Below are 43,608 nucleotides of genomic sequence, written 5' to 3' on the forward strand. Positions count from 1 at the left end.
AAAAAGAAGCGTGTTGGCCGCTTCTCGGATCGCCGCACTGTTTTGGCGCCGTATTCGTACATAATTGGTCACGGCGCACCGTCCAACCCACGGTTCTGTATTTAATGGACGATGTTGCAGCCGTACTTGTGATTTCAAAGCTGATTTTTCCTGCCTCCGTTCTTACTTTGGGGGTTTCGGCTTTCGCTGCGAAAGGAAAACCCGAAAATAAAAAAGAGCATGCCAGAAGCACGCTCAACGCCGATTTTATGAATTTGTTTTTCTTCATCTATTCCGAGTCCGCCTTTCTGATGAAATAATTGCGGAATAAACTGGCTCCCGGATCGACTTTCAATGTACTGCCCCAATCGCCGCCAACATTCGTGGAAAGAGAAATATCCGCGTAACCTTCGTACCAAACCTGCTTATCGAATTTGCGGTCATTGGGGAACCGCTCATCGTACAGCAAATTTTTACTTTCCGTGAATGAGTTGAATTTGATTCTGAACTTGGAACGTACATAATTATTTCCAAACCCGTCTTTATAGATCATGGAAGGCTCGGGATCAAGGTATCCTTCAATTTGAATCTTGTTTTCTTTAACCCAATCCACATACCGCCGGATGTATTTCAATTCCGCATTGGAGCTTTGCACCTTCGTGGCAAATACCGCCTGCGCCCAAGAATTGTCAATCGTTTTGTAATCTACGTTCAGCCAGAGTGCACCAAACGTTTTCAGTCGGCTCATCCATATATCCACGTTTTTCTTATTGAATTCCGGTAGGGTTGAATACAATACCGATGAAACCTTGCTGTCCGTAGGATGCGAGTAGGGATAGGCCATTTCATAGGCTTCATTCGGCACATCGGCCAGAATGTACGGGTAATCTTTCGCGTTCTTCGGCAAATGGGTTGTGCGAATCAGACGGCCCCATTCATCATACTTCTCATTGGCTTCTTCTTGTGTGGAAATAAAGACGGTCGATGTTGGGCTATCCCAATTCACTTCCGCCCCCAGCGCTTCGCTGACAAAACGCAGCGGGACAAACGTCCGGCCGCCGCTGGTGATCGCCTGCGAATCGAAAGCCACCTCTTTGCCGTTGACGAGCGCCTTGCTATCACCGATCGTAAGCACAATATGCAGGTCGTCCCGCTCAATCGGTACGGTCATCGTTTTGGGCTCCCAGCCTACGTTTGCGCCCATCTGTTCCGCGATGAATCGAATCGGCACGAGCGTCCGGTTGTTTTCATCGACAAATGCTTGTGCATCGGGAAACCAGATTTTTTGTCCGTCCATAACGACGCTGACAAAAGACGGAGGTCGGCTCGCCGCGCTTGCTGTTACGGTGAACAAGCTGCAAAGCATCGCGGCGGCAAGTCCTGCAATTATCCATTTTCTCACGCCATTTGCTCCTCTCTTGATAGGGGTCATGACAAGTTTGGAAGATTTCGACTGACACGTTCATCATAGAACCGATCCGACGGCGTGTCCACTTTCCGAAACATCGCCGTCTCGTTAAGATGGCGAGACCGGACAGTCCAGCGGCATATAGCCTTTTTGCGCGGCCGCTTTTTCGCTGGAAAACGTCTCTTCCACCGGATAAGTAAAGCCGCATGTGCTGCGGTAATACACCTTCATGCTTCCTTTCCTGGCTCCGACAATCTCCGGCTTCTTGAGCAAGCGGCTTCCGCCGAGGGCGTAATTGTTGTAAAACTTGCCTCCCATCGGAATGCCCTGGATGAAAGCAAGCACCCCGACGTCATCCACGGTATTGTTCCAATCTTCCTGTGAAATCGTTGGCAATGTAAACGTGTAGGAGAGACCAAATCGGGAAACCGATTCGTTGTGTTTATTGATCCGGTACGCGAGTTCGTCTTCAATTGCGCGGACGATGGTGCTCCGGCGCACCTGCTCAAATCGCTCCGCATCCTTTAATAACGCAATATTCGTCTGCTGCCCGACGTCGGCCCGCAAGCCTTCGTGCCAGCTCCGGCTGATCGCATCGTAAGCGAGGACGAAATCATCCAGCGTGAACGAAAGGCTGTTGCCCGTTGAATCGGCGTAAGCATACGGCTTTTTCGCTCCCCAAACCGGTTTCTGTTCCGTGTGCCCATCGGCTCCCGTCCACTCCTCCTCGGCATAGACGTAGAAGCCGTCGTAACCAATCACCGCAATAGCCGGGATATACACCGACTCAACACGCCTTGCGCAACGGGATCGTCGGCAATGCCGAAGCTTGCGTACAGCGTCCGATAAAAAGCGGCAATCGCCTCGTCCTTGTTCAGCGCCACCCGCTTGGCCGATTCGTATTGCGTCTCCCGCTGCTGGTTCGCATTGACGGTCAACATCCGCGCAGCATCATCCACCGCCGCATCCAGCGCGGTGTTATAGCGCAGCTCGGAGAGTAGCGCCTTCCGCTGCGTTTCGACCTCGATCCGGTTCACGGTCGCAAACGGCAGAAAAATAAGCGCTCCGACAATGGCCCATTCAATCAGCCTCATTGCGCACCACCCCGCCGTAAGGAATGAAGATTTTTCGTTCGGACTGATGGCCTGGTTCAGAAAATCGAACAGGATCGTGCCGGGAGTCCGGTTCGTATTTTTGACGGTGACCGCAAACGTGTCGCCGGCCCGCAGCTTGTAACGTCTCGCCGGATCGTCTTTTGCGGCCGCGCTGTTCGGGAACAGCACAGGCAAAATCTGCGCGTTGTAAAATAGGTCGTAGTGCACTTCGTAGCTGCCCCGAAACGTATCCGGCCTTGTCGGGTCGTCATAAACCGGCACGTACTTTTTGCTGCCGTGTTCCATTTGCACATCGAAGGTGTTGCCCGTTGCCGCAATCGCCTCCATAAAGTCCGTATACATGGTCGGCGACACAAAGCCTTTGTCCCGCACCGCATCCACAAATGTTGTCGTCGCCCGCAGGACGACCAACTCCGAAATATCGTCCTGCTGGTCGAAGGCTGCGGAAATGGGGTAGAGGTAGAGCAAAAGAACGGCAATGAACGCCGCGAAAACTTTCGAGAAACTGTTCATGGCATTCTCCTTAGCGCAAAGCAAAAATGAGACGCAGCAGCCGCCCGGACGCATCCCGCTGGGCGACTGCCGTATACCGGGCATTCAGGCGAATGCCGGCGGGGACGAACGGGTCCCGATCGAGCGGCGGCGCGTATCGAACGCCGTCCACCACAATTTCCGCGTCTCCCGTCTCCAGCCGGGCAATGGATTGCGCTACCTCTGCGCCGGATACGGTGCCGTCGCCGGCAATCGGCGAAAACGTCATCTGCATGTTGCGATCCAGCGACTTTCCCGACACATAGGCGGTGGCGTTCAGCGCGGCCCCGGTTTGAAAGAGCAGCAGTCCGCTTGTTACGGCCATCAGAAAGAGAAGACAGGCCACGCTCATTTCCAGCATCGTTCTGGGGGCATGTTCCATCGGCTTCCTCCTTGGAAAAACTGGGCGTCCGTCTATACCCGAAAGGACGCCCCATCAGCGTTGTGATGTCAGTAAGGGCGCTTACTGCTGCCGAAACACGATGCCGCGAATGACGTTGCTGCTATCGTGCACCAGTTGCGCCCGAAATTTGCCGCTCGGATTGACGTAGTTGATATTCGCTTCATCGAGCGCATGGCTCAGTTGCCCCGGCGCTTCACCAACCACTGAGCCGTAGGTCACACTGTCGATTGGAACACCCGTGTTGATCACCTTGCCGTACCACTGACCTGCCGGATTTTTCCCGGTGACAATCTGGATGCCGAACTCTTCTTTATCACTGAACTTGCGCAGCGCGTTGACCACCTGACTGCCCGACAACGTCGTGTTGTCGTACACCGTAAACGCCGTTTGCGACAGCTCCGTCTGGATATTGCTGAAATTGCTTTGCGCCGCCTTGGTGGAGTCTTGCGCGGAAATAAACAATACGACGGCGAGGGTAATGAGCGCGATGGCAAGAAAAATGCCTGCCGCCATCACGAGTGCTTTTTGCGCGTTCGACATGAACCGATCTCTCCTTCAAATTCAAAATGGTGTAGGAAATAAAAAAAGCACTTCCCGTTTGGAAAGCGCCGCAACATGTCCGCTTACTGAATGCGCTGAAGCTGTTCGTAGTATACGGACATCTGGTGCAAGCTGACGATGACGAGCGGAATGACCAGATAGCCGAAAATGAGAGCCATCATCGGCGCAAACCCGATCCATTTTCCCCAGCCTGCCTTTTGCTCGATCAATTGCTCGTACTCCTGTTTGCGCTGCTCCTGCGCGTAAGCCTGTTCCGACTCCAGGTCGTCGAACGCTTCCCGGATCGGCAAACTTTGCGCAGCCAGTTCCAGCTTTTCGACCGTGCGGACGAACGGCACAAACGGCGCATCCTCTTTCAGCTGCGCCAGCGCCTGATCCGCGCCCTGTTCGAAATGGAGCAAGCAGGTTTGCAGCGGTTCCTTGAACACGCGGGCAAACTGTTCCATCCAGATGAGCAGATGCTCGACCGACATCCGGTCCATATCTGCCAGCATGGCGATGACGGCATGCAGTTGATCCACTTCATGCTTCATCTCCATCTGCCGCATGCGCCGCTGGAACAACCGAACGCCGACCGGCATGGCGTAGCCGCCCCATCCCGCGAGAGCGGCGAGGAGCGCTTCCCACCACTTCACATAATGATTGTCCAGCTTCGTGAGCTTGACCATAATGCGCCGAGCCGCGGCGCGAAGCTGATCGTCCTGGCCCGTCATCGGCGATTCGCTGCGGAGCAGGGCCATCACCGTTTCTTCGGTGCGATGCTTCACCTCCTTTACGCGATCGATGATGCGGCGATCGAGCGCCGCCGCCTCGCGCGTCTTGGCTTCCTCCTCCGGCGACAGTTGGCCGAACAGGATGCCCAGCTTTACCGGCGCATACAGGATTTGATGCCGGCTTGCGGCATGAAGCGCCATAAACATCCCGAGCACAGCCAGAAAAGCCATGCCCGCCGCCACGATGCGCTGCACATAGAGCCATTCCAGCCGAAGCGGCGACGCGGTGTCTTTAAGCAGCTTGACCATACGGTCAGCTTCCCGGGAACCGGGGGCGGGACCGAAACGATGCACAAGCCAGCGCATCCATGGCCATTCGTAAACCCGTTTCTCCCATCTTTTCCGGCCGGTTGGTTTTGGACTCACGTCCAGTTCCTGAATGTTCCTCAGCAGAACGTAGGACAGCCATACGACCGCCATCAGGCCGATTTTCACGATCCAGCCGGTCGTGCTCGCATAAAAGGCGTCCATGGCCGGAAAGTAATGGCTGGCCCAAGCTTCGATCGGCCGGGTAAACAGCAGCGGCAACAGCGCGATGGCGGTCAGTCCTTGCAACAGGAAACTGAGGCGCTCGCGGCGCAGCAGTTCCAGATTCAGTTCGGTCGCAAGCTTCCCAAGCGCCTTCAAGTACACGGAACCGGTTGCGGTTCGTTTGTCGCCGTATTCCTTCACCAGATGCGACAGCCCGGCCAAGCCCTGCAAATAGCGGTTCGGCGCGCTCTCGATATACTGCGCCAGCCGCTGCTCGGCGTCGCTTGCCGTGAGCACTTCGTATATTTCGTGTCCGTGCAGCGCCATCTCATACGGCGCGCCGTCCGCCGCTTCATAAACGGCTTCTTCCACCATGCCGTGCCGATGATAATGATGACGCACATCCGAAAAAAAATGCCGGAGTTGCCGGAGCAGTCGCGTCTCCAGCCGATGGACCAGATTGTCCGAAAGGATTCCGTGGCCTACCCAGAAGCCGATGCCAATCATGCCGAGCGCGGCCGGGTCGCGCACGCCGAGCGCCAGCGGAACAGCCGCCGCGAGCAGCACGCCCCATATGAGGAGCGCCGTCTTCATCGTTTCCAGCCGCAGCTTCCATTCGTCGCCAAGCTGGAGAATGGTCATTCGTTTGCGAAGTTGAAGCAAATAACCGCGCAGGATCGGCACGCGTTCGCATAGGCGATACAACTGCTGCAACACGCTGTACATCGTTTGCTTCTTGCGGGCTTTGCCTGGTTTGCGCAGCGCTTCATACCGCCGAACGGCCTCCACGTCCGAACCGTGACGGGATACCCATTGAAACATCGCCACCATCGCGAGGAACAGCACCGTCGCCGCGCCGAGCAACAGGGACAGCCATTCAATTTTCATCGCTATCCCCCCAGTGAACCGCCAAAAACGCCTCGAACGCCGCCTGGTCCGGCCCGGCGAGGCATGCGGCGATTTCCTTGCGGCTTCGCTCGGACAACGGATGAACGGCGACATAGCTTCCGTCCCGGTATTCGATGACGTTCCGCGCGACATAAAGCGGGCGGTCCGTCGAGCGGCGGAAATATTCCAGCATCGTCTCCATGAACGCCGTCATTTTCTCCTCGGTCGTCGTTTTGTGGCGGAACGTCTCCGGGTAGCCCGCTTCCTGCTCCACCGGGACGCATTCGGTAATTCGTTCAATGTAGCGATGTCCGTCCGCGTCCCGCCTGAGGTGAATGTCGAAGTTGATGACGCTGACGACCTGCTGCTCGGCCACTTTTTCGTTCGTAAACACCCCTGTCTTCAGCAGCGAGTTGCGCAGCGAATAGACGAGATCGCGGAACGTTTTGGCATGATGCGTAAACAAGGTGAACAGCGAAGCGACCTGCGCCATCTGCACCATCCAGGCTGCAACCGGGTCGGTCGCCACTTCTCCCAAAATATTGACCGAGCCGTCCGTTTTTTCTGGATGTCCAGACCGTCCTGCCCGGAGATCGTTTCCGTTTCCCGCAAGCTTAAAATGTTGCGTTCCCGGTATATTTTCCGAAGCTGAAGCTCAAAGCTCATTTCCTGCACCCGGATCGGCAAGATGGCCGGAATGTAGCGCACCATCGCCATCAAGAGCGTCGTTTTGCCGCTGCCCTGTGCGCCGGTGATGGCCGTGATGCGCTCGCCCATGACGAGATATCGGATCAGTCCAATGGGCAACTCTGCGTTGGCGTCCTGAATCAATTGTTCCAGCGCTGCGTTTTGCACATCGAATTTGCGCACAAAAAAAGCCCACGATTCGCTGAACCGGGGGCGCAGCACGACGACGCGGGAGCCATCGGCCATTTCGTTCACCTTAAAGCCGTTCGCTTCGGACAATTGGCCGGGAAAATTATGTTTGTACACGTTCTGGCACACGCGCCGGAGTTCTTGCTCCGAGCCGAAGGACAGAAAGCTTAAATGAATGGATTTCCCTTTATAAAACAGCCACACGCTGTCATGTGACCTTGGCACCTCGCGCAGCAGCGCTTCTTCCTCCAGGCTCCATTCGCCTTCCCACATCGAGGGCGGGATGCCGGAAACACCGCCCGATACGCCATCGATTTTCATGTCACGGATTTCGTCGATGACGCTAAACCCTTTGTACTGCTGGTAGATCCGCTGCACAACGATCTGGGTTTTGTCCTCGGTGGGAAGCTTGTGTACTTCCCGCTTGTAGATGTCGCAGATTTCGTCGGCGGTAATCCGGTACGACTCGGTCTCTTCGTCTTCCATACTCCGTTTGGGGCGATCCAATTCGTATTTTTGAATCAGTTCGTCCAGTGCTCTCAATCGATGTTGTTTCTTAAACAGATGGAGCAAAATGTCGAACTGATCTTGCGGCGATAATTTTTTCGGATCGTCAAACGGCAGGAGGCGATTCAGGTTATTATCGTCCAGATGGTAGCGCTGCTCGAGCAAATCAGCGATGACCTGCTTCACATACGCCTTGTCCCGCAAATCTCCGGACGTGCAGCCCCGCAGCGCCTTCTTCAGTTCTGCGCGCTTGTTTTTGCGACGGCGGTATTCTTCTTCCGACAAGCCGAAGTCGATCAGGCTGCTGCTCGTCATCTCGTGCAGCGCCTCTTTCACGAACGCGGTCATCGCTTCCAGCGTATAGACCGGTTTTTCGTCCGGCTGCTCCGGCAAGCGGCGGCTCAAACGCAAATAGAGCAAGACGCCGATCGCAATGAGGATGCCCGCCAGAAGCAAAGCGTTCAGCGCGAACATCATCGGTCATCGTCCTCCTTCCCGCCGAAAAGAGGCTTGTTTCGTCCGACGTTGTTGATGATCGCCTGCGCCAATGCCCGCACCTGTTGCATAAAGGGATAGTTTTCATGATCGCGCGGCACCTGCCGGTTGCGAAATAGAAAACGGACGGCTTCTCCTTGTTGGGTCGCATCCAGCCAGCCCGTATTATGGACAATCGGGTACGCGGGCTCCCGCCGATGGAACTGGCGCTTGATATTTTGAACGGTCAAAGCGGAGCGAGGATCATATTGTCCGAATACAAGCAAATGCTTCCGGTTGGACTGAAGCTGCGCCTCCACCAGCGAAAAAGCTTGCTCCAGTTTGAGCATGTTTTGCGGCAGACAGGCGACCAGCAAATCCGCCTGACACAGCAGCGCCTGTGTCCACACCGACAAATTGCCGCTTCCGCCGTCCAGCAACACCAGATCGTAAGCGCGTTTTGTCAGTTCCAAGAGCGGCACGAGCCAGTCCTGTGCCGACGAAACAAACGATACGTCCGGCTTGTTCGATCCCGGAAGGATGTCGAGGCGCTCGGCGAGCAGCGGCAGCGTGTAATCCCGAAGCAATTTCGGTTCGAGCTTGCGGTTTTGCAATAGCCTGAGCAGCGCGTCGATTCCTACATCGGATGAGACGTCCGCTTTGTTCATCCAGGTCCGCCTTGGATAAAAGCCGCGTTCAATGGCTGCATATTCGCTTTGCAAATGCCCAAGCAGCAAAAGACGCGAAGAATATTCAAGACCGAGCAGCGCGGCGGAGGCGATCAGGTTGCTTGTCGTACCGGCTTGTCCCGAAATCGGACTCCAAAACACCACGGTAAAACCCATTGCTTCATCTCCTTTCGTGCGACTTTACCGGATTCACGCGCGCTTTCGTGCACGCGCCCATGCCCGCCGGGCCGTTTTGGCATCGCAATCAAACAACTGTTGCAGCATGTCGAGCACGGTCCGGCGATAAGTTCCAGTCAGCTGCCTGATGTCGATGCGGCCATGATGCTGGTTGTCGAGCTCCACGGACATGTCCCGTTCGTCCAGCGGAAAGCGGAACACGGTATCCTCCCAGCGTACAGCCTGCTGCGGCAACAGCGAATCGAAATACGACTCAGGTATGGCGATCGGCAAGGTAGGGGTGATCAGTTTGTAAAACGAAAGCGGCTGACCCTCCGCTTCGTGAAGGCACAGCCGCTGCATCAGCTCCGCGTTTTTATGCATGCCGAGCCGACTATAATTGCTGCACCACACCCGCTTGTCATAGCCCGGCAACTCTCGTCCTTTCACAAATTCCGTGTGATCGGTGTCGAGCAGCATGACATCGTAGGCCGCTTCGCCTTCGGCTTGAAGCAGGGAGCGTTCCAATTGCGCTCGCGTGATGAGCCCGGTCGCCACATCGATGCCTTCAAATTCCCGCAGCGAATCGCCGAATTCTACTTGCGGCAAATAGCCTTGCATGGACTGGGCAAGGGTGGAATCCACGATCAGCACCTTTCGCTCCATCGCCGTGAGCAGCTTGCCCAGCACAAGGAGCAGGTGGCTTTTGTCCGGCGCGCCGAAAAACACGACTTTTTCATGACGGCCTCCTTTACTGGTTAAAAATGTTCTCCAGTTTATCTGTGCCGGGCGACTCCCCTGAGGGTGAAGATGGCGCTGACTCCGCAGGCGCTTCCGGTCGATTCCCATTCGTCGTTGTCGAACCGGAAGGGGAGGGGAGCGGATGCGCGGCCGGCGGTTCGCGATCATTCGTAGCCGTTGTGCCCGACGGTTGCGGCACGGATGGCGTTTCCCGTAACGTGTTGCCCTGCTGCGTAACAATCCGCTCGTTTTGCAGTTGCTGCTGAACCGTCACGCTGCCGCTTGTCACGCGCAGTTTGTCCGACTCGCTCATGGCTTTCAGATTGTCATCCAGTGTCGTTCGCAGTTGGCGGGCAAGCTCGGTTGTCGCTTTTTCGAGCAGGTTCGGATCATGTTCCATCAAATCAAGCACTTTCGGATTTGCGGGATAATTGACCGCCGCCGCTTCCTGCAATCCCGGCTCGATATACGGCAGGGCATACAGCCGTGCGCCTTGCAAGTAGGCATCGATAATCGCGCTTGACGTTTGCAAAATATCCTTCTCGTTCATTTCGAGCCAGATGACCGTTCCTGACAACTCCCGCGCTTTCTTCTTCGCTAACAGGACATAATCTTCTCCTGTCGGGAAGTTGATTCGCACGTCGATGTACTGTCCCTTTTGTAGATTGGAGGGAAGTTGAATGACATGAAATTCTTGCACCCGCAAATCCTTCGGGATCGGCGTGCTCTCGTACAGCATAGATGGCATCAGAGGTGTTCCGGGCTGCAATTCGATTTTGGCGCTTTTGCCGATGGCCGCTTCCCGTTCAGTAATCATCCCGGATGGCACCAGACTCGCGGGCATCGGGACGGACTGGAGATCCTCCGCCGTGACGGTGCCTCCGGCCGGAATGGTTCGTGCCACGGTCCAGACATTCCTGCGCGATTGTTCCTCTATCGTTTTCAGTTCCTTGATCTGCCTTTCGTAGTGTTCCTTCATTTGCTGCTGATTCTGCTCTTGCTCCGATTGCTTTTTCAGAGAATATATGACCGCAGCCACAAGTAAACAAACGCTTATAGCGATCGCGGTGATAATTAGTGCCTTGCGGTGCCGATACGTCCACGACATCGCTCACGTCTCCTCTCAATCAATCTTAAACTGCTATCGAAACTTTTACCGGGCATCGTCACGGAGCTTCTGCTTTTGCTGGGTCGCAGCCTGATGCTGCTCCAGCTTTTCTTGCGCCCATGCGGGCATATGCTCCGGTGTTATTAAGCCGATAAAATCTTCCCGATTCCAGCGAGACTCTTCTCCGGTATACAGATTTAACACATAGACGGCCCGACCTCGGGAATAGGCAGAGGTGCCAAAACCGCTTAACGCCAGCACAAGCTGATTAACTGCGGTGCGATATTCGGGACGCAGCCGTTCCGGCCGGATGACGACAACCTGGTTGTCAATGCGCATGTCTTCGCGAATCGGCTGACATTCTGCCTGGGTAAGGGGAGTTAGGGGCACCATGACACTGGCCCTTTCTTCTTTGAGATCCTCCAACTCCCATTGCACACGGGAAATGAAGTCATTCATGGCCTCAAGATAATCTGCGCTGGCCGCAATCGCGTAAAAATGCTCGACACCCAAAGAATTGTTTCGGGTGCAGGTACAAACCATGTACGGACGTTCGGCATTGGTTTCGTCTATGCCAAGCAGCACTTCCACCTTCCCGATGGAGATGGCCTGAACGACTTCGTAGTTGTCCACCATTCGCTTCATTTCTTCCATCGTCCGTCCTCATTTCCTGGAAAGTTGCGGTCATTCTTCGTTCTCCGGCTTCGCTTTGATTGGCCGGCTTCACGAGATTTCTTGTTTCGCGTGTGCGGCTGCTCGGCCTCGTCCTCCAAAACTTCAAAGCGGTTGAAACCCGGCCTTTCTTGCATCAGGCGCTCATATTGACGACGCCTCCCTTTCGTGAAATACACCATGAATCGCCTCCCCAAAAATGGGCATAAAAAAGCTCTCCGTCCTAGGGGAGAGTGCCTGCCGAACAGGATACATGCTAACGTTCCTGTTCCCGTTGCCGTTTTTTATACCAGCTTTCCAACAGTTGTACGATCAGGTCTTCCTTTTGCTTTTCGGTAAAGTCCCTCGGGAAGAAACGGTCGATCCGATCGCGCCGAATGGTCATCTTTTCTTTCTGGTTCGGCTTCTCCTCCGTGAGAATTGAGAAGATGACATCCACGTTAAGCCGCCCGTCCTGGCTCAGTTTTTCATGCGCTGCGCCTGCGCCAGCGAAGGCGTGCAGTCTTCGGACTGCATCGTTTCGTACAGGGCTTGCTGTTCTTCTTCGGACAAGTAAGAAAGTTCTACGGCCGGATTGAAGGCGATTCGTTTATCGTCCACCATTTCGAGAATGGAGGGGGTCAGTTCGGTAAGGCGGATATATCTGAATATTTGGTTCCTGCTCTCTCCAACTTGCTCCGCCAAAACTTCACTAGATTTTTCCCGTCCAACTTGTTCCCAACTTGGGAACGAGTTAAATCTGTACGCTGTCCTTGCCGATTCATCGCCTCCAGCTTCATCTTATAGGCAAATGCTTTCTCGCTTGGCGAAATATTTTCCCGTTGCAAATTGCTGTCCACCATAATGATCGTCGCCTGATCGTCGTCCAGTTCGCGGACGATACAGGGCATCGTTTCTCTGCCTGCCAGTTCGCTTGCTTTTTGCGCCGATGTCCGGCTACCATTTCATAGCCGCCGTCCGCCTTCGGACGAACCAGGCCGGGAACCAGTACGCCGTATTGCTTCACGCTGTCCGCCATTTCCAGCATCGCTTCATCCGCCTTCACCTTGAACGGATGACCGGGAAAATCGCTGATTTCCGACAATGGTATTTCCATCACCTTTTCCCGCTGTTGATCAGCGCGGCTCTCCTCCGTTGAGAATAAATCAGCGACTGTGGTCAGTTTGATGCTGGCGCGCATGTCGTCTTTCGCTGCCAATGCTCTGCACCTCCTTCGTGAAGGCAGCATAAGCCTCCGCAGCTTTCCCATCCGGATCATGGACGTAGATGCTTTTCCCCTTGGCGCTTGTTTCCGCCGCGCGAACGGATAAGGGGATTTCGGTGTTGAACACGCGCAGCTTGTCACCGTAGTCGCGCCGAAGAATAAAGGAAATGTCTTTGGCAAATTTCGTCCGACTGTCTACCATCGTGAGCAACACGCCATCCAAAACCAACTTCGGATTGATCTGCCTGCGCACACGGGCAATCGTCTGCAATAGTTGGGTCATACCTTTGGCGGGCAAATAATGCGCTTGTACAGGAATAATAACGCTATCTGCTGCCGCCAACGCGTTGATGGTCAACATGCCAAGACTCGGCATGCAATCGATCAGCACGTAGTCGTAGTCGGCTTTAACGGAGTCGATGTACGAGCGTAAAATCGTTTCTCTGCTCATCGTGTTGACGAGCGATACCTCAACAGCGGACAATTCAATATTGCCTGGCATCAGGTCAACGCCTTCATGGTGATGCAAAATACCTTCCCGCGCTTCATAGGATTCTTCCAGCATCGTCTTCGCCAGCAATGTCGCCAAAGATACCGACAAATTATCCGGTTCGTGGAAACCTAACGAATCCGTCAGGTTGCCTTGCGCGTCCGCATCGACCAGCAAAACCTTTTTCCCATCGGCTGCCAAACCAATCCCCAGGTTGACCGCCGTTGTGGTTTTGCCCACGCCGCCTTTCTGATTGGCGAGGGCGATCACCTTGGTCATCCTACACTTCTCCTTTCACGCAAAAAGCCGGTTGCGCTGAATATTTCAGGGCAACCGGCTTTTTGAATTGTATCTATATAAAAAGAGAACACCGCAAGAAGGGCGTTCTCTTGAATATTCAAGAATTACCTGTTATTTAAATTGACGCGTATTAACCTATAGCGATATGTTATTCTATTGATAAAAACGAATTGATGGAAGGGTGGGTGTACCGTGGTTACTTTTCCTATTATATCTATTTGTATTTTGTTAGTTTCAATTGTGCTTACGCGTTATAGCAAAAATATTAAACATGCTATTCCCCCAACAGTCGCGTTTGTTCTCAATGGAGTATTAATCTTATCCTTGATCGAATTTATTGCTTTATTTATGAATAATAATGATGTGATTACCCAAATACCTGCACCCTATTACTGGCTTCTATTGTTCGCCGGGTTCATAATTGAAATCTTTTCTTACCGCCAAAATATATACCAGGTCATTTCATCGCTGCCGCATTACATTGCTTTGTGGGGTTTATCGCCACCTTTTCGATTGGCCTTCCTCTACTTATACTAGCGTTGATTGAAATAATCATTGCTGTTTACCAGTATCAAAGGAACTAAGATACCCGCGCCGCCTTTCTGATTGACGAGAGCGATCACCTTGGTCATCCTACACTTCTATTTTCACGCAAAAAGCCGGTTGCGCTGATATTTCAGGGCAACCGGCTTTTTGAATAGTATCTATTATAAAAAGAGAACACCACAATAAAGGGTGTTCTCTTGTATATTCATATGTTGCAGCTACTCCATTTTCGAAGCTGATCCGTGAACTTATTCCTATGAATTCAACATGTCTACACACCCGACGTCCAAATCCAGGTCCAAAACGACCGAAACCTCAATTTTGTCTTTAAGCACCTTATTTTGAAGTCGCTGCCGTCTGCCGTGAAAGTCATAAAACGCGCAAAGTGTTGAAAATAAAGGATTTCTACGTATCGATTCGTTGCATTCCTATTACACACTCCACATGCACCGTATGCGGGAACATATCCACCGGCTGCACCTCGACGGTGCGGTAGCCGCCGTCTTCGAGCACGCGCAAGTCGCGGGCCAGCGTCGACGGGTTGCACGACACGTAGACGACTCGCTTCGGCCGCATGGCGAGGATCGTCTGCAGCAGCGCCTCGTCGCAGCCTTTGCGCGGCGGGTCGACGACGATAACGTCGGGCTCGACGCCCTGCTCGCGCCAGCGCGGCATGACTTCCTCGGACAGGCCGACCGCGAACTCCACGTTGCGGATACCGTTGAGCTCGGCGTTACGCCGCGCGTCCTCGATCGCCTCCGGCACGACTTCTACGCCGTACACGCGGCCGGCCTGGCGCGCAAGGAACAGCGATATCGTGCCGATGCCGCAGTATGCGTCGATGACCGTTTCCGTCCCCGTCAGCCCCGCATACTCGACCGCCTTGCGGTACAATACCACCGTCTGCTCCGGGTTGACCTGGTAGAACGACCGCGCCGAGATGGCGAACCGGATGCCGTCCAGCTCGTCATAAATGACGTCGCTCCCCCACAGCACCCGCGTCACATCGCCGAAGATCACGTTCGTGTTCCGCTTGTTCACGTTCTGCACAATGCTTTTCACCGCCGGCACCGCCTCGCGGATGCCTGCCACCCATTCGTCCACGCGCGGAATGCGGTCACCGTTCGTCACGAGCACGACCATCACTTCGCCGGTCGCATATCCGGTCCGGACCATAACATGCCTTAGCAGACCTCGTCCGGTATTCTCGTCATAGGCGCTTACGCCGAGCCGGCGCCCGATCGCCTTGACCTGGCGAACGACTTCGTCGTTGCGTTCGTGCTGGATCAGACATTCGTCCATGTCAATAATCCGGTGGCTCCCCTGCGCATAGAAGCCGCCGATCAAGCTTCCGGCCGCACCGTTCTCCAGATCGGCCATCGCCATGCCGATCGGCACCTGCGCCTTGTTGCGGTAGCGCCAAGGCTCGTTCATGCCGATCGTCGGATGGACGACGATGCCTGCTGCGGCAGCCGCCGCACCGGAAGGGGACATGCCCGGCGCCGAAGTCTCCGGTGACGCAGCTCCCGCCGATGACGCAACTCCCGCTGGTGACACTGCTTCTGTCGGTATCGCCCCCGCCTCCGCTCCTGCCAAGGCAACCCCGTTGCCGCCCGTAATCGCCTTTTCGCCCGTTTCCAAACCTTTCGATCTTTCTGACCCTTTCGCTCCTACCGAACTATCCGTCACGCCGTCCGCACCGCTGCCTGCCGCGCCCGAGCCGCTGCCCGCCACCCGCAGCTTCCCGATCCGCTCCAAGCTGTCAATGACATGCTGTCTTTTCCAGCGCAGCTGCGCGTCATAAGCCATATGCTGCAACTGGCAGCCGCCGCATTGCCGGAAGATCGGGCACGGCGCGTCGACCCGGTCCGGGCTTGCAGCGAGCAACTCCAGCCGCTTGGCGTAGCCGTACGTTTTCTTCACCTTCAGCACCTTCGCCCGCACGCGCTCTCCGGGAAGCGCGTCCCGCACAAAAGGGTGAAGCCCTTCGCGCGCCCCACCCCTTCGCCGTCATGCGTCAACCCTTCGATGTCGACGACGACTTCTTCGTTTTGCTTACCGGAACCGGCTGCTTCATCTTGTACCATCCATCTCTTTCATCAATTTAAATCCGTACGCGCTGGTAGGTCGACTCGCCCAGCTCATCCACGAAAATGTCCAGATGCCGCGGCAGCACCTCGAACGTGAACGGCAGCGTGCCGCCGTATTCGCCGTCCAGGTTAATCTGCACATAGTCCGGCGACGTAATGCGGATTTGATCCGACCGGAAATGGACGACATGCGGATCGTTCAGATGCTCGCCGCGCAGCGCCATCGTCGTCAGCCGGATAAACTCCGCGAGATTGCACTTGCGCACGAGAATGACCTCGAACATCCCGTCGTCCAGATCCGCATCCGGCGCCAGCTTCTCGAACCCGCCGACCGAATTGCTGTTGCAGATCAGAAACATCAGAAATTCGCCTTCGATCTCCTCATGCCCGCGCGCTTCGATCCGCAGCTCGGTCGGACGGAGGCGGGTCATCTTCTCCAATCCTTTCATATAATACGCGAGCTGCCCGATCATCGTCTTCAGCTTCGCCGGCACCTCGTATGTCAATTCCGTCAGCGAACCGCCGCCGGCGATATTGATAAAATAACGCTGATTCGCCTTGCCGACATCGATCTTCCGGGTATATTGCTGAAGGATGAGATCGCAGGCATATTCCCAATGCCGCGGAATGCCGAGCGCCCGCGCAAAGTCGTTCGTCGTCCCGAGCGGCAAAATGCCGAGCGGCGGACGGCTCGGTTTCTCCGCCAAGCCGTTGATCACTTCGTACAGCGTACCGTCGCCGCCGGCCGCAATAATCAGATCGAAGCCGCGCTCCGTCGCGTCGGAGGCGGCCAGCACAGCGTCTCCTTCTCCCATCGTGGCGTAGCAGCTCGTCTCGATGCCCCCCAGCTCCAGCCGCTGCAATATATCCGGAAGCTTCCGCTTGATCTCTTCCCGACCGGACGTCGGGTTATAGATCAGTCTGGCCCGTTTGTTCGTCAACCGCGCTCACCTCCAACGTTTCAAGCCATGCCGCGGCGCGGCGCTCCATCCAGCGGACAATGTACGGATGGGGCAGCAACGGCTTGCCGTTATATTTATAGGAATACCCATTCAGTCTGGAAGGAATAACCTTCTGCGTAAAATAACCCGCGCTCAAAAAAAGCGGCACGACGAGTACCGACTCCACCACGGGGTCCCGCTGCAGTTCCTCCATCCGGGAGGCCGCCTGATCGGGCAACAGCATCGCCGTCTCCGCACGCGCAAATCCGCCAAGTGTCCGGACGCGATCGGCGAGCAGCCGCATGCCGCGCTGCCACCGCTCGTGGAACGCCGGCTCCCCGCTGCCGTGAGCGATCAGCAGCACCGCTTCCCGCTCCGGATCGGCGGACAGCTCGCGAATATTCGCGTACAGCAGCTCCGCGATGTCCGGATCGTCGTCGATCGGATCACCGCAAGTGACCCGCATCGAGCCGATGCGGAACCGCTCCAGCTCGCCCGCGCGCTCGCCGACCGGCGGCATGCCGAACGCCTGCCCGATGTCGTCGACATGGGTGCTGCCGGAGGAGACGAACAGCGGCAGCACGAACAGCTCGGTCACACCGAGCGCCGCCAGCCGGTCGATGCCGTCCTGGATGAGACGGCCTTCGACCAGCTCCAGGAACGAACATACGACCGGCACTCCTTGAAGCCGGTCGCTTGCGGCCGCGGCAGCGACCGCCTCCTCGACGAGGCGCACCCAGCCGGTTTCCCGCGAGCCGTGGCTGATGACGAGCACGCCGGGCTTGCCCGAACGGCCGGGTTTGCCGCCGGATGGCAGGCAATCAAGACTCATCCCGCCGCCGTCTGCATCCGCGCTGCCCAACTCCGGGCGCACCGCGCCGTCCGATACGGCGCCTGCGGCCCCGATCCGGGCGCTGCCCGGGCCGCTGCCTTCCGTCTTGCGGGTCATCGCGTCATCGTCCCAGGCGCTCGAGCGCCATCTTGTATCCGTCATTGCCGTAATTCAGGCAGCGCTTCACCCGCGAGATCGTCGCCGTGCTCGCCCCCGTCTCGGCCTCGATCTGATTATAGGTCGCGCCTTTGCCGAGCATCCGTGCCACCTCGAGCCGCTGCGACAGCGACTGGATTTCGTTCACCGTGCACAAATCATCGAAAAAATATAACATTCCTCAACCGTCTTCAATGTCAGAATCGCTTCGAATAATTGATCTATCGCCTTGTCGTTCAGCTTCTTCAGCTGCATACCGCTTCACCCCTACGAGAACTGATATTCTCATTGTATCGGGTTTACTTGCGTTATTCAAGCGTTACCGTATTCACGCTTTACAGAGTGGAAGAACCTGAACGCTGCGATATGCCGGCCATTCTATATAAATTCCAGCAAGATCGGGGCATTCGTCCAATCCTTATGTTTGCCTATCCCATACACTAATCATATCAAAACCAAAGGTTGTGATCCGCATGAAGTATCGAAACGTTCCTTTCGGTAGCGGCTTCCAGCAATCGGGATCCCAATCATATCCGGGAGTTGCCAATCCATACACATACGGGGGAATCGGCACGCCGGGACAGTTCGGTACGCCGGGACAGTTCGGCACGCCCGGACAGTTCGGACCGCCAAACATCGTGCCGGTCACGCCGCATTCGGCCGAAACGCTGCCGGTCGTCGTACCGTCTTCCGCCGCCAAGCTGGTGGAGAAATCCGGTTCGAGTAAAACCGGTCTGTTTTCGCTTGACAAATTGTCCGATTTGAAAGGCATGCTCGACCGGATCGGCGGCATCGACGGCGTGCTGAACACCGTTACCAAGGTGCAAAAGATGGTCAACAGCGTACAGCAAATGGCGCCGATCGTCAAATTGCTGTGGAGTTCATTCGGCAAAGGCGGAAGCACCGCCACGGCGACAGCCGCCAGCAGCGGCGAGTGGAGGCCTCCCCGCCGCAAACGCAGGCGCAGACGGAAGACCACTTCCGCAGCGGGCTCCGGCAACAAGCGCAGACCCCCGCGTCCGCGCAGGCGCAGACGCTAATGCTATCGACGCCCCGATGTGCGGCCGCCATCCGTCCGAAAAAACGAAAAATCCCCCGATTCCGCAACCGCCTGCCCGTCTCCGGCGTCGCACTCCCGGCGCAGGAGACGGATTTCAGGACGGAATTCCCCCCAGCAAAAAAGCCCTTCAACGTTCCGCGCACCATCGGCCGGAATCGTTAAAAGGCTGTCCTGAAGCAACTATCACAAAAACAACGCTTCGATAAGACCGAATACGAGCGCCGCAAACACCATCGTAATCGGGATCGTAATAAACCAGGCCATAACAATCCGGCCCGCGACGCCCCATTTGACGCTGGAGAACCGCTTCGCGCTGCCGACGCCCAGTATCGCCGAGGTGATGACATGCGTCGTGCTGACCGGGAAGTGCAGCACCGTCGCCGACAGGATGACGCTTGCCGAAGTAATATCTGCGGCAAAACCGTTGATCGGCTCGATTTTGAAAATTTTCGTACCCATCGTCTTGATAATTTTCCAGCCGCCGACCGAAGTGCCGAGCGCCATTGCCGTCGCCGCGGATATTTTCACCCATAGCGGAACGTCCAGCGTGTCCTGTATCCCCGCCGCAACCAGAGCGAACGTAATAATGCCCATCGCCTTCTGCGCGTCGTTCGTACCGTGCGAGAAGGCCTGGAATGACGCGGTAATGATCTGGCAGAAGCGAAAGCCTTTGTTAACCGAATGCGGACTTGAGTTGGCAAAAATCCGCTTCAGCAGCCACATGATAATGAAACCGGCAGCGAACGCGATCAACGGCGACAGAATGAGCGCCTTGATAATATCGATAAAGCCCGAAGCGTTGATGCCGCCAAAACCGGCAGCTCCGATCACCGCGCCGGCGAGCGAGCCGATCAGCGCATGCGAAGACGACGACGGAATGCCGAACCACCAGGTGATCAGGTTCCAGGCAATCGCGGCGATCAGCGTCGCAATGACAATATAAACGCCATGTTCGAGCTTCGCCGGATCGGCCACGCCCCCTCCGATCATCTTCGCCACGCCCGTAAACGACAGCGCGCCGACGAAGTTCATGACCGACGCCAGCAGAATCGCCGTACGGGGCTTCAGCGCGCGCGTCGAAACCGAAGTGGCGATCGCATTCGCCGTATCGTGAAATCCATTGATGAAATCGAATGAAAGCGCCAGAAAGACAACCAGCCACAATACGTAAAGTTCCATGCTACCCCCGGCTCCTCAATTAACTATTCCGCATAATAATCGATTCCAGGGTATTGGCAACATCTTCGCAGCAATCCGTTGTCGCTTCCAGACGTTCGTAAATTTCTTTGCGCTTGATCACTTCAAGCGGGTCCGTCACATTGGCGAACAGCGTTTTAATGCATACCCGCAGCAGATCGTCCGCCTGATTCTCCAGCTCGTTAAGCGCGATGCAAGGCTCGCGCATCGCCAGCAGCTTCTTCTGCGTCAGCAAACCGATTGCTTTCTTGATCTGATGCGAAGAGCGCACCAGATTATCCGCGAACAACCTGATGTATTCGTCCGGTTCCTGGATATGGTACATTTCGAAACGCGAAGCGCTCGCCTCGATACCGTCCATCACGTCGTCCAGCGACGTAATCAGTGCCAATATATCCTCCCGCTCGATCGGCGTAATGAAGGTCTTGTTCAGCTCGGTGTATATCGTGTGCGTATAAGCGTCACATTTGCTTTCCAATTCCTTCATGTCTTTGGAAAAGGTGGCGGCATCCGAAAGCTTGTCCAAATTATTGGCAAAATACTCGGCCGCTTCAACCAGGGTGCCCGCCATGTTTTCGAGAGTTTGGAAAAACATTTGTCTTCTTGAACATCGTTTATCCCCTTTTGTCCGCTATGGAGTATAGGCACGAACAGCAAACGAACCTTTCTAATCTTAGCACACATTTATTAAGGTATTGTAAATTTTTTTGACAATTTTTCTTTTTTCAAGCCTGTCCGACAACAAAAACGTGCGGGATCGAAAATGACCCGCACGTTTCATTGTATCCTTCCCGAGCGATTATTACCCCAAAGTGACATGTTCGGCGAAAGACGGACTGTTCGGCACAATATGGTAGAACGTTTTGCCCGGCGCAAACGGCAGCTCGGCTCCGTCCTTCATAATACGAATGACTCCGTCCAATCGCTCCCATCGCGCCCGAATTGCTTCGCCGCCGCGAATGAGCAGCGCTTCACCGCCTTTATCCAGATTGATCTTCAGCCGTCCGACATTGTCGTAGACCTGATGGTCGGCTCCGAGAACGACAAGGTTCGCTGCCTCCAGCGCTTCGCCGGTATTCAGGTCGATATGCGACTTGCCGTTAATGCTGCGCTTGTAGACGTCTTCCTGGGCGTCATACGCATACGACACCACATAATCCTTCAGCAGAAAGCGGATGTCGACGCTTGTCGCCGGAGCAGTCTCCGTCGAACCGGCGGTATCTGTCGAGCCTGCGTTATCTGCCGAACCGGCCGTCCCCGCTCCGCCTTCCGTCACCGATGAGGATTCCGCATCCGCCGCCGCTTTTTGCGATAGTTCCTCGAAATAGAACATCGGCGGGCGCTTGTCCGCTTTGTAGCCTTTTTTGTCCGCGCCTTCGCGCAGCTTCTCCAGATTGGAATACAGGTTGTGCGGTGCCTTGCGCGAGCTGTCGCGCCAGAAATAGCTTCCGGCGTTCGTAATTTCGTCCAGATACGCCTTGCCCGCCTGTTTGTTTTGCAATATCGCGTACGCATCGGTGCTGCCGCCGGCATGCGCGAGCACGGCGCGGTACGATTCGCCGATTTCGATCAAGTAGGGACGAATGCTGCGAATCGGACCGATCGGCTCGTCGAAGCTTTCGCTCTGGAATATCGCGACTAGCCGTGTTATCCCGCCTTCCGCCAAAATCTCCCAGATCATATCCGCATGCGACAGTCCCGACTGCGGCCGCGCCGCGCTGAAGTTGTTGATCATAACGGCGATAGGCCGCTCTTTCGCCTCTTCCTCAAGCCCAAGCCCGGTAAGCGGTGCAGTGAAAGCCGGGGCCGCCGGCTTCTCTTCCTGGGGTTCCGACTGCGCCGGCATCTCTTCGGCCGGCTCCGGCGGTGCGGTTTCCGGCTCGACCGGGCGCTGGCAACCAGCCGCCGCGAGCATGGCCGCGATCAGCGCCAAGGCGGATATGCGGCGCACCTTGCTTTTGTTCATATGAAAATCCCGTCCAATCTTTCCGTATTTTCTACCCTATCAGTTTATCGTGTTTGTCCGCCTGCGAGAAGAGCAAAATGCCAAAAAATGCTGGAAACCGTTTCGGACAAGCATGTTTCGGAAAAGCGGCACGTAATGGTGATGGAGTTCGTCAAGCACCGGCATATTGCGGGAGCGGCAGGCTTAACGGCTGGAAGGGAGTTAAACAAAAACAGAGAGAAGAAGAATAGATACGGAGATTTCTTGATCCGGGGATCGGCGTTGGCCGCTGGATGCGGCGGGCAACCGCCGCATCAAATGCTCCAATGATGCCATTCCTCCTGCCGTTTGTCCAGTTTGGCGAGCCAGTCGCCCGTGACGCGGATCGCTTCCTCCTGATGTTTGCGGGACGAGAAGGTATGGTTTGCCTGAAACAAAATTTCCTTGTCGCACAATCCTTCGCCGCGCGTCCAGAAAATTTTCTGATACAAAAATCCGTAATCGACCGGAATCATTTCATCGCCCGTTCCGTGGACGATGAGCACATCTCCGCCGAAACGCGGCGCCGTTTGAAACGGCTGATGATCCATCAAGGAATGGAAAAATGCCGATTTCAGCGTATAGCCCATATAATCGACCGCACCTTTTTTCACCGATTCGTCATAGGCATCCCGGCCGACGATGCGAACGATGTCATTGAACGGATAACCGACAGCCGACCAGAGGACAAGCCGCTTAACCCGACGGTCCCGAACGGCCGTCTGCAGCGCGACCGCTCCTCCGAGACTATGCCCGAGCAGCGTAACGCGAAGCGGGTCGACGCAGTCCATCGACAATACGTAGTCGAGTGCCGTACGGGTCTGCCCGATCATGGAGTCCATGCCGAGAGCGCCGTAGTCGCCTTCGCTTTCCCCGCATCCGCCATAGTCGAAACGCAGCACGAACATGCCTTCTTCGGCAAGCGCACGCGCCGTTTTGACGAACAGCCGATCCACGCCGATCCGGTTGCCGATGAACCCGTGGCAGATGACGACAGCCGGATGCTTGCCGTCGTCCGTCATCGGCGCGACCGGATAATGCAGCGTCGCCGCCAGTTTTAATCCATCCTCGTGATGTAGCGCGATTTGCTTTTCCACACGGTAGCCCTCCTTAAATCTTGGCGCTTGAAGCGTTATACACAGATAAGCTTTCAGTATTCACAATAATGGCCCATTACTCCACAGATTTTGCACAGAAATATTCACAATCGGTTGTTCATACGGTCCATGAGATGAAAACAGGGGAAAAATAGCCAAACAAGTGCTCACAACTTTTTATCGGTTATCCACTTGACTTTTTTATGTTGTACACATGTTATCCACAACCTGTGTGTATCTTTTGCTTTCGCCCCAATTCTCAATAAACTCATAATTCTTACCTGTTTACTATGAATTACACCTATAATAGCATCATTATCCTTCGCTCGTCAATAGATGAAAGTTGAACATCTTGTGCCATCGTGATGTATCCGAAACGAAATGCGGACATACTATCCTTAAAAAGAGGTGATCGCATGCCCGCCTGGATCGTATGGTTAACGGAGCATTGGTTTGCCGTCCTGCTTCTGATCGGTGTCATTGCCGCCATCCTGTACGTTATCACGAATTTCAACCATTTGTTTTATAAAGAATGATTCGTCTCGCCCTCCGGCTTCGCAAGCGGAATTTGCACCGTCACGACGGTGCCCGATCCCGGTTCGCTGTCCAGCTTCAAGGTGCCGTTATGCAGTTCGACGATCTCTTTGCAAATCGCCAGACCGAGACCGCTGCCCGCCTTGCTTCCCGACGCTTTGTAAAACTTGTCCGTCACATGGGGCAGGTCTTCCGGTTCGATGCCGATCCCGGTATCCGCAATCGTCAGCACCGCATGCTGTTCGTCACAGGAGGTCGTGACCCGTATGATGCCGCTGCTGGGCGTAAATTTGAAAGCATTGTCCAAAAGATTGATGAGCACCTGCTTCAGCCGGTTGACGTCGCCGTTTACGATGAGCGGCATTTTGCACAGGGACGAAACGAGCCGTACGCCCGTCTCCTCCTGGCGCACCCCCATCTGCCGGACCGACTCCCGCACCGTATCGTTGAGGTTCATTTCCTCCGGCGTCAGCACCATATTGTTCGCGAACAGCTTGGAGAAATCGAGCAAATCCTCCACAAGCCCCGACAATCGTTCCGTTTCCCTCTGAATAATGGCGAAGCCGAGCTTCATTTCTTCTTCATCCGTCGCACCGTCGGACAATGTCTCGCTCCATCCCTTGATGGAAGTTAACGGCGTGCGAAGCTCATGCGAGATCGAGGAAATAAAATCGTTCTTCAGTTTTTCGCGTTTTGTCAGCTCGACTGCGAGCGTATTGAGCGTATCGGCAAGCTGGCCGATTTCGTCATGCCGTTTGCGCGTTACGCGGCGCGTCCAGTCTCCGTCGGCCATCAGCCTGGCGGAACGGGTCAGTTCCCGAATCGGCATCGAGATGCGCTGCGCCATAAAGAGGCTCAAACCGAGGAAGAGCAGCACGACAACGGCGCCTGTAAGCAGCGTAAGCCTGAACAACTGCATCACCATGGCGTCAACCTGCTGCAGCGAAGCGGAATATCGGAGCAGCGCCACGATCCGGTCTCCCTGCTTCACCGGGACCGTCGCCGCGATGATCCGTTCTCCGTCTTCTGGATCGACGCCGCGCCAGACGCCCGTTTTGCCCCGCATCGCTTCATCCACGTCCGCGGTCGTCAGGCGCTGCCCCCCGCCGAATCCGCTGCCGTCCATTCGCAGCTTCCCCTCGATGTCCAGCAGCTGAATTTGCGGATGCACTTTGGCCATATGCTGCAGCACGTAATCGGCTTTGTTCCTCATCGTATAGCTTGCCGCCAGCGAGCGGCCGTGCGCCTGCAAATCGGACTCCGCTTTGTCCCGCATGGCGCTGGCGGCGCTGCCGTAGTAATACTGATAAATAAGCGTCATAAACAGCCCGCCGAGGACGAATACGACCAATATGACGAGCAGCAGGTAACTCCATACGATTCTTGTTCTCAGACTTCTCATGACGAATCGCTCCGATTGAAACGATACCCGAATCCCCAGATCGTTTCAATATAGACCGGCTCGGAAGGAACATCCTCCAGCTTTTGGCGGATACGGCGAATATTGACGTCAACAATTTTCAGATCGCCGACGAAATATCGCCCCCATACCTTCGACAAAATTTCGTCCCGCCCGACGCTTTCGCCTCCCCGCTCCATGAGCAGCTTCACAAGCGCCCACTCTGTCGGGGTCAGCACAATTTCCACGCCATTCTTCCACAACCGGCGTTCCTGAACCGACAGCCGAAACGGTCCCCAAATAATGCTGCCGCCATCCGGCTGCTGCATCGGAACGGCGGAAGCCGCAGCTTCGTAGCCATGCGAACCGGCACCTGCCGCAGACGCGAAGACGGCGACAGCGGGAAGCCCGTCCTTCCGTTCATGGCCGGTCGGTCCGCCGCCGACGTTCGCGGTGTCCGCCCCGGGTCGGGCTTCTTCTTCAGACCGCCCGGAGGCGCCCTCCGGCGCCGGGTGCATTCGGCGGTAGAGCGACTTCATTCTCGCGATCAGTTCGCCCGGGCTGAACGGCTTTTGCACGTAATCGTCCGCACCCAGCTCCAGACCGCGGATTTTATCCTCCTCCTGCGATTTGGCGGTCAGCATAATAATCCCCATACGAGGATAGGCTTCCCGAAGCCGCCGGCACACCTCGAAACCGTCTATCGTCGGGAGCATCACATCGATGATCGCGATGTCGAACGGACCCGACGTTTTCGCCAAAGCCAGCGCGTCTTCCCCGTTCTCCGCTTCGACCACATTCATATCGTTCCGTTTCAGATTGATGCGGACAAATCCGCGAATCGCTTCCTCGTCTTCCAGCAGCAGCACGTTCACGTCGGCACTTCCTTTCTATTGCTCGGCAAGCTCGAGACGGAACATGGAGCGCAGCTGCTCCTTGTCCGGAATTAGCGCCCGGTAAGCTTCTTTCTCCTCGTCGGACCAATGCTCCGGCGGTTCTCCCGCGAACAGCGCGGCATACACGATGCCGCCCGCTTCCCGTAAAAACAGGTAATGGCGCGAGTTTTGCTGCCATTCCTCCTCGATATCGGCATAATTCTCGCCCGGTATCGCATACAGCGTCCACCATGTCGCCTGCGCGCCCGTCTCGGGATTATGGTAATCGAACGACGCCAGGCCGTACGGCTGCGTTTCGGCCGGGCGGCTGATCGTATAGCTGTTATGCCATCGGTTTGGAATGCGAATTGAAAAGTCGTAATTATAATCCGTATATTCTTCGGCCACCAATTGAAACGGCTGGTCTTCGTCCCCGGTCCACTGCAGCCATTCGCTTATAAAATACGTTTCCGCCATCGAGGCGTTCTGACCCGGCGCCGCCTTCAGCCGCTGCAGTTCGATAATGCCGTCGCCGTTGCGGTCGCTGCTGCGAACGCCGTACGGATTGAAGGCGGTCTCCCATTCCCTCGGAGCGGGATATATCTGCACCAGCCGTCCGTCCTTCCACCCGATAAGCGACGTATACCAGGAATGCGCGCCAACCGAGCCTTCCGCGACGATGCCGTACCGATCGGGCGCCACCTTGCCGACCGCAAGCCTGTGATAACCGTTCACGCCGTTGAACAGCGGAAGCCGGGAGACTGGCTGCAGCTTGCCGCCGCGATATTTGTAAACGGTCAACAGCTGCTCCTGCGTATTGGCATTCTCCGTCACGACGGCCGTCTCCACGAAGCCGTCGCCGTCGGCGTCGCCTACAGCCGCAGCCGCGTAATCCAGCCCGCTGACAGACTGGAGCACCGGAATTCCTTCATTGTCCCGGTTCAGTTGCCCCTCGTCAAGCCGGTAAACGGCCAGCAGCTTCGCTTCGCCCGTCGAACGGGACCAGCCGACCAAGATTTCCTTCCGGCCGTCGTCGTCCAGATCGGCGATGCGAAGCCATATCAGCCCGGTAACAAGCGGCTCGTTTATGACGGCCCAGGCTGTCCACCCCGAACCGTTATTCGATTGCTTCATAATAAGCAGCTCCGGCGTACTGAATTCGTTCAGATACGTCACAATCGCTTCTTCCACGCCGTCCCCGTCCAGGTCGATGCGGCGGATCGCTTCCAGCCGATCGTCCGCATACGGCAGCGTCAGCTTGCTGTGCGCGGGAAGCGCTGCGGCTACCGCTTCCGCCAGTTGCTGCTTGTCCGGCGCCATCGCCGGCGCCTGCAGCAAATCAGCCGGCGCCGAAGTATAGTCGCATCCCGTCAGCAAGATCAGAACCGTCAGCAAGACAGCGCAGACGCCCTTCCGGACGAACACACTCCTGATGCGCGCGGAGCGGTAAAGCCCGGCGGAGCTGCGGATACGGCTGCTTGGATCGGGTAAACCGCCGGGCGGCGAAGCGGTCGAATTCGGGGTTGATAATTCCGGTTGACTGCTCATATGCACCTCCAGACTGCTCGTAGCGGCGACGATTCCCAATAGAACGAACGGTAGCCTGCATGTTGGCGGCTGCCGGCATTTATTCGACAAGGACGAATACGAATCCCCGTTTTTTCAAATCATGGATGACGAGCGGCAGCAGTTTGACCGTATTGGCGATATTTTTTCCGCCGAACGAATGCATCAGAATAATGCTCCCGTCTTTCGTATTCGCCTTGACATTATTGCGCATCCGGGTTACGGACCTGCCCGCCCAGTCCTCCGTGTCGACATTCCAGCCGACCAGCTTGCGGCCGTTCTCCTTGACGATCTGCTTGATCCGGTCATCCACCGCCCCGTACGGGGCGCGAACGAGTTCGGGCGTGAAGCCGACGGCGCCGCGAATCAGTTCGTCGTTTTTGGCAATTTCTTCCCTGATCTGCACTTTGCTCAGCTTGGTCAAATCTTTATGATCGAACGTATGATTTCCGATTCTGTGGCCTTCGTCCACAATGCGTTGAACAATTTCCGGATATTTCTTCACCTGCGTGCCGACCAGGAAGAAGGTCGCTTTCACATTATATTTTTGCAATATATCCAAAATGGCGGGAGTATACTTCGCATCCGGTCCGTCATCGAACGTAAGCGCCACCGTCTTCTCGCCCTTTGCCGGCTTGACCGATTCCGGCGGCTTCTCATCGGGCTTCGCCAGCCTGCCGGAAGGAGGCGTTCCGTTCGTTGATGCGCGTCCATCCGTTCCGGGCCGGGCGGCCGCCGATCGATCGGCGTACCATTGCGAGCCTGCAACCCGGGTGTCCGGCCCGAGCTCGTCTCCCGCCGTCCCCGCGCCGTTCTTCCCAACAGGTTCGTTTACGCTGTCGTTCCCTTTCCCGCCATCCATAGCTCCGATAGCGCGCGGACCCGGCGCCAGCAATCCGGCCGTTTTCCCGCTGCCGCATCCGCCAAGCATCAGCGTCGCCGCAAGCAACGTCGGAGCAAATATCCTCCATCGGGGGGCGCAATTCCATCCTTCCGTCATGTTTTCCTCTCTCCCCATAGCCTTCTCCTGGTTTCATCATACCGGAACAAGGATAGGAAGGAGTTACAATTCCGTTACACCTTTCGAGCAATTGCGATATATTTTGCGGACAAGTCCCCCATCGGGCCCAGCTAGCGCAGACAGCGAAACCGAAGATCTTCCGGCAAGGACAGTCGTTGGACAAACGTAGAAAAATGTCACTTCTATGATAAAGCAGAACGCTCTTTTCGATCAATGCGCAATTAAAAACCGCTATCCGAATCGTTCGGATAGCGGTTGATACGATGCCTGTCAGCCGCGCAGCGCCTTTGCGGCGATGTCGGTGCGATAATGTTTGCCCTCGAAACGGATGGCGTCCGCCGCTTCGTAAGCGCGGCTTCGCGCTTCGGCGATGCCGCGGCCGCGGCCGACGACGCCGAGCACCCGGCCGCCGTTCGTCACGATTGCGCCGTCACGGCTCGCCGTACCGGCATGAAAGATGAGTGCGCCTTGCGCTTCCGCATCGGCCAGACCTTCGATCTCCCGGCCTTTCGGGTAGGAGCCGGGATAACCTTCGGAAGCGAGGATGACGCATACCGCCGCTTCGCCGCTCCAGCGAATGTCGAGCTCACCCAGCCGTCCGTTCAGCGATGCCAGAATAATGTCGACCAGATCGGTCTCCAGACGGGGCAATACGACTTGCGCCTCCGGGTCGCCCATGCGGGCGTTGAACTCGATCGTCTTCGGCCCGTCCTTCGTAATCATCAGTCCGGCGAACAGCACGCCCCGGAACGGGCGCCCTTCGCTGACCAGCGCCTTCGCCGTCGGCTTGATAATCCGTTCGACCGCCTCGTCCACAATGGACTGCGGAATATGCGGCAGCGGCGAATAGGTGCCCATGCCGCCCGTGTTCGGTCCCTTGTCGCCGTCGAATACCGGCTTGTGATCCTGCGCCGCCGGCATCGGACGCACAATCTCGCCGTCGACGAACGACAGGATGGACATCTCCTGCCCTTCCAGAAACTCCTCGATCACGACGCGGTTGCCGGACTCGCCGAATACTTTGGCGACCATCATGTCGTGAAGCGCCTTCTCCGCTTCTTCCATCGTCTTCGCGACGGTTACCCCTTTGCCGGCGGCCAGTCCGTCGGCCTTGATCACGATCGGAGCGGATTGTCCGCGCAAGTAGGCCAGCGCCTGCTCATAATCGGTGAATGTCTCGTATTGGGCGGTCGGAATGCCGTATTTTTCAGCAAATGCTTCATGAAGATTTTGCTGCCTTCGATTTCCGCCGCGTTGCGGCGCGGACCGTATATCGGGATGTTCTCCGCTTCGAACGCGTCGACGATGCCGTCCGCCAGCGGATCGTCGGGCCCTACGACAACCAGATCGATCGGAATTTCCTTTGCGAAGCGGATCAACTCGTCGAAGCGGTCGACGCCGATCGGCACGCATTCGGCCAGCGACGCAATGCCGGCATTGCCCGGCGCGCAATAGATTTCCTTCACCTTATCGCTCTTCTTGAGCGCCCAGACGATGGCGTGCTCACGCCCGCCCCCGCCGATAACCATTACTCGCACGAGTCCGTTTTCCTCCTCACGTACTTCCTTTATCCGTTCTTCCTTATCTGTTCTTCCTTTTCCGTCCCTTATTTCTCTCTTCCTTTATCCAAGCGGCCAATCGGCTCCTTCTATCTCCCTTGAACCAATCCGTTCTTTCTCTCTTCCTTCGTCCGATCGGCTTATTCTCTTTTCTTCAACCCGTCCGTTCCTCGTCCTTTATCCAATCCGTCCCTTTTCTCAAGCAATCCGCTCTTTCCTTAATCAGGCTCTCTCTCTTTGCCCGGACACGTTCTTCGCTTATCAATGCTTGAAGTGGCGAACCCCGGTAAAGACCATGGCGATGCCGTTCGCGTTCGCAGCGGCAATCGACTCCTCGTCGCGGATCGAGCCGCCCGGTTGAATGATCGCGGTAATTCCCGCTTTCGCCGCCAGCTCCACCGTATCGCCCATCGGGAAGAAAGCGTCGGACGCCAGCACCGCGCCGCGCGCCTTATCCCCCGCTTGCTCGACCGCGATGCGCGCCGCGCCGACACGATTCATCTGGCCGGCCCCGACGCCGATCGTCATGTTGTCCTTGGCAAGCACGATGGCGTTCGACTTTACATGCTTGACGACTTTCCAGCCGAACAGCAGCTGCTTCAGTTCCTCCTCGGTCGGCTGACGGTCGGTGACAACCTTCAGCTCCGACGCCTCGACGCTCAATACGTCGCTTTCCTGTACAAGCATGCCGCCGGCGACGGACGTAACGAGCCATTCCGGCTTGCGCTCCGCCGCGCGCGACCAGTCGCCCAGCTTCAACAGCCGAATATTTTTCTTCCGGGTCAGAATGCCGAGCGCTTCCGGCGTAAAGTCGGGCGCCAGCACGATTTCCAGGAACAGCTCGCTCAGCATGCCGGCCGTCTCCGCATCGACCGTGCGGTTGGCGGCGACGATGCCGCCGAAGATCGAGGTCGGGTCCGACTCGTACGCTTTCCGGTACGCTTCCGCCACGGTCGTCCCGATCCCAACGCCGCACGGATTCATATGCTTGACCGCCACGACGGCCGGTTCGTCGAATTCCTTCACGATCGCGAGCGCCGCGTTGGCGTCGTTAATATTATTGTAGGACAGTTCTTTGCCGTGCAGCTGCTCGGCTGTCGTCAAATCGCCCTTCCCGGCAAGCGGCTTGCGATAGAACGCCGCGCGCTGATGCGGATTTTCGCCGTAACGAAGATCCTGAATTTTCTCGTACGTTACCGTGAAACGCTCCGGCAGCTGCTCGCCCGCCTGCTGGGACAGATAGTCGCCGATCAGCGCGTCGTAGGCGGCCGTATGGCGGAACACCTTCGCAGCCAGCCGCTTGCGGGTTTCGAGCGTCGTGTCGCCGCCTTCCTTGATTTCCTGCAGCACCCCGGCGTAATCGGCCGCATCGACGACGACGGTTACGAACGCGTGATTTTTGGCTGCGGAACGAAGCATGGTCGGACCGCCGATATCGATATTTTCGACGGCTTCCTCGTACCCGACGTCAGGCTTCGCGATCGTTTGCTGGAACGGGTACAAGTTGACGATAACGAAATCGATATAGCCGAGTCCGAGCTCCTCCATCGTCCGCCGATGCTCCTCGTTGTCGCGGATCGCCAGCAAGCCGCTGTGTACGGCGGGGTGCAACGTTTTGACGCGGCCGTCCAAAATTTCCGGAAACCCGGTGACGTCCGAAATGCCGATAACCGGAATGCCTTCGCGCTCCAGCAGGCTCGCCGTTCCCCCGGTCGAAATGATTTCCACGCCCAAACCTGCCAATTCACGGGCAAAATCTACTATCCCCGTCTTGTCCGACACGCTGATCAGCGCTCTGCGCTTTGCCAATGCAAGTACCTCCCTGAAAATTCGAATTTAAAAATTGCCGTTCAACCTGACATCACTGCCGAATGGAGGCATGCCGGCCGTTCAGCTCGACCCGACCTTCCGCGATGAATTGCACGACATGCGGCAGCAGTTCCCGTTCCGCCTTATGGATGCGTTCGGCCAGCGTCTCCTCCGTGTCGCCGTCGAGCACTTCGACGGCCCGCTGGGCGATGATCGGACCTGTATCCATGCCGCCGTCCACGAAATGGACCGTTACGCCGGTAATTTTGACGCCGTATTCGAGCGCCTGACGAATGCCCCCGATACCGGGAAAAGCGGGCAACAGCGACGGATGGATGTTGATCATCCGCCCGTAATAGGGCTCGACCAATACCGGCGTAATGATCCGCATATAGCCGGCAAGCACGACAAGCTCGACGTTCCGCCGCCGAAGCTCGGCCAAAATGTCCGCTTCATACGCTTCTCGGGAAGGATACGATTTCGGCGTAAACAGCCACGTTTCCACGCCTTCGCGCTGCGCGCGCTCCGTCACCGGAGCGCCCGGCTTATCGCAACAAGAAGCTCGATCGAGGCATCAAGCTTCCCTTCCCGCACCGCGTCCGCGATCGCCTGGAAATTGGAGCCGTTCCCGGATGCGAAAACCGCGATGCGCAATTCCGCCATCAGACCTCCGCTCCCGCAAACGTCACGATCCGGCTGCCTGCCGTGACCGTGCCGATCCGATACGCTTCCTCGCCCAGTTCCTTGGCGGCGCGCAGCGCTTCATCCGCCTGTTGCGCGGGCACGACGATTACGAGGCCGATGCCCATGTTGAATGTCGTGAACATGTCGCGGTTGGAAATTCCGCCTTTCTCCTGGATGAGCCGGAATACGGGTTGGACCGGCCACGAGCCGACTTCCACGTTCACGTTGACGCCCTCGGGCAAAATGCGCGGAATATTTTCGATAAAGCCGCCGCCTGTAATATGCGCCATCCCTTTCACCTGCACGCGGCGGATAAGTTCAAGCGCCGGTTTGACGTAAATTTTCGTCGGTTCCAGCAGCGTATCGCCAAGGCGGGCGCCGCCGAGCTCCTCCAGTTCCTGGTCCAGCCGGTAGCCGGCCTTCTCCAGCAGGACGCGGCGCACGAGCGAGAAGCCGTTGCTGTGCACGCCGCTTGAGGCAAGGCCGATCACCGCATCTCCGGGCGCGATCGACGAGCCGTCGATGATCCGCTTCTTGTCGACGATGCCGACCGTAAACCCGGCAATATCGTACTCGTTCTCGTCGTACATGCCCGGCATCTCCGCCGTCTCCCCGCCGATCAGCGCGCACCCCGCCTGCACGCAGCCGTCGGAGACGCCTTTGACGATCGCCTCGATTTTCTCCGGCACGACTTTGCCGCAGGCCAGATAATCCAGGAAGAAGAGCGGCTCCGCCCCCTGTACGACGACATCGTTGACGCACATCGCCACCGCGTCGATGCCGATCGTATCGTGACGGTCCAGCTCGAACGCCAGCTTCAGCTTCGTTCCGACCCCGTCCGTACCGGAGACGAGCACCGGCTCCTCGTATTTGTCCTTGTCCAGACCGAACAGGGCGCCGAATCCGCCCAGCCCCGTCAGCACTTCCGGCCGGAACGTCCGGCTGACATGCTTCTTCATCCGCTCGACCGCTTCGTTGCCGGCCGCGATATCCACTCCGGCTTGTTTGTAAGCCTCAGACACAGTCCGTCACTCCCCCTCGATCTGTTTCCATGCCGCGCCATCACGGCCGGGCGCCGCTTTGCGTTCCCTTCACGCGCTAGCAGCTGCAGCTTTTGTCCGACTCCGCGTTCACCGGCGTCGGATAATCGTTGTTGAAACAAGCGAGGCACATGCCGCCGCTGTACAGCCCCTGGCCGGCGCCGACGGCTTCGATCAAACCTTCCTCGCTCAGAAAATAGAGGGAATCCGCATTGATCGCCTTCCGGATCTCCTCGACCGTCTTGGACGACGCGATCAGCTCACGGCGATCCGGCGTATCGATGCCGTAGTAGCATGGATTCGCGAACGGCGGCGACGTAATTCGGACATGCACCTCGCTCGCCCCCGCCTCGCGCAGCATGTTGACGATGCGAAGGCTCGTCGTGCCGCGCACGATCGAATCGTCAATCATGACGACGCGCTTGCCTTCGACAACTTTGCGCACGGCCGACAGCTTCATCTTGACGCCCTTCTCCCGCAGCTCCTGAGAAGGCTGAATGAACGTGCGGCCCGTATATTTGTTTTGATCAGCCCGAGCTCGTAAGGGATGCCGGTCTGTTCCGCATAGCCGATAGCCGCCGATATGCTCGAATCCGGCACGCCGGTGACGACGTCCGCGTCGACGAACGACTCGATCGCGAGCCGCCGCCCCATCCGCTTGCGGGCGGAATGAATATTAACGCCGTTAATATCGCTGTCCGGGCGCGCGAAATAAATATATTCCATCGCGCACGCCGCGCGGCGGCCGGCCGGCTCGAACCGCTCCGTCCGCAGACCGTCGCCGTCCAGCACGAGCAGCTCGCCGGGCTGCACGTCGCGCTCGTATTCCGCGCCGATCGTCTCCAGCGCGCAGGTTTCGGATGCGAATATGAAGCCGCCGCCGAGACGCCCCATCACAAGCGGACGCAAGCCGTTCGGATCGGATGCGACAAGCAGCTTGTCGTTCGTCATGATCAGGAAGGCGAAACCGCCGATCAGCCGCTGCAGCGCATCCTTCGTCGCTTCGACGAAATCTTTGTCGGAGCGGGCGATCAGGTGAGCGATCACTTCCGTATCGCTCGTCGTCTGGAAGATGGAACCTTGCCGCTCCAACTCGCGGCGGATCGACGGCGCATTCACGATGTTGCCGTTCGTCGCCACCGCCAGATCGCCGTCCCGGTATTTGAAAATAAGCGGCTGGGCGTTCGCGAGCCGGCTCTCGCCGGACGTCGAATAGCGCACATGGCCGATCGCGCGGTCGCCCACGAGCGACTCCAGCGTGTTCTGGTCGAACACTTCTTTGACGAGCCCCATCCCGCGATGGTACACAAGTCGGCCGCTGCCGCTGTCGACCGTACTGATGCCTGCGCTTTCCTCGCCGCGGTGCTGCAGAGCGTGCAAGCCGTAGTACGACAGACTGGCCGCGTTCGGAATGCCAAACACGCCGAATACTCCGCACTCTTCCCGCAACTTGTCGAATATATCGTCGCGTCCGATTCCTTCATTATAATGGTTCCCGGTCCATAACCGGGGCCGGCCGACGCTTATTGCATCAGACATGGAATCGCATCCTTCCAGACCTTCTCCAGTTGTTCGATCGGCGCGTCAACGCCCGTCTTTCCATTTACGTCGATGGTCAGGCTGCTTCCTTTCACTTCTCCGATGATCGCATGGGGCACGCCCCGTTCCGCCAGCAGCGCCGTCAACGCAGCGGCATGCTCCGGACCCGCCGAAAGCAGAATGCGCGACTGCGATTCGCTGAACAGCGCCACGTCGGGCCGCAGTTCGGTCGCGATGCGGACTGCGGCTCCCTTGCCGCCGCTGATGCACGATTCCGCCAAAGCGACCGCGAGGCCGCCCTCGGACAAGTCGTGCGCCGAAGCGACGAGCCCCTGGCGAATCGCCGCCAGCACCGCGTCCAGCGTCTTCTTCTCGACCGCCAGATCGATGGCCGGCGGCCGCCCTTCCGTCTTGCCGTGCACGACATATTGAAACTCGCTGCCGCCCAGCTCCGCCTTCGTCTCGCCGACAAGCACGATGACGTCGCCTTCGCGCTTGAATCCTTGCGTCGTAATATGGTCGATATCGGTTACGAGACCGACCATCCCGATGACCGGCGTCGGATAGATCGCGCCTTTCGCGTTCTCGTTGTACAGGCTCACATTGCCGCCGATAACCGGCGTCTCCAGCGTGCAGCACGCTTCGGATATACCGTCGGCCGCCTTCTCGAGCTGCCAGAACACTTCCGGTTTCTCCGGATTGCCGAAGTTCAGATTGTCGGTAATTGCAAGCGGCTCGGCGCCCGAGCAAACGATATTGCGCGCCGCTTCGGCGACGGCGATCCGCCCGCCGACCTCCGGATCGAGATAGACGTACCGTCCGTTGCAATCTGTCGTCATTGCCAGCGCCTTGCGCGTGCCGCGGATCGTCACGACCGCCGCATCGGAACCCGGCTGCACCGCCGTGCTCGTTCGCACCATATAATCATACTGATTATATACCCATTCTTTGCTTGCCACAGTCGGCGAGGCGAGAACTTTGCGCAGCGCATCGTTCAAATCCGTCACTTCCGGATAAGCCGACGTATCGATCTTCGCCTGCTCCGCATAGTACGCCGGCTCTTTCGAAGGCTTGTTGTAAACCGGACATTCGTCGACAAGCGCCTTGACCGGCATATCGGCGACGACTTCGCCCTGATGGAACAGACGCAGCCTGCCGTCGTCGGTTACTTTGCCGACCTTCACGCACAGCACGCCCCACCGTTCGAAAATTTCCCGCGCTTGCGCTTCGTGCTGCGGCTCGATCACGAACAGCATCCGCTCCTGGGATTCGGACAGCATCATCTCGTACGGGGTCATCCCCTTCTCGCGCTGCGGCACCTCGTCGAGGTACAATTCCAGGCCATTTCCGGCTTTCGACGCCATCTCCGCGCTGGAACAGGTCAGCCCCGCCGCGCCCATATCCTGAATGCCGAGCACGATGCCGGATTCGATCAGCTCCAGCGTCGCTTCCATAACGAGCTTCTCCATGAACGGATCGCCGACCTGCACGGCCGGACGTTTCGCTTCCGATTCCTCCGTCAGCTCCTCGGAGGCGAATGTCGCGCCGTGGATGCCGTCCCGCCCCGTCGGCGGACCGACATAAAATACCGGGTTGCCGACCCCTTTGGCGACGCCGCGCTGAATGCGATCGTGATCGATCAGACCGACGCACATCGCGTTGACGAGCGGATTGCCCTCGTAGCTTTCATCGAACATGACCTCGCCCGCAACCGTCGGAATGCCGATGCAGTTGCCGTAACCGGCGATGCCGCTGACGACGTGCTCGAACAAATATTTGACGCGCTCGTTCTCGAGCCGTCCGAAGCGCAGCGAATTGAGCAGCGCCACCGGCCGCGCGCCCATCGAGAAAATATCGCGGATGATGCCGCCGACGCCTGTTGCCGCGCCCTGATACGGCTCGATCGCCGACGGATGATTGTGCGATTCGATCTTGAACACGACCGCCTGATTGTCGCCGATATCGACGATGCCCGCGCCCTCGCCCGGTCCCATCAGCACCTTCGGACCGGTGACCGGGAACTTCTTCAAAATCGGCTTGGAATTTTTGTACGAGCAGTGCTCCGACCACATGACGCTGAATACGCCGATTTCCGTGTAGTTCGGCTTGCGGCCGAGAAATCCGCAGATCAGCTCGTACTCGTAGTCGGTGACGCCCATCTGCTTGTATATTTTCTGTTCCGCGATTTGTTCCGCCGTCGGCTCCTTAGCCGTTAACTGCTGCGCCATGCCGTTCCCTCCATGCACTCAGAATCGATGTGAACATGCGCTTGCCGTCCTCCGAACCGAGCAATTGATCGACCGCGCGCTCCGGGTGAGGCATCATCCCCACCACATTGCCTTGCTCGTTGCAGATACCCGCGATATCGTACACGGAGCCGTTCGGGTTGTCGCCGTTCGCGTAGCGGAACACGATCTGGTTGTTCGCCTTCAGCCGTTCCAGCGTTTCCTCGTCGCAGTAATAGTTGCCTTCGCCATGCGCGATCGGAATACGGATCACTTCGCCTGATGCGTATTGATTGGTGAAAGGCGTGCGGTTATTAACCACCTCAAGCGGCGCCTGGCGGCAAATAAATTTAAGATTGCGGTTGCGCCTGAGCGCGCCGGGCAGCAGCCCCGCCTCGGTTAAAATCTGAAATCCGTTGCAAATGCCGAGCACGTACTTGCCGGCCTCCGCCGCCTCCCTGACCGCGTTCATCACCGGCGCGAAACGGGCGATGGCGCCGCAACGCAAGTAGTCGCCATATGAAAAACCGCCGGGCACGAGAATGGCGTCATAGCCGGACAGATCGGTTGCCGTATGCCAGACGTAGTCGACTTTTTGGCCGATCGTGTCCTCAACCGCTTTGTAGCAGTCGATGTCGCAGTTCGAGCCGGGGAACACAAGCACCGCAAATTTCATCGGTCAGCCCTCCAATTCGAACCGGTAATCTTCGATGACGGTATTGGCGAGCAGCTTTTCGCACATTTCCTTCACACGCGCCTGCGCTTCCTCGCGGTCGGACGTATCCAGTTCAAGCTCCATATATTTGCCGATCCGCACGCTACCCACCTCGCCGAAGCCCATGGAATGAAGCGCTCCCTGCACGGCCGTACCTTGCGGATCTAGCACGTTTTGTTTAATCGTCACATAAACTGTTGCTTTCATTGCGATACCTCCCATTATGTTCGATGAAGCGCGAATGACGGTTGCCGACCCTGATCGAATCGGCGGTTACCGCGTCGGGGTGTCAATCCGGTTCGTTTGCTGCGTTTACGCGCCGGGTCGTCAATCCAGTTCGCTTCCGGTCAATCGCCGGTAGATGTCCCGGTAACGGCGGGTCGTCTCGGCCACGACGCTGTCCGGCAGAGGCGCCGGCTTGCTGTTTTTGTCCCAGTCCGAAGCGGCCAGGTAGGCGCGCACCGGTTCCTTGTCCATGCTGTCGATTTCGATATCGAGCGCATATTTGTCTTCCGCCCAGAAACGCGAGGCATCGGGGGTAAAAATTTCATCGATGAGTACGATTTCTCCGTCTATCAATCCAAACTCGAATTTGCAGTCGGCCAATATGATGCCGCGCTCCGCGCAGTAATCCCGGGCATATTTGTACAGCTTCAAACTTCGCTCGCGCAGCTGGCCGGCCAATTCACTGCCGACCTTCTCCACAAGCCGCTCATACGAGATGTCCTCGTCATGGCCGACGTCGTTTTTCGCAGCAGGCGTAAACAGCGGCTCGGGCAGCCGCTCGTTTTTGCGCAGCCCCGCCGGCAGCCGCAGACCGTTAATCGCCGACGTTTTCTGGTATTGTCTCCAGCCCCCGCCGGTGATATAGCCCCGCACGACGCATTCGACGTCGATCCGTTCGGCTTTCTTCGCCACCATAATGCGGTTTTTCATCAGCTCCGGCGATTTCAGCACGTCCCCGAGCCGCGACGCGTCCGTATGGACGACATGGTTCGGCTGCAGATCCGCCGTCTTCCCGAACCAGAACGCGCTCAGCCGATTCAGCACATTGCCCTTGTCCGGCACCGGAGGCTCCAGCACATAATCGAACGCGGAAATGCGGTCGGTGACAACGATCAGATAATGCTCTCCGAGATCGTACAATTCGCGCACTTTGCCTTTATAGACGAGCGGCGCTTGTACGAGGTCTGCGGCGGTCGCCAACGCTTGGGCACTCATTTCGCGCTTCGCCTCCTATCCTTCGATCAGCCCGAGCCGGCGGAATATCGTATCCACATGCTTCAGATGCCATGCCGGATCGAAGCAGTCGTCGATTTCCTCTTGCGTCAGATGTTTCGTAATTTCCGGCGTTTCCATGATGATATCGCGGAATTGCCGCTGCTCCTCCCATGCCTGCATCGCGCGCGGCTGAACCGTATCGTATGCCTGCTCGCGGCTCAATCCTTTGTCGATCAGCTTCGTCATGACGCGGCCCGAGAACGGCACGCCGTACGTGCGCTGCATGTTGCGCTTCATATTTTCCGGGAATACCGTCAAATTGCGGATAATGTTGCCGAGCCGGTTCAGCATGTAGTTCAACAGCATCGTCGCATCCGGCAAAATGACGCGCTCGACCGACGAGTGGCTGATATCCCGCTCATGCCAGAGCGGCACGTTCTCGTACGCCGAAATCATATGGCCGCGAAGGACGCGCGCGAGGCCGGAAATATTTTCGCAGCCGATCGGATTGCGCTTATGCGGCATCGCCGACGAGCCTTTCTGCCCTTTTGCGAACGGCTCCTCGACTTCGCGGAACTCGCTCTTCTGAAGCGCCCGGATTTCCGTCGCGAACTTGTCGAGCGAAGTTGCGATCAGCGCCAGCGTCGCCATATATTCCGCGTGCCGGTCGCGCTGCAGCGTCTGCGTCGAGATCGGCGCCGGCGTAATGCCGAGCTTGCGGCACACGAATTCCTCGACGAACGGATCGATGTTGGCGTATGTGCCGACCGCCCCTGAAATTTTCCCGAACTGCACGCCATTGGCCGCATGCCGGAACCGCTCCAGATTCCGCTTCATCTCCTCGTACCACAGCGCCAGCTTCAGCCCGAACGTCGTCGGCTCGGCATGAACGCCGTGCGTCCGTCCCATCATCGGCGTATCTTTGTACTTAATCGCCTGGTTCCGCAAAATATCGATGAAGTTTACGATGTCCCGCTCCAAAATCTCGTTAGCCTGCCGCAGCAGGTAGCCGAGCGCCGTGTCGACGACATCGGTCGAAGTCAGCCCGTAATGCACCCATTTGCGCTCCGGACCGAGCGTCTCGGAGACCGCCCGCGTAAAGGCGATGACGTCATGCCGCGTTTCCTGCTCGATTTCGTAAATCCGCTTGATGTCAAAGCCGGCGTTCCGGCGCAGCGCCTCCACGTCCTCGCGCGGAATGACATTCAGCTCCGCCCATGCCTCGCAGGCGCACAATTCAACCTCCAGCCACGCCTTGAACTTATTTTCCTCCGTCCAGATTGCCCGCATTTCCGGTCTGCTGTAACGTTCCAACATCGAGCTAGCTCACACCTTCCAGATTGTAGTTTCCGCTATCCATTTTAACGCCGCGTCCACATCGGGCGCGAGTACGTTTATATGTCCCATCTTCCGCTTGCTCTTGGCCTCGCGCTTGCCGTACAAATGCACCTTCGGCGCGACGCCGAGTTTTGCCGCCGTTTCGTCCGGCCGCGCCATCCGCGCCAGCAGCGGCTCCACATGCTCGCCGAGCACATTGACCATCACAACCGGCGTAAGCAGCGACGTATCGCCGAGCGGCAGGTTGCAGATCGCCCGCACATGCTGCTCGAACTGCGACGTCCGGCAAGCCTCCATCGTGTAATGGCCGCTGTTGTGCGGCCGCGGCGCCAGCTCGTTGACGAACAGCTCCCCGTCCGCCGTCAGAAACATCTCCACGGCGATCAGCCCGATAACGCCTAGCCCTTCGGCAATCCTCAGCGCCAGCCGTTCGGCCTCCCGCCGGACATCGCCGCCGATGCGCGCCGGGACGATCGACAAGTGCAAAATATTGTCCACATGAATATTTTCCGCCGGCGGGAACACGCTCGTTTCGCCCCGAGGGCTGCGCGCCGCGATGACGGACAGCTCCTTCTCGAACCGAATAAACTGTTCGAGCACCAGCTCCGTTCCGGCGCGGCTGAGCAGCCTGTACGCCTCCGGAATTTCTTCCTCGCTCCGGATCACGAACTGTCCCTTGCCGTCATAACCGCCTGTGGCGGTTTTCAGGACGCACGGCAGCCCGAACCGGGCCGCCGCTTCGCGCAGCTCGCGTTCGCTGCCGATTTCCGTATAGGGCGCCACCCGCGCGCCAGCCGCCTCGACCGCCCGCTTCTCGCGCAGCCGATGCTGCGTCGTATAGAGCAGCCGGCTTCCTTGCGGCACGTACGATTCCCGCATCAGCATATCCGCGACGCCCGCGTCCACGTTCTCGAACTCGTACGTTATAACGTCCGCCTGCCCAGCCAGCTCGCGCGCCGCCTCGCGGTCGTCGTAGGCGGCCGTAATTTGACGGGCCACCTGGCCGCAAGGCGCGTCCGGCGTCGGATCGAGCGTCACAAAGCGGTAGCCGAGCGCCGAACCCGCGAGCGCCAGCATCCGTCCGAGCTGCCCACCGCCAAGAATGCCGACGGTGCTTCCCGGCAATATGACTCGCCCTTCGCCGGCCGTGGCTTCTGCGCCTGCAACACCGGATACCGTTTCGTTCACAACGTCTCCCCGCTTTCCATCACTTCGCGGCGAATCCGTTCGCGCCGCGCTTCGACGCGCGCCCGCACCTCCGGATCGAACGCGCCGATGATCTGCGCCGCGAGCAGTCCCGCATTGGCTGCGCCCGCATGGCCGATCGCCACGGTGGCGACCGGGACGCCGGCCGGCATCTGCACAATCGACAGCAGCGAATCGAGCCCGTTCAAATTCGACGATTTGACGGGCACGCCAATGACCGGCAAGACCGTCTTGGCGGCAACCATGCCGGGCAGATGCGCCGCGCCGCCGGCTCCGGCGATAATCGCCTTCAGCCCGCGGGACGCCGCCGTTTCCGCGTATTCGAACATCAAATCCGGCGTCCGGTGCGCCGATACGACCCTTTTCTCATAAGGAATGCCGAGTTCTTCCAGTACGTCGCAGGCTCCCTTCATCGTCTCCCAGTCCGACTTGCTGCCCATGATGACGCCCACTTTCGCTGACATGCGATTAACCCACCTTTGCCTTTAATAAATGGCGAACATAATCATGAACTTATACTTCCTTTAATATTTCGCAAAAAACGAAAAAAGCCCGCCAGCAAAATGATGTTGCCGCGGACACAAGCGATCGAAGCCCAAAAAGGACAGGCAAAGACAACACAAGGCTGCCCCATGCCGAGGACAACCTGCTTTGCTTATTTTCCTTTTCGTCCATTCACACCGCTCGTAGTCCGAAAATTTAAGGTTTTCGGGTAGAAACTTTCGGGCCATATTCCCGAGTATATACGAGGCTGTATGAGCCGCCAACCGCCGCAAAACGGCGATCCCGGCATATTTAGTTTATCGGATCGCCCTACCGGTGTCAACCAAAATACGAACATTTTAAAGTTTTCATTTGCGAAAGTTCGTTTTTGACGTGCCATGCCGATCTCTTTGCAGCAAAAAACGGCCTGCACCCAGCGCAGCCCGTTTTCCTGCAGTTTGTACGCTTCGCCATCGTCCCGGTTATCCGCCCGACGGGATACCGGCCCCGGCCACAAACGAAGCCGCCTTCGACAGCAGCAGCGCGCATAACACAACGATCGGGATCATTAAACATAAACCGAAGATCAGTTGCAGTTGCCTCCTGCTGAGCATCGTTCTTTCCCCGCTTTCTCTCGCCGTTTTTATCAAAATGCTCTTCTTTTGAACATTAGACGGATCGCGTCGCAACAGAGTTACGGGATAACCGGTTGTAAATGATGGAAAAATGTTCGGTGGGAATGTTCGGCGCACATGGTTCGGCACACTTGGTTTGGGGCATACGGTTCGGGGCACATGCTTCGGGGGCACATGGTGCGAGGCAATTGATTCGGGGCATAAAAACGACTCCTTCGTCCCTGTCTGAGGACGATCCTGTTTCGCGATGGCGGCCAGGGCTCTATTCTCCCTCGCCTACCCGACCGCCGGGCGACGAATTGCGAGCCTCCAGGGCCTGGTTGACCGCCACCATGCGGCAAGCCCTGCGCTTATTCGTTCGCGCCAACCCCCATGTAAACGGCCTCTTGTCCCGAAATTGCTTTACTCCGGCCCCGCGGGCTGTCACCCGGAAGATAGAAACCCAATAAATTACAATGCTGCAAAAATGCAGCTTTTTCGGGCGTAAAGTAACCAAAACGCAAAAATTGT

37 protein-coding genes, 5 pseudogenes and 1 riboswitch are annotated in these 43,608 nt (G+C 57.3%); of the genes and pseudogenes, 2 read left to right on the plus strand and 40 right to left on the minus strand.

Going from position 1 to position 43,608, the window contains the following annotated elements; translation table 11 throughout:
- Positions 1 to 299, plus strand: a 299-nt coding sequence (locus PACILC2_RS22505; protein ID WP_213530992.1) for a hypothetical protein, incomplete at its 5' end; no start/stop codon positions are given.
- Here PACILC2_RS22505 and PACILC2_RS22510 read toward each other — a convergent pair.
- The 20 genes and pseudogenes from PACILC2_RS22510 to PACILC2_RS22595 form a co-directional block, all read right to left on the minus strand.
- The gene (locus PACILC2_RS22510; RefSeq protein ID WP_062410482.1) at positions 269 to 1,381 is read right to left on the minus strand and encodes a copper amine oxidase N-terminal domain-containing protein; all 1,113 of its coding nucleotides are present in this window, start codon (positions 1,379 to 1,381) and stop codon (positions 269 to 271) included. The two genes, PACILC2_RS22505 and PACILC2_RS22510, sit on opposite strands and share 31 nt — an antisense overlap.
- 114 nt (positions 1,382 to 1,495) lie before the next feature.
- Positions 1,496 to 2,170 (minus strand): hypothetical protein, encoded by a 675-nt coding sequence (locus tag PACILC2_RS22515; protein WP_307860684.1) that lies wholly within the window; start codon positions 2,168 to 2,170, stop codon positions 1,496 to 1,498.
- A complete protein-coding gene (locus tag PACILC2_RS28955) occupies positions 2,146 to 3,015 on the minus strand; it encodes a hypothetical protein (RefSeq protein WP_307860685.1) in 870 nt (289 codons plus the stop codon). The genes PACILC2_RS22515 and PACILC2_RS28955 overlap by 25 nt, the downstream gene beginning before the upstream one ends.
- Positions 3,016 to 3,025: 10 nt before the next feature.
- A complete protein-coding gene (locus tag PACILC2_RS22525) occupies positions 3,026 to 3,415 on the minus strand; it encodes a hypothetical protein (protein ID WP_062410479.1) in 390 nt (129 codons plus the stop codon).
- 81 nt (positions 3,416 to 3,496) lie between these two features.
- Entirely contained in the window at positions 3,497 to 3,976 is a 480-nt protein-coding gene (locus tag PACILC2_RS22530) for a hypothetical protein (RefSeq protein ID WP_041052829.1), read from the minus strand.
- A gap of 83 nt (positions 3,977 to 4,059) precedes the next feature.
- On the minus strand, positions 4,060 to 6,129 hold the full coding sequence (locus PACILC2_RS22535) for a hypothetical protein (protein ID WP_062410478.1): 2,070 nt from the start codon (positions 6,127 to 6,129) through the stop codon (positions 4,060 to 4,062).
- Positions 6,119 to 7,989 (minus strand): annotated as a pseudogene (locus PACILC2_RS22540) (pilus assembly protein CpaF). Before PACILC2_RS22540 ends, PACILC2_RS22535 begins: the two are co-directional and overlap by 11 nt.
- Positions 7,986 to 8,831, minus strand: coding sequence for a ParA family protein (locus PACILC2_RS22545; protein WP_062410476.1), 846 nt, complete (start codon positions 8,829 to 8,831; stop codon positions 7,986 to 7,988). The pseudogene PACILC2_RS22540 and the gene PACILC2_RS22545 overlap by 4 nt, the downstream one beginning before the upstream one ends.
- 33 nt (positions 8,832 to 8,864) lie before the next feature.
- A complete protein-coding gene (locus tag PACILC2_RS22550; RefSeq protein ID WP_244863763.1) occupies positions 8,865 to 9,560 on the minus strand; it encodes a hypothetical protein in 696 nt (231 codons plus the stop codon).
- A 22-nt stretch (positions 9,561 to 9,582) separates the two neighbouring features.
- Entirely contained in the window at positions 9,583 to 10,551 is a 969-nt protein-coding gene (locus tag PACILC2_RS22555; RefSeq protein ID WP_244863764.1) for an SAF domain-containing protein, read from the minus strand.
- 174 nt (positions 10,552 to 10,725) lie between these two features.
- Positions 10,726 to 11,334 carry a hypothetical protein gene (locus PACILC2_RS22560; protein ID WP_062410473.1) on the minus strand — a complete coding sequence of 203 codons (609 nt, stop codon included), beginning with the start codon at positions 11,332 to 11,334 and terminating at the stop codon, positions 10,726 to 10,728.
- The gene (locus tag PACILC2_RS22565) at positions 11,322 to 11,534 is read right to left on the minus strand and encodes a hypothetical protein (RefSeq protein ID WP_062410472.1); all 213 of its coding nucleotides are present in this window, start codon (positions 11,532 to 11,534) and stop codon (positions 11,322 to 11,324) included. Before PACILC2_RS22565 ends, PACILC2_RS22560 begins: the two co-directional genes overlap by 13 nt.
- Before the next feature lie 74 nt (positions 11,535 to 11,608).
- The gene (locus PACILC2_RS28155; RefSeq protein ID WP_280515373.1) at positions 11,609 to 11,791 is read right to left on the minus strand and encodes a hypothetical protein; all 183 of its coding nucleotides are present in this window, start codon (positions 11,789 to 11,791) and stop codon (positions 11,609 to 11,611) included.
- Between the two features lie 20 nt (positions 11,792 to 11,811).
- Positions 11,812 to 12,036: a ParB-like helix-turn-helix domain-containing protein gene (locus PACILC2_RS28160; protein WP_280515374.1), complete on the minus strand. Its 225-nt coding sequence runs from the start codon at positions 12,034 to 12,036 to the stop codon at positions 11,812 to 11,814.
- Between the two features lie 91 nt (positions 12,037 to 12,127).
- Entirely contained in the window at positions 12,128 to 12,550 is a 423-nt protein-coding gene (locus tag PACILC2_RS28165; RefSeq protein WP_280515375.1) for a ParB N-terminal domain-containing protein, read from the minus strand.
- A complete protein-coding gene (locus PACILC2_RS22575; RefSeq protein ID WP_062410471.1) occupies positions 12,498 to 13,325 on the minus strand; it encodes a ParA family protein in 828 nt (275 codons plus the stop codon). Before PACILC2_RS22575 ends, PACILC2_RS28165 begins: the two co-directional genes overlap by 53 nt.
- 972 nt (positions 13,326 to 14,297) lie before the next feature.
- Positions 14,298 to 15,863: a 23S rRNA (uracil(1939)-C(5))-methyltransferase RlmD gene (rlmD, locus tag PACILC2_RS22580; protein WP_244863765.1), complete on the minus strand. Its 1,566-nt coding sequence runs from the start codon at positions 15,861 to 15,863 to the stop codon at positions 14,298 to 14,300.
- Between the two features lie 133 nt (positions 15,864 to 15,996).
- Positions 15,997 to 16,923: a diacylglycerol kinase gene (locus PACILC2_RS22585; protein ID WP_062495951.1), complete on the minus strand. Its 927-nt coding sequence runs from the start codon at positions 16,921 to 16,923 to the stop codon at positions 15,997 to 15,999.
- Positions 16,892 to 17,872: a sirohydrochlorin chelatase gene (locus PACILC2_RS22590; protein WP_244863766.1), complete on the minus strand. Its 981-nt coding sequence runs from the start codon at positions 17,870 to 17,872 to the stop codon at positions 16,892 to 16,894. Before PACILC2_RS22590 ends, PACILC2_RS22585 begins: the two co-directional genes overlap by 32 nt.
- 4 nt (positions 17,873 to 17,876) lie before the next feature.
- Positions 17,877 to 18,166: pseudogene (locus PACILC2_RS22595) on the minus strand (YerC/YecD family TrpR-related protein).
- 218 nt (positions 18,167 to 18,384) lie between these two features.
- Between PACILC2_RS22595 and PACILC2_RS22600 the strand changes: the two are divergent.
- A complete protein-coding gene (locus PACILC2_RS22600) occupies positions 18,385 to 18,951 on the plus strand; it encodes a hypothetical protein (RefSeq protein ID WP_213530994.1) in 567 nt (188 codons plus the stop codon).
- A gap of 203 nt (positions 18,952 to 19,154) precedes the next feature.
- On the opposite strand, the gene PACILC2_RS22605 is transcribed toward PACILC2_RS22600, so the two are convergent.
- From PACILC2_RS22605 to purE, 20 genes and pseudogenes are all read right to left on the minus strand, one after another.
- A complete protein-coding gene (locus PACILC2_RS22605; protein WP_213530996.1) occupies positions 19,155 to 20,150 on the minus strand; it encodes an inorganic phosphate transporter in 996 nt (331 codons plus the stop codon).
- A gap of 19 nt (positions 20,151 to 20,169) precedes the next feature.
- The gene (locus PACILC2_RS22610; RefSeq protein ID WP_213530998.1) at positions 20,170 to 20,763 is read right to left on the minus strand and encodes a DUF47 domain-containing protein; all 594 of its coding nucleotides are present in this window, start codon (positions 20,761 to 20,763) and stop codon (positions 20,170 to 20,172) included.
- A gap of 207 nt (positions 20,764 to 20,970) precedes the next feature.
- Complete coding sequence (locus PACILC2_RS22615; protein WP_213531000.1) at positions 20,971 to 22,134, minus strand: DUF3048 domain-containing protein; 1,164 nt, start codon at positions 22,132 to 22,134, stop codon at positions 20,971 to 20,973.
- Positions 22,135 to 22,427: 293 nt separating this feature from the next.
- Positions 22,428 to 23,249, minus strand: a complete 822-nt coding sequence (locus PACILC2_RS22620; RefSeq protein WP_062495963.1) for an alpha/beta hydrolase — start codon at positions 23,247 to 23,249, stop codon at positions 22,428 to 22,430.
- 523 nt (positions 23,250 to 23,772) lie between these two features.
- Entirely contained in the window at positions 23,773 to 25,185 is a 1,413-nt protein-coding gene (locus PACILC2_RS22625) for a sensor histidine kinase (protein ID WP_062495966.1), read from the minus strand.
- A complete protein-coding gene (locus tag PACILC2_RS27530; protein WP_244863767.1) occupies positions 25,182 to 26,057 on the minus strand; it encodes a response regulator transcription factor in 876 nt (291 codons plus the stop codon). The genes PACILC2_RS22625 and PACILC2_RS27530 overlap by 4 nt, the downstream gene beginning before the upstream one ends.
- Positions 26,058 to 26,072: 15 nt before the next feature.
- Positions 26,073 to 27,605 (minus strand): FG-GAP repeat domain-containing protein, encoded by a 1,533-nt coding sequence (locus tag PACILC2_RS22640; RefSeq protein WP_213531002.1) that lies wholly within the window; start codon positions 27,603 to 27,605, stop codon positions 26,073 to 26,075.
- 79 nt (positions 27,606 to 27,684) lie between these two features.
- Positions 27,685 to 28,623: a polysaccharide deacetylase family protein gene (locus tag PACILC2_RS22645; protein WP_244863768.1), complete on the minus strand. Its 939-nt coding sequence runs from the start codon at positions 28,621 to 28,623 to the stop codon at positions 27,685 to 27,687.
- A gap of 291 nt (positions 28,624 to 28,914) precedes the next feature.
- Positions 28,915 to 30,182, minus strand: a pseudogene (purD, locus tag PACILC2_RS22650) (phosphoribosylamine--glycine ligase).
- A 282-nt stretch (positions 30,183 to 30,464) separates the two neighbouring features.
- Positions 30,465 to 32,012, minus strand: a complete 1,548-nt coding sequence (gene purH / locus PACILC2_RS22655; protein WP_213531004.1) for a bifunctional phosphoribosylaminoimidazolecarboxamide formyltransferase/IMP cyclohydrolase — start codon at positions 32,010 to 32,012, stop codon at positions 30,465 to 30,467.
- Between the two features lie 52 nt (positions 32,013 to 32,064).
- Positions 32,065 to 32,675 (minus strand): annotated as a pseudogene (gene purN / locus PACILC2_RS22660) (phosphoribosylglycinamide formyltransferase).
- Positions 32,675 to 33,718, minus strand: a complete 1,044-nt coding sequence (gene purM, locus PACILC2_RS22665) for a phosphoribosylformylglycinamidine cyclo-ligase (protein WP_213531006.1) — start codon at positions 33,716 to 33,718, stop codon at positions 32,675 to 32,677. Before purM ends, purN begins: the two are co-directional and overlap by 1 nt.
- Before the next feature lie 76 nt (positions 33,719 to 33,794).
- Positions 33,795 to 35,275 (minus strand): annotated as a pseudogene (gene purF / locus PACILC2_RS22670) (amidophosphoribosyltransferase).
- Positions 35,260 to 37,503, minus strand: coding sequence for a phosphoribosylformylglycinamidine synthase subunit PurL (gene purL, locus PACILC2_RS22675; RefSeq protein WP_213531009.1), 2,244 nt, complete (start codon positions 37,501 to 37,503; stop codon positions 35,260 to 35,262). Before purL ends, purF begins: the two are co-directional and overlap by 16 nt.
- Positions 37,481 to 38,176, minus strand: coding sequence for a phosphoribosylformylglycinamidine synthase subunit PurQ (gene purQ / locus PACILC2_RS22680; RefSeq protein WP_213531011.1), 696 nt, complete (start codon positions 38,174 to 38,176; stop codon positions 37,481 to 37,483). The genes purL and purQ overlap by 23 nt, the downstream gene beginning before the upstream one ends.
- A gap of 3 nt (positions 38,177 to 38,179) precedes the next feature.
- Positions 38,180 to 38,422, minus strand: coding sequence for a phosphoribosylformylglycinamidine synthase subunit PurS (purS, locus tag PACILC2_RS22685; RefSeq protein WP_062495985.1), 243 nt, complete (start codon positions 38,420 to 38,422; stop codon positions 38,180 to 38,182).
- Positions 38,423 to 38,542: 120 nt separating this feature from the next.
- Positions 38,543 to 39,436, minus strand: a complete 894-nt coding sequence (locus PACILC2_RS22690) for a phosphoribosylaminoimidazolesuccinocarboxamide synthase (protein ID WP_213531013.1) — start codon at positions 39,434 to 39,436, stop codon at positions 38,543 to 38,545.
- Positions 39,437 to 39,451: 15 nt separating this feature from the next.
- Positions 39,452 to 40,753, minus strand: a complete 1,302-nt coding sequence (gene purB, locus PACILC2_RS22695) for an adenylosuccinate lyase (RefSeq protein WP_062495989.1) — start codon at positions 40,751 to 40,753, stop codon at positions 39,452 to 39,454.
- Positions 40,754 to 40,762: 9 nt separating this feature from the next.
- Complete coding sequence (gene purK, locus PACILC2_RS22700; RefSeq protein WP_213531015.1) at positions 40,763 to 41,962, minus strand: 5-(carboxyamino)imidazole ribonucleotide synthase; 1,200 nt, start codon at positions 41,960 to 41,962, stop codon at positions 40,763 to 40,765.
- Entirely contained in the window at positions 41,959 to 42,444 is a 486-nt protein-coding gene (purE, locus tag PACILC2_RS22705) for a 5-(carboxyamino)imidazole ribonucleotide mutase (protein ID WP_062495992.1), read from the minus strand. The genes purK and purE overlap by 4 nt, the downstream gene beginning before the upstream one ends.
- Before the next feature lie 203 nt (positions 42,445 to 42,647).
- Positions 42,648 to 42,749: riboswitch (purine riboswitch) on the minus strand.
- Positions 42,750 to 43,608 lie beyond the last annotated feature (859 nt).

Source organism: Paenibacillus cisolokensis, assembly GCF_018403665.1.
Lineage (GTDB): Bacteria > Bacillota > Bacilli > Paenibacillales > Paenibacillaceae > Paenibacillus_AH > Paenibacillus_AH cisolokensis.

Coding starts and splice junctions, on each gene's coding strand:
- purE (WP_062495992.1), bottom strand. CDS start 42,444: ATGTCAGCGAAAGTGGGCGTCATCATGGGCAGCAAGTCGGACTGGGAG.
- PACILC2_RS22625 (WP_062495966.1), bottom strand. CDS start 25,185: ATGAGAAGTCTGAGAACAAGAATCGTATGGAGTTACCTGCTGCTCGTC.
- PACILC2_RS22690 (WP_213531013.1), bottom strand. CDS start 39,436: ATGAGTGCCCAAGCGTTGGCGACCGCCGCAGACCTCGTACAAGCGCCG.
- PACILC2_RS22525 (WP_062410479.1), bottom strand. CDS start 3,415: ATGGAACATGCCCCCAGAACGATGCTGGAAATGAGCGTGGCCTGTCTT.
- PACILC2_RS22645 (WP_244863768.1), bottom strand. CDS start 28,623: ATGACGGAAGGATGGAATTGCGCCCCCCGATGGAGGATATTTGCTCCG.
- PACILC2_RS22575 (WP_062410471.1), bottom strand. CDS start 13,325: ATGACCAAGGTGATCGCCCTCGCCAATCAGAAAGGCGGCGTGGGCAAA.
- PACILC2_RS28955 (WP_307860685.1), bottom strand. CDS start 3,015: ATGAACAGTTTCTCGAAAGTTTTCGCGGCGTTCATTGCCGTTCTTTTG.
- PACILC2_RS22600 (WP_213530994.1), top strand. CDS start 18,385: ATGAAGTATCGAAACGTTCCTTTCGGTAGCGGCTTCCAGCAATCGGGA.
- PACILC2_RS22535 (WP_062410478.1), bottom strand. CDS start 6,129: ATGAAAATTGAATGGCTGTCCCTGTTGCTCGGCGCGGCGACGGTGCTG.
- purQ (WP_213531011.1), bottom strand. CDS start 38,176: ATGAAATTTGCGGTGCTTGTGTTCCCCGGCTCGAACTGCGACATCGAC.
- purB (WP_062495989.1), bottom strand. CDS start 40,753: ATGTTGGAACGTTACAGCAGACCGGAAATGCGGGCAATCTGGACGGAG.
- PACILC2_RS22605 (WP_213530996.1), bottom strand. CDS start 20,150: ATGGAACTTTACGTATTGTGGCTGGTTGTCTTTCTGGCGCTTTCATTC.
- PACILC2_RS22615 (WP_213531000.1), bottom strand. CDS start 22,134: ATGAACAAAAGCAAGGTGCGCCGCATATCCGCCTTGGCGCTGATCGCG.
- PACILC2_RS22555 (WP_244863764.1), bottom strand. CDS start 10,551: ATGAAGGAACACTACGAAAGGCAGATCAAGGAACTGAAAACGATAGAG.
- PACILC2_RS22545 (WP_062410476.1), bottom strand. CDS start 8,831: ATGGGTTTTACCGTGGTGTTTTGGAGTCCGATTTCGGGACAAGCCGGT.
- PACILC2_RS22610 (WP_213530998.1), bottom strand. CDS start 20,763: ATGTTTTTCCAAACTCTCGAAAACATGGCGGGCACCCTGGTTGAAGCG.
- purS (WP_062495985.1), bottom strand. CDS start 38,422: ATGAAAGCAACAGTTTATGTGACGATTAAACAAAACGTGCTAGATCCG.
- PACILC2_RS22640 (WP_213531002.1), bottom strand. CDS start 27,605: ATGAGCAGTCAACCGGAATTATCAACCCCGAATTCGACCGCTTCGCCG.
- PACILC2_RS22565 (WP_062410472.1), bottom strand. CDS start 11,534: ATGGTGTATTTCACGAAAGGGAGGCGTCGTCAATATGAGCGCCTGATG.
- purL (WP_213531009.1), bottom strand. CDS start 37,503: ATGGCGCAGCAGTTAACGGCTAAGGAGCCGACGGCGGAACAAATCGCG.
- PACILC2_RS22530 (WP_041052829.1), bottom strand. CDS start 3,976: ATGTCGAACGCGCAAAAAGCACTCGTGATGGCGGCAGGCATTTTTCTT.
- PACILC2_RS22590 (WP_244863766.1), bottom strand. CDS start 17,872: ATGACCCGCAAGACGGAAGGCAGCGGCCCGGGCAGCGCCCGGATCGGG.
- PACILC2_RS22560 (WP_062410473.1), bottom strand. CDS start 11,334: ATGGAAGAAATGAAGCGAATGGTGGACAACTACGAAGTCGTTCAGGCC.